This window comes from Candidatus Binatus sp., from assembly GCF_030646925.1.
Lineage (GTDB): Bacteria > Desulfobacterota > Binatia > Binatales > Binataceae > Binatus.
Map to the genome: position 1 here is coordinate 1 of NZ_JAUSKL010000124.1, position 54,913 is coordinate 54,913.

Below are 54,913 nucleotides of genomic sequence, written 5' to 3' on the forward strand. Positions count from 1 at the left end.
GAATCTCCGCGCGGATAGCTGCCGGTGCGCACCGGGCATCGTCTTGCCTGGATCCAGCAACTTCGGCCGCGTGTGATGACATCGCTTAGTGCACCAACGCGATCAGCGAGCTCACGATGTAGGCAACGGAGATGGCGCCGAAGATCACTCCGGGCATCTCGTTCAGCATGTTGTACTGGGCAAGCCGCACCGCGTCGCTCGACGGAGTCGCCTCGATCATCCGTCCGATCCGATTGATTCCTGCCTCATTCATCGTCGCGTTCATTTTCATTCCTCCAAACTGTTTGCGTGTTTCGTGTCATTGCTCGTCAAGCAAGCGAGATCAGCGAGCTGACGATGTATCCGAGGGTGAGCAGCCCAAACACCGCGCCGGGCAGTTCGCTCAGCAGGTTGTTCTGCGCATACCGGGTGCTCTCGGTCGCTTCGATCGTTTCCGACACGTTGCGGAATCCGGCGAGCCTTGCTTCGTTAGTAGTTGCGTTCATTTTCATGTCCTCCGCGATTCAGTTCGTATGTCCTTTAAGCAATGCCAATGCCATCGGATTTCTACTGATTTTGCGAGGCCGCCAGTCTGCCATTTTCGCGAAATGTAAGCGTCGCATTCATAAAATGCTTACATACACTGATATTTTCGTAATCGCATTATGCGAGCGGCGAAGCCAGCGCCATACATGATCCGCATCTTATTCCTCATTCGCGAAAATCAAGCAGCCTCGGACACGCAGTTGATTTATGGCATCCTCCACCGAGCCCGCTGCTCTTTGATCTCTGCGATTCTTCTGCGAGAGTGTACCGATGGCGAGTAGCGAACCCGGCCCTGAAGCGTCGGAATTGCCCCCCAAGGCGACCGGCAGCCTGAACCCTCCGACCGGCCCACTGCTGATTGCCGGCGCGATGCCCCAGCCGGCGCCCTCCTTCTCGCGCGATACAGTGCTGCGATTCGCCGAGGTCTCGATCTTCCTCGTCGGCGTGATCGGCGCGGTCGCGCTCGGTCTCGGCATCACCGCGTACTTCGCGGAGCACAGCTACGTGTACGCTTACTTGCTCGCCTACGCCGGCTTCCGCTTCTCCGATCTGCTGGTGCGCGACGATTCCATCGACGGCACCGCGCGCCAGGAGTTGGGCAATCGAATCGCGGCGCAATTGCCGCTGCTCCTGATGTTCGCGGCGGCGCCGTTCGAACGAACCTACGTCTATGGCGGTACGATGCCCGAATCGATCGGCGCGCTCGGCCTGCTGCTCGAGCTGCTCGGGATGTGGCTGACTTTGGGCGCGCGAATCCAGCTCGGCTACTTCAGCCGCGGCGATCCCGAGCATCCGTACCTGGTGCGCAGCGGCTTCTATCGTTATATCCGTCATCCAGTTAACGCCGGCACCTTCCTGGTCGCACTCGGATGGCCGCTTGAATACGGCGCTCCGGTCACGCTGCTGGTGACGCTGATTATCGGGGTCGCGATTCTGCGCCGCCGTATCGCATCGGAAGAGAAAATTTTGCTCGCGCGGTTCGGCGAAATGTACGAAACCTATCAGCGCGAAACCGACGCGGTGATTCCGACGCTCTGGTAGCGAATCCCGCGCGCATAGCCGATGGACTTCGTCTCTCTACTCATCGTCGGCGTGGTGCTCGCCTTTGTATTCCGGCGGCTCAAGGAGATCGCGAGTCGGCTCGACGGCAAGATCCAGACGCCGAGCGAGATCGCGCTCAGCGATGCGATCCGCAATCTCGAAGCGCGCATCAATCAACTCGAGTCGCAGGTGCAGACGCGCGGGCACGAGACGGTTCCGCCGGTCGAATCGACGCCCGCCACCGATGCCGCGCCGTCGATTGCACCGGTCGAAACAATTGCTCCGCCATCGGTGATCGAGACTCCGAGGGATTCCGCCGTCGCTGCGACCGCGCGCGCCGCGACAGGCCCGTTGAGTGCGCCAGTATCAACGGACCGGCCCGCACGACCGGCGATCGCGGAGCAGGTCGGTCGCGCATTGTTCGGATTCGTCCGCGAGCAAGTCGGCAGCCATGAATGGGAGTCGATCGTCGGCGGCAATCTGCTGAACAAGGTCGGCGTGCTCGTGCTGCTGATCGGCGTGACGCTCTTCCTTGGATTTTCGCTGACGCGACTCGGTGCAGCCGGCAAAATCGCGGTCGGTCTCGCGGTGAGCCTCGCGATGCTCACCGGCGGGATACTCGCCGAACGACGCTCGCGCTACGTCGTGTTCGGCCGCGGACTTATCGGCGGCGGATGGGCCGGCATCTACACCACCGCCTTCGCCGCGCATGGATTGCCGACCGCGCGCGTGATCGAAAGTCCGACGCTCGCGACGATTCTGCTGCTCGCGGTCGCCGCCGCGATGATCGCGCATTCGATTCGTTACCGCTCTGAAGCGGTCACGGCGCTCGCCTACCTGATCGGCTTCGTTACGCTTGCGATTAGCCCGATGTCCTCGTTTGCGCTGTTCGCATCGATTCCGCTGGTCGCCTCGCTGCTCTACATCGCAAATCGGTTTCATTGGGAGCGCATCGCGGTCGCCGGAATCGTCGTGACGTACGCGAGCTACGCGTGGGCGACGCGCGAAGGCGCAAGCTCGGCCCCAGTGTTCGCAACCGACCAGGCCGCGCTCGCAATCTACTGGCTGATTTACGAAGGCTTCGATCTCGCCGCTCTTTATCGCGAGGGCCGCCGCCGCGGACCGGGTCAGATCCTCGCCGCGCTGAACGCCAGCGGATTCGTCGGCGTTTCGATGCTGCAGTGGCTCGAGCGGAGGCCCGACGATCTCTTCGTCGTGCTCGCCTATTCGGCCGCAGCATTTGTGATAAGCGCGATCGTTCGCGCGAGAATCGTGCGACTATCAGCCGATTCGCCGCTCCACGAGCGCGCCGCCGCAGGCAGCTACGAACTCAGCATCACGATCTCCGCGGCGCTCGCCGCCGCCGCGATCTTCCAGCGCTACGCCGGCTACTCGATCAACGTCGCCCTGCTGCTCGAAGCGCAGTTCCTCTTCCTGATTGGCGTGCAGACGGGCCAATCGTACCTGCAGATTCTCGGCGCGATCGTGTTTGCGATCCCCGTCGGCAAACTCGGCTACGCGTTGTTCGACGACAACACGATGATTGTGTATCGCGGCCTGAAATTCTCGATCACGACGCCGATCGCGATCCTCACCGCCGCGGCCGGGTACCTCGATCGCGCGATGGCGATGCGGGCGCACACGCCGCGCAGATGGCGAATCCTCGCCTGGACCGCGTCGATCATTTTAGGCGCCGTTATCGCAAACGAGGCCGAAGCTTCGCACACCGGTATCGCGTGGCTCGCGCTCGGCGGATTGCTATTCGAAGCGGGATGGCTCGCCGACGATTTCGATTTTCGGCTTCAGTCGTACGTCGCGAGCAGCTTCGGCTTGATGTCGATCGCGACCGTCAACCTCGATTTCGTTCCGGTTGAGCAATCGCATCGATGGGTCACGCTCGCGCTGGCGTGCTGATGGCTTACGGCGCGAGCCTGCAACTGATGTACTTTTCGCGCGCCACGCTGACAAACACGGAGCGCTCGTTCGCCCGCGACGGCGCGTCGATCGGCGGCGCCGTGCTGCTGCTGATCATGCTGTGGCATCTGCTCCCGCCGATGCTGGTTGCGATCGCATGGATTGCGGTCGCGGTGATTCTAATCGAAGCAGGCTTCATGCTGATTCCGTCCGCGCTGCGATTCGAAGGGTACGCCGCCGCAGCGCTGACCGTCTCACGCCTCTTCGACGTGAATTTCATCACGTGGTCTCGCACCGCATTCATTTCCGATCGCCTCGCCACCGTGATTCCCGTGATCGCCGCGTTCTACTACCTCGCGTGGCGCGTCAACGATCGATCGCAGCAGAGCTCGCAAAAGTCGATCGATCAGCCGGCCGCCGGCGCGTTTCTTTACGCCGCCGCGCTGCTGGTGACGACCTTAATCTGGTACGAAGTCGCACCCGCATACGTGGTGGACGTATGGGCGGTCTTCGGCCTGATTCTTTTGATTCTCGGCGCGCGATTTTCGATTCGCCAACTGCGCATCCAGAGCTACTTGATCGCGCTGGTAGTTTTCGAACGATGCTGGCAGGTGAATTTCGATCTGACCGGCCTGCTGACGCGCGCGATCTCGATTCGAGTCGCGACCGCATCGATCGCGATCGCATGCCTCTACCTGTCGCAACTGATTTCTCCGCGCGAGAGCACCGAACCTCCGCCCACGCCGCGCGCGAACCCGCTCGAAGAAACGCTTTGGTATGTCGAAAATTACGCGCGCCCGGCCTTTTCGATTCTCGCGACCGCGATGCTCACGATGCTTTTCTACTGCGAAGTCTCGGGCAACCTGCTCACCGTCGCGTGGGCGTTCGAGGCCGTGGTTTTGCTCATCGGTGGCTTCGCGATGCGCGAGCGAGTGCTGCGCCTATCCGGACTGTTGCTGTTCTTCGTCGCGGTCTTCAAGGTATTCGTTTACGATTTGCGCGAACTCGAAGCGATGCCGCGCATCGCATCGTTCATCGTGCTGGGCGCGTTGCTGATCGCTGTCTCGTTCGGGTATTCGCGCTATCGCGAGAAACTGAGCCGCTTCTTATAGCCGGGCCGCGTCTTAGGGTCGCCGGGCTTTCACCTGGCATCGCACATTCGAGCAAAAGTTCTCGTCGTCGCGCGCGGTCACGAACATGTAGCCGCATCCCCAGCACTTGAAGAGCTTCTCGCCGTCCTTCAACATCGGCACGATTCGCTCCACCGCGTTGGCCTGAAGTTGATCGAACAAAGTCCCAACAGATGGAGGTACTCCGAAGTTTGATCCATCGGCGACCAGGCGGCCTTTCGCGCCCATCACGGCGAGTTCGTCCGCGCGATGATTGATCGGGTCGCTATCGTGTCCGCGCACCCACTCGAATTGGACGTGGCGGATTTTCGCTTCCGTATCGAGCAACTCCCACAAGTCCTTATTGGCGTTGCGCTTCCAACGCAGATTCATCGTCTTGATGACGTATTGACTGTCGCTGCGCAGCACCACCTCGGCGCCGGGCTCGGTGGCGCGCAGCCCTTCGATCGCGGCGGTCATTTCCATCCGGTTGTTGGTGGTCGCAGTCGCGCTGCCGTTGTATTCGCGCACCGCGCCGTCCGGATCTTGCAGCACTACGCCCCATCCGCCCGGCCCGGGATTTCCCAGACAGGAACCGTCGGCGTAAATGAGGTGGTGGCGATCCGACCGAGTCACGCGCGAATTCTAGCCGAACCCGCGTTCTTTTCGGAGACGCGCAAACCAGTCCACATATTTGTGCGCCGCGGCTTCCCATGAAAAATCGGCGGCGAAACAATTCGCCATCAGCCGCCGCCACCCTTCTCGATTCCTGAACGTCGCGACCGCCCTGGAGAGCGCCGCGACCATCTCCGCCGCCTCGAATTTCTCGAACACGAAGCCGTTGCCGGTTCCGCTCGCCGCGTCGAACTCGCTCACCGTATCGCGCAAACCGCCGGTCGCGCGGACGATCGGCGCGCTGCCGTAACGCAGCGCGTACATCTGCGTCAGCCCGCACGGCTCGAATCGCGATGGCATCAGGAACGCGTCGCTGCCGGCCTGAATCTGATGAGCCTTGACGTTGTCGAACTCGAGGATGACGCGAATCTGGTCGGGATATTTCTGCTCTGCGGCTTTGAAAAATTTCGCGAGCGCCGCGTCGCCGCTCGCGAGCATCACAAGTTGCAGATCAAGTTCCATCACCGGTTCGATTGCGTCGCGCAGCAGATCGACGCCCTTCTGCTCGGTCATCCGCGTGACCATCCCGACGATTGGCCACTCTTCGCGATTCGGCAGCTTCAGCATCTCGCGGAGCGCGCGCGAGCATTTGCGCTTGCCATCGGGCTTTTGCGGCGTGTAGGTCGCCGCGATATCGCGATCCTTCGCCGGATCCCACTCGTTGTAATCGGCGCCGTTCAGAATCCCGACGAAATTTGCCTTCTTCTGGGCGAGCACTCCTTCGAGCGCAAATCCAAGCTCGGGATCGTTCACCACCTCGCGCGCATAGGTCGGGCTCACCGTCGAGACGCCGTCGGCCAGCACGATCGCGCCCTTCATCAGGTTCATCCGGGCGTAGAATTCGAGGAAGTTCATCGAGAAGTACGACGCGTCGATACCCAGCAGCGGAAAATCGGCGGGGTCGCCGACGCCCTGGAACGCCAGATTGTGAATCGTGAAAATCGACAGCGCGTCCCGATATTTCTGCCGCAGCGCGGCGTCGGCGCGAACCACGATCGGCGTCGCCGACGCGTGCCAGTCGTGCGCGTGAATCACATCGGGTCCGATAATCTCCGCCGCCGCGAACGCCGCCGCGCGTCCGAAAAAAATGAAGCGGCGCAGATTGTCGGGATAATCAGCGCCGCGCTCGCCGTAGATACCGTCGCGCTCGAAAAATCCCGGATGCTCAATCAGGTACATCGGCACGCCCTGCCGATCGTGCGCGAGCGATACCGAAAAGGGCTCGTCGATGTCGCCCATCGGAATCGAGAGTCCGCTCAGCAGCGGCTTCGCTTCGACTTTTTGCAATATCGATTTGTAGCCCGGGACGATCAGCGACGGCTGATGCCCAATCCTCTTGAACGCTGCCGGCAACGCGCCAATCACGTCGGCGAGGCCGCCGGTTTTTGCGTGCGGCGCAACTTCCGCTGCGACAATCGCGATCTTCACACGTCAATTATGCTTCATCGCATCGTTTGAAGCCCGTCGATCGCGGACGAGAAAAAGGGCAGCCCGAGGCCGCCCCTTCGATGCGATCATTTTGTCGTTAACTTAGTTCATCGACCGGCGGCCGCGGCGGCTTCCGCCTGATAGGTCCTCGAACTCGCGCTCAATTTCGGCATCACGTGCTTGCCGATCAGATCGATCGTCTGCATCACCTTGTCGTGCGGGACCGCGCCGACCTGCACCAGCATCAGCAGCATGTCGATACCAGCCGCCTCATAAATTTTGGCAACCTTGAGGCAATCTTCCGGATCGCCGACCATCACCGAGCCCGATTCGATTCGCTTGTCGAGGTCCGCCAGCGACATCCGGTAGTCGCCGATCGCGACCGCTTGCTCCGCCATCTTCTTGTAGTACTCGTAGCCCTTGATTTCTTGCTTCGCGAACGGAGTGAACAGTTCCGCGGCTTTGCGCGTGGTGAAATCGATCGCGTCCTTCGCGATCACCTTCGCCTCTTCGCGCGTCGGTGCGCATACGCAGATCGTGGCGGCGGCGGTCTTGTCGTTGACGAAGGCGCCGACCGGTTCGCAAGTTTTGATCGCTTTCTTGTACACCGCGATCAGCTTGTCGAGCATCCCCGGTTCCGAGATTCCGAAGCCGAGCGCGCCGATTCCCTTCTGCCCCGCGATTTCCCAGGTGGCCGGCTGCGTCGCCGCTACCCACATCGGCGGATGCGGTTTCTGAATCGGCTTCGGAATTACCTCGCGTTCCGGCATCTTGAAGAACTTGCCGTCGTGGCTGTAGGTCTCCTGCATCCACATTTTCGGAATCGCGGCGACCGCCTCTTCCCACATCGCGCGCGAATCTTCGGGATTGACCTGGAAGCCGCCGAGTTCCTGCTCGGTGATCGAGCGGCCGGAGCCGAATTCGACGCGGCCGTTCGACATGATATCGAGCACCGCGATTCGTTCCGCCACGCGCGCCGGATGATTGAACGGAATCGGCAGCAGGCAAATCCCGTGGCCGAGGCGAATCCGCTTCGTCACCTGGCTGAGCGCGCCGTACCAGACCTCCGGCGCCGACGAATACGACCACTCGCTCAGGAAGTGATGCTCGACGGTCCACACCGAGTGATAGCCAAGCACGTCGGCGAGTTTCACCTGCTCGGTCGCCTGGTGATAGATGTCGTACATGAAGCCGGGGTAATGCGGCCGGCTCCGCTGAATCTCATACTGCAGCGCAAACTCCATTGAGGCCTCCTTCAGGCTCGGGCGGCGGCATCGCGCGCCGCGGGTTCCACGTTGGTGATGCCGCCTGCGGTCTTCCACGAATGAATTTCGGGGAGCACGCGTTCTCCGATCAGTTCGATCGATCGCATGATGCGCTCGTGCGGAATCGCGCCGTATTGCAGGAAGAACAGCACCTGGTCCGCGCCTGTCTCGTGATACTTGCGCGCGACCCGGATCGCTTCGCCGGGACCGCCGATTGCGACCAGGTCGCCTTCCTTCATGAACTCGTAGTAGTCGCGCGTAATTTGCGCCGGATCGAATCGCGACGCCGTGTTGAGATATCTGTACGACTCATCGACCTGGCGAGCCTGCGTGACCGTCGATACCAGCTCGAATCCTTTGCGCACGTACCACAGCGCGGCCTCGCGCGCGATCTGCTCGGTCTCGCGCGCATCGTCGCCGATGAGTCCCATGATGTTCATCGAAACTTGATTGTTGATCGTCTGTCCGACCGGCGCGGGATTTTTGATTCGCTCGCGATAGAGCTGAATCCTCTTCGCGACCTCCGGCAGCTCGACTCCGAGCGTAAAGCACAGCACTCCGAGTCCGCGCTCGGCCGCGAGCATGAACGTATTGGGACTGGTAGCCGCCACCCAGATCGGCGGATGCGGCTTTTGAATCGGCTTCGGGATGATCGAAACTGGCGGCTCGACGGTCCAGTACTTGCCGCGCATCGTGAACGGATCCTCGCGCCACATCCGCGGAATCGCTTCGACCGCCTCGGCCCATCGCGGCCGCGTGTCCTCGGGCGGCACGCCGAAGCCGAGCATTTCGTCCATGGTGGTCGCGCGGCCGGTGCCCAACTCGACGCGTCCGTTCGACATGATATCGAGCACCGCGATTCGCTCGGCCACGCGCACCGGATGATTGAACGGCAGCACCACGACGCCGTGCCCGATCCGAATCTGCTTGGTGCGTTGCGTTACGCAGGCGAGAAAAACTTCCGGCGCCGAGCAGTAGGAAAATTCGTTCAGGAAATGATGCTCGACGGTCCACACCGAATCGAAGCCAAGACGATCGGCAAGTTCGATCTGCGCCATCGTTTCCCAATACACGCGATATTCGTGATCGGGCCCGTGCGGCTTGATCGATTCGATTTCGTAGATCAGCCCCGCCTTCATTTTGCGACACTCCATTGGCGCAGGAACTCGCGCCCCTGGCGGCGTAGCGATTTGCGGAGATCGAAACGCGGCCCGTGCAGATACCATAGCATCGCGGAACCCAGGTAGCTCGAAAAAATCTGCGTCGCGGCCCATTGCGTGTCGAGACCGGCGTCGAATTCGCCGAGCGCCTGGCCGTGGGCGACGAACTTGCGGAAGGTTGCGAAGCCGTCGAGGTTGGCCTTGCGCATCGCGCGCAGCACGCGCGGTCCGATCTTGTGCGATTCGAGCGCGATGATCAGCAGCAGCCGGCTAACCCACGGATTCTTTTCGTTGAGCGCCGCCATCGTGTCGAACATCCTGAGGAACTCGGCGCGGAACTCATGCGCGGTGCGGGCCGAGGCGGCATCGCCGAACGCCAGGTTCCATTCGCCGAGCACTTTCGCGACGACCGCGAGAAAAAACGCCTCTTTGTCCGCGAAATGCCAGTAGAGGGCGCCCTTGGTCACGCCGGCGGCGCGAGCGATGCGCGCGAGCGAGGTGCCGCGATAACCGTACGACGCGAACAGATCCATCGCGGCGTCAATCAGCACCTGGTCGAGCGTGCCGCGCCGCCGCGAGGGCGGAGCTACTCGCGCCGGGGTTTTGCGAACCGGTGACAACATTGAACGAACGGTATGGTGGGGCAGAACCGCAGCCAAGGTCAAGCGCGCGTTTCAGGCGCTCCTTCGCGGATCAGTGCGCGCGGGCAGGCCCGCAGGCCGAGTCCGAACGATCGTTAGGCGATTGCCAGCCGCTAGTTATTGTGCAAGGAGTCGTCGGGCGCCTTCATGTTGCGCTCGAGGCACCATCGATCGATCACTTCAGCGTTAAAGCGCCAGTCGGTGCCAATCCTGAAACCTGGCAACTCGCCGCGACGCAGCAGCTTGTAAATGGTCGAAGGATGCACCCGCAAATATTCCGACAGCTCTTTGACAGTCATCACGCGGGGCAGTGTGTATTTCGCTTCCGTGGCCATATTATCTCCCGGGACGGCAGATCCCGAACGTTGCTTACCTGCAAAGACGGGCGGTTTATTTCGCATGCTATCCTCTCCACCCCCTACGCGCACCATGAGTCTCTTTACAATTCTCAAAATCAGTGATGATGGTCAAGCGCAGCTTTATCGGATTTTGGATACTCTTGGCTCGTTTGTTAAGTTTTACGCGACCGAATTAGCAGTGAAATCGAAGGATTTGGGAAGCAAACACGCTGCCAATTGGATCTAATGGCATTTTGCTCCGATTTGAACCCGAAATTTAGTTAATTGCGAACAATTTGCCATGTAAAAGCTTTTAAAAAGCTACAATTACCCGATCCTATCTCGAAACCGGAGCGAATCAGCGGCCTGCTTCGCACATTTCGGTGTATTTACTTGAGTCCCCGGACTTCGCTTCCGCTATCCTCATATCGTACGCGCGGCACCTTGACGCGTTGCGTTCGATCTGAGTGATCGGTCGCGGTGGCGTCGGATAGAATGGCTAGGTCTGCCGCCGGAGTGCAACTTGAATCTGAACATGAGAAGGTAAGCCGAGCACGATGAGAAGAGCAGTTACGGTACTGGTGGCGTTGGCGGTGATCGCATTCGTCGCGTATGAAGGATGGCAACACCTGCAATCGCGGCGCGCGCAGCAGGCCGGCCTGATCACGGAAGATATCCGCCACGACGGCGACCTCTGGAAGGCGGATTTCACCGCGCGTATCCCGGCGCCAGAGCAGGTCGTTTACGACGCGCTCCGCAATATCGAGAGCACGCACGGCGATCAGCTCAAAGCGGTGCGAGTAATATCGCAGAACGGCGACAATAAGGTCGTGGACATCGATCTCGTCGGCCCCGGCGGTCAGATCATCACGACCCGGATGGAATTCCACTACCTGCCGGCCGAGAAAAAAATCGTGTACCACACCGTGAACAATCCGTTGTTCGACACCCAGGCGGTGTACCAATTCGGTGACGAAGGCGCGAGCACGTTCATCGACTATCATCAGACCACCAAGCTGCTGCAGCAGATGCCAGTCCCCGACGGCGTGATCAAGCAGGTGATTCGCGCGATCTTTGTGGCGCAGCTCGAAGGGCTCAAGCAGGCGTTGCATATCAAGACGGCGGACCAGGCCGACACGAGCGACGATTGACGCGCCGGGTTCGATAGCATCGCGATGACCGAGATCGATACGCATTTCCTGAGCGGCGTCGAGCAGTTCAATAGCGGCGAATTTTTCGAAGCGCACGAAGAGATGGAAGAAGCGATGAACCTGCTCGAGGACGACACCCGCGACTGGGACTTCTACCGCGGGATGCTGCGCGCGTCGGTGGCGAATCACAAGCTCGGGCAAGGCGACGTCGCAGGCGCACAGTTGCATCTCCGCGCGGCGCTCAAATTCCTCGAACCTTATCCCGATCGCCATCGCGGGATTCGGCTCCGCGAATTTCGGAGCGCGTTGACGGCGGAACTCTCGCGCCTCGAATCCAGCGCAACCGGCATCGAGCCGCCGCGAATCGAGATGACAGGTTGAAGCACCTCGATAATTGAACCGATGCCTCGACTTGCCGCAGAATTCGTTACCTCCGCGTTCGCGCTCAGCGGATGGCCGCGATGGAATCGCGCCGAAATCGCACTCGCCGGACGCTCGAATGTCGGCAAGAGTTCGCTGCTAAACGCGATCGCCAACACCAAGGGACTCGCGCGAACGAGCAAGACGCCGGGGCGGACGCGATGCCTCAATTTTTTCGCCGTCGGCGACTCGATCGCGATCTGCGATTTGCCCGGTTTCGGTTACGCGAAGATGGGACACGACGAGGCGCGCAAAATCGCCGCGATGATGAACGAATATATCGAAGGCCGCGACAACCTGGCGGCGATCGCGATCCTGGTCGATTGCCGGCGCGGACCTCGGGACGAAGAACTCGCGCTGGCCGAGGGCGCGCGCGCTCGCGGTGTCGATGTGATTCCGATCGCCACCAAGTGCGACAAGTTAAAACGCTCCGAGCGCGCCGCCGCAATCAGGCGCTTCGACTCGATGGGCATCGCGCCGATTCTATGCTCGGCCACTTCGGCCGAGGGAATCGACGAACTCCGCCGGCGCATCCTCGCGCTGAAGCGGCGTACAACTGAGGACCGCATCGAAACGTGATGACGGCTGACGTTTCGGTAATCATTCCAACTTACAATCGCAGCGCGATGGTGCTCGAGGCGGTCGAGTCGGTTCTCGGGCAAACGCACGCGTCGTTCGGGTTGATCGTCGTCGACGACGGCTCGACCGATGGCACGTTCGAGGAGCTGTCGCGAATCAACGAGCAGCGAATGCGCGTCGTGCGAATCGCGAACGGCGGGCCGGCCGCCGCGCGCAATCACGGCGTCGCGATCGCGAATGCGCCGATGATCGCGTTTCTCGATTCCGACGATCTCTGGATGCCGCAAAAGCTCGAACGCCAACTCGCCTTCATGCGCGCTCATCATGATTGTGCGATATCGCAGACCGACGAAATCTGGATGCGCGGCGGTCGCCGCGTGAATCCCGGACTTAGGCATCGGAAGCGCGCGGGCGATATTTTTGTCGATTCGCTGCGCACCTGCCTGATCAGTCCGTCGGCAATGATCATGCGCATCGAATTGTTTCGATCGCTCGGCGGTTTCAACGAAATCATGCGCGCGGCCGAGGACTACGACCTGTGGCTCAGGATCTTGATGAATCACCCTGTGGGTCTGCTCGACGAAGCGCTCGTCACGCGGCGCGCCGGCCATCCGGGCCAGTTATCGGCAACGATTCCCGCTATCGATCGATTCAGAATTCTCGCGCTGACGAAGTTGCTCGCGGATGAGCGACTGGTCGGCGAACGGCGATTCGCGACGGCGGCGGTGCTCCGCGAGAAGTGCGGAATCTACGCGGGCGGCCTCACCCGCAGAGGCGAAATCGCGCGCGCGAAGTTTTACGACAATGTTCGCGAAGGTGCGCTCGCGTGGAGCGAGCGGCCCGATTCAGAACTGCCGCGCGCAATCGAAACGATGCGCGCCATGCTCACAAACAAAGCAGCTCAATCCGTCATTCCGAGCAAAGCGAGGAATCCCGTTTCCTCGATCAACGCATAATGAACGGTACGGAAGTCGAATCGCGGATTCGTGCCTTGGCGGCGGAAAAACGGCTCCCCGCGACGCATCTCGAGCGATGGCTCGCACTCGATCACGCCTCGCGCGCGCGATTGCTGGAAATCATGGAGATGCTCAAGCTCCGCACCGGGCAAATCGTAACCGCGATCGATCTGCTCGACGAAATCCGCGTGCGCGATCGAATCGCGATCGCGCAACTCCTCGATCGGCCCGCGATCGTGCGCGTCCTTAAATCCGCCGGCTCGACGCCATCCCGCGCGAGCGCCCTGCTCGACGAATTGCGCGCGATGCGCTTTCCGCAGATGCGCGCGATGCAATCGCGGCTCGAAGCCGAAATCGCGGCGCTTAAGCTTCCGCGCGGAATTGCAGTAGTCTTGCCCCGCGACCTCGGCAATGATGAGTTGACCGTCTCGATTCGCGCCCACAGCGGCGCGGAATTCGAACGGATGCTGGCAGCGCTCGAACTAAGGAAAGCCGGCTTGATCCGCGTGATCGGATTGCTCGGCGGCAAAGAATGAATTTCGATCTGGACAACATAACAATCGAGCGCGGATGCGCCGATACGCCGCTCGCGACGCGAGTGATTCGCGCCAACGCGAATCGCGCGCCGGTGAGCTACGTCGATGATGCGCGCGAATTGGCCAAGCCCGACGCCCGCTCGCTCGATCCGTTCGGCGCAGGCAAGCGGCGCATGATCGTTGCGCGCCGCAAGACTCCGTTCCTGATGTCGTGTCCGGCCGGATCGTCGCGCTTCGCGTGCTGCGGCTACCTGGTTTTGACGCTGGCGTCGAACTGCCCGATGGATTGTTCGTACTGCTTCCTGCAGGAGTACCTCGCCGACAACCCGGCCTTCCAGGTGTATGCGAATTTCACTGAGTCTTTCGGCGAACTCGATCGCTTGATTCACACCGCGCCCGAAAAACATTTCCGCGTCGGCACCGGCGAGCTGGCAGACTCGCTCGCGTTCGATTCGATGACCGCGATGTCGCGCGACCTGATCGAGTTTTTTTCGGCGCGCGAAACTCTGACGCTCGAGTTCAAAACCAAGACCGACGAGATCGAAAATCTGCTCGCGGTGGATCCGCGCGGCCGCGTGCTCGTTTCATGGACGCTCTCGACCGATGCGGTGTTCCGCAACTCGGAGCATCGTACTGCGCCGCCGTCGGCCCGAATTGCCGCTGCGCGCGCGGTGCTCGACGCCGGCTATCGCGTGGCGTTTCATTTCGATCCGCTGATCGCGTACGAAAACGCCGAACGCGATTACGTTGAATTGATCGACGAACTGCTCGATACGATGCATCCGAAAAACATCGCCTTCATCAGTATCGGCGGGCTCCGGATGACGCCTGGCTTGCGCAGCGCGGCGCGGCGGCGTTTTCCGAACGACGCGATGCTCTGCGGGGAGGACGTGCTCGCCGCCGACGGCCGCTACCGAACCTTCACGCCGCTTCGACTGAAATTGTATCGCGCGATCGCCGAGCGCTTCCGCATTTGCGGCGCCGAAGTCCCCGCGTATCTCTGCATGGAGCCGGCGGCGATCCACGAACGCGTCTTTGGCAACGTGCCGTCGCGTCCCGCCGCGGTCGGCGAGCGCCTCGCCTCGAGTTGAAACGAGTCGAGTTGAAACGATCGGACGCGCTCAAATGACGACCCGGAAAAAATCCGCGCCTCGCAGAAACCGCAGCGGGCAATCGAAACGCGCTACTGCCGCTTCGATCGCCGCGTCGAATGGACGCCTGTCGCGCGACGCTTCGCGTGCGGCGAACGAGCGCCCGATCGGCGTCTTCGATTCCGGAATCGGCGGCCTCACCGTGCTCAAGGCGCTGACCGAAGCACTGCCCAGCGAGGATTTCATCTACCTCGGCGATACGGCGCGCCTCCCCTACGGCACCAAATCCAACGAAGTAATAATTCGCTACTCGAAGGAGAACACCGAATTTCTGCTGGCGAAGGGAATCAAGATGCTGGTGGTCGCGTGCAACACCTCGAGTGCGGTGGCGCTCGATGCTATCGCCTCGCAAACGATGGTGCCGGTGGTCGGCGTGATCGAACCGGGCGCGCGCGCGGCGGCGAATGCCTCGCGCCGCGGAAAAATCGGCGTGATCGGCACCGAAGCGACGATCGCGTCGGGCGCTTACACGCGCGCGATCCAGCGGCTCAGCCCGCGCGCCGAAATTTATACGCGCGCCTGTCCGTTGCTGGTGCCGCTCGCGGAAGAAGGATGGGTCGATAACGAAATCGCGGAACGCACGGTCGCGATCTATCTCGAAAGCCTGAAGCAGAGCGGCATCGATACGCTGCTGCTCGGATGCACGCACTATCCGCTGCTCAGCGAAGTGTTTGCGCGCGTGCTGGGAGCGGGCGTCAGGATCGTCGATTCGGCGACTGCGACCGCATCGGAAGTGCGCGATCGGTTGCGCAGTTTGCGCCTGCTGAAGCGCGGCGGCCGCGGCAGCCAGAGTTTTTTCGTCACCGAGACGCCCGATCGCTTCGTGCGCGTGGGGCGGCGATTCTTAGGCCCGCAAGTGGAATCGGCGGTGCGAATCGAACGCTAGCTATTCGCTCGCTCTCAACCTCACACCGCCCGCAGGTTCCCTTTTCCTATTCGAACAGGCCGTAGGCCGCATCTTCCGGACGGGAAGCCCGAAACCCGTAAGGGGTTTCGGAAATTTTCTGCTCCTGCGCATGTGTATCGCGAGACTCTCACGCCGGCGGCGGATTCAGTATAGAATGTCTAACGCTAGCGAGGGCGCGCGAGCGGTGAGTATCGAACCCGCCGCGCGGCTTCGGCGCGAACCTAATCGTGAGACTTGCTCATAAAAGATGGCTTCAGCTTTTTCCCTGGTAGCGCGCAAAATCTTCGGCTCGAAGAACGACCGCGAACTCAAGCGGTTGCGCCCCGACGTTGACGAGATCAATCGGCTCGAGGCCGAAGTCGCCGCGCAAAGTGACGACGAACTCCGGCACCGAATCGCCGAATGGAAATCGAACTTAAGCGCGATCGACGACCGCGAGCGCCGCGAAGACGCGATGCAGGAAATACTGCCGCAGGTCTTCGCCGTCGTGCGCGAGGCCGCCAAACGCACGCTCGGCCAGCGCCACTTCGACGTGCAGTTGATCGGCGGGATGGTGCTGCACTCCGGAAAAATCGCCGAGATGAAAACCGGCGAAGGCAAGACCCTGGTCGCGACGCTGCCCGCCGTGCTGAACGCGCTCACCGGGCGCGGCGTGCACGTCGTGACGGTGAACGATTATCTCGCGCGGCGCGACGCCGAATGGATGGGGCGCATCTACAATTTTCTCGGCCTCTCGGTCGGCGTGATCGTGCATGGCCTCACCGATCAGCAGCGCAAGGAGTCGTACGCGTGCGACATCACCTACGGCCAGAACAACGAATTCGGCTTCGACTATCTGCGCGACAACATGAAGTTCAATCTCGAGGACTATGTCCAGCGCGAGCATAATTTCGCGATCGTGGACGAAGTGGATTCGATCCTGATCGATGAAGCGCGCACGCCGCTGATCATTTCCGGCGCATCCGAAGAATCCACCGATACCTACTACGTCGTCGATCGCGTCATCCCGCGGCTCAAGAACGAAGAGCATTACGCGATCGACGAGAAGATGCGCACCGTTGCGCTGACGGAAGATGGCGTTACGCGCGTCGAGCAATTGCTCGGGATCGAAAACCTCTACGACCCGCGCAACATCCTGATGCTGCACCATGCGAACCAGGGCCTGCGCGCGCATACGCTGTTCAAGCGCGACGTCGACTATGTCGTGAAGGATGGCGAGGTGATCATCGTCGATGAATTCACCGGACGCCTGATGCCGGGGCGGCGCTGGAGCGACGGATTGCATCAGGCGGTCGAGGCGAAAGAGAACGTCAAGATCGAATCGGAAAACCAGACGCTCGCGACCATCACGTTTCAGAATTACTTCCGGATGTACAAAAAACTCTCGGGCATGACCGGCACCGCCGATACGGAAGCGGTCGAGTTCGGCGAGATTTACAAGCTCCAGGTGATGGTCATGCCGACCAACATGGAGATGATCCGGATCGACAATCACGACATGGTGTACAAGACCGAGGACGAAAAGTTCGACGCCGTGATCGAGGAGATTTGCGACTGCAATGAGCGCGGACAGCCGGTGCTGGTCGGCACGGTGTCGATCGAGAAATCGGAGCGCGTCGCGGAGAAGCTGAAGAAGACGGCGGTCAAGCATTTCGTGCTGAACGCCAAGAATCACGAGCGCGAGGCGGAGATCGTCGCGCAGGCGGGGCGTTTTGGCGCGGTTACGATTTCGACCAACATGGCGGGCCGCGGTACCGACATCGTGCTCGGCGGCAATCCCGAGTTCATGGCGGCGGCGGAAGCCGGCACCAAGGAACCGGCCGACGAAAAATTTCAGGCCGCGCTGATCAAGTATCGCGAACAATGCAAAGCGGAGCGCGAGCAGGTGTTGCAGGCGGGCGGCTTGCACATCCTGGGCACCGAGCGCCACGAATCGCGGCGAATCGACAATCAATTGCGCGGCCGTTCGGGACGCCAGGGCGATCCCGGCTCGTCGCGATTTTACATGTCGCTCGAGGACGACCTGCTCCGCATTTTCGGCGCCGATCGCTTGAAGGGCCTGATGAGCCGGATCGGGATGGAAGACAACGAACCGATCGAGCATCGATGGATTTCGCGCGCGATCGAAAACGCGCAGAAAAAAGTCGAGGCCCACAACTTCGACATCCGCAAGCATCTGCTCGAATACGACGACGTGATGAACAAGCAGCGCGAAGTCGTGTACCATCGCCGGCGCGAATTGCTGAGCGGTGCGTCGCTCAAGCAGGACGTGCTGCAGATGTGCGACGAACTGATCGAGGAGATCGCGGCGGCGCACGCCAGCAACGAAATCGATCCGAAGGAATGGGACTGGAAGCAGATCGACGACGCGTTTTTCAAGCAGTTCAAATTCCGGCCGAGCTTCACCGCGGAGAACGAGATCGAGGGCAAGCCGCTCGCCGCGCCCGACGACCTGGTCGAGCTGGGCTCGGAGCGCGTGCACGCGTTGTACGATCAGCGCGAGCAGGAATTCACCGAACCGGTGATGCGGCAAATCGAAAAGATCGTGATGCTGCAGACGCTCGATTCGCTGTGGAAGGATCATCTGCTCGCGATGGACCATCTGAAGGAGGGCATCGGGCTGCGCGGCTATGCGCAGCAGAACCCGCTGGTCGAGTACCAGAAGGAAGGGTTCACGATGTTCCAGGCGCTGATGTCGGTGATGCAGCAGGATGTGGTCGAGAAGGCGTTCAGCGTGCAGGTCCAGCGCCAGCAGGACGTCGAGCAGATTCAGCAGCAGCAAAAGCCGCAGCGCGTCGTAATGCAGCATGGCGATCAGACCGAGACGCCCGCCGCAGAACCAGCGCGGCGCGACGGCGACAAGGTCGGTCGCAACGAACCGTGTCCGTGCGGCTCGGGCAAGAAGTACAAACGCTGCCACGGCAAGTGATCGCGTTCGCGAAGACTCTCATCTAGAGATTCCCGCCCGCCTAGCAGAGCGGATTTGTTTGCAGATGCGCGCGCGCCGCGTATATTCGCCGCTCGGAGGAATTTCACCGAATGAAAATCGATCTTGCGCCAAGCCCGGTGCGGGGCTTTCGCTTCGCGGGCGTCAGCGCCGGATTCAAGAAGGTCGCCGGCGCGCTCGACCTGGGCCTGATCGTCGCGGACAAACCGGTCGCCGCGGCGGCGGTGTTCAGCGCGAATCTGGTAAAGGCGGCGCCGGTGTACGTCACCGCCGATCGCGTCAAGGCGGGGCGATTGCAGGCGGTCGTCGCGAACTCAGGATGCGCCAACAGCTTCACCGGCAAGGCCGGAATGCGCCTCGCGCAGGACTCGTGCGCCGAAGTGGCGCGTCTTATCGGATGCGCGCCTGAGTTGGTGGCGCCCTCCTCGACCGGCGTGATCGGTCATCTCTTCGACCTCGAAAAAATGAAAAATGGCGCCGCCGCGGCGGTGCGCATTCTCAGCGAAGATGGCCTCGGCGATTTCGCCAAAGCGATCATGACGACCGATACGCGGCCGAAAACCGCCTCGACATCGTTCAAGGCGGCAGGCACGACGTTGACGATCGCGGGCGCGGTCAAGGGCGTCGGGATGATCTCGCCGAAAATGGCGACGATGCTCGGATATCTCATGACCGACGCCGCAGTGGCTCCAGGAGCGCTCAGGCGCTCGCTCAAACGCGCGCTGCCGACCAGCTTCAATGCGATCACGGTCGATGGCGACATGTCCACCAACGACACGGTGATGCTGATGGCGAGCGGTGCGGCGGGAAATCGCGCGCTCAGCGGACGCGATCAGGAAACCTTCGATCGCGCGGTGAGCGAAATCTCGGCGGCGCTCGCGCGGGACCTGGTGCGCGACGGCGAGGGCGCGACCAAGCTCGTGGCGATCGAGGTGCGCGGCGCGCGCTCCGCGGCCGACGCGGAAAGGGCGGCGCGCCAGATCGCCAACTCGCCGCTGGTCAAGACCGCGTTTTTTGGAGGCGATCCGAACGTCGGACGAATCCTGATGGCGGCGGGCTCGTCGGGCGCCTACGTCGAATCGGATCGGCTGGTGCTCTGGATCGGCGGCGTGCGGGTGGCCGCGTCGGGAAGATTGATCACCGAAGCGCTGCCGGCTGCGGGCAAAGCGATGAAGGAAAACGAGTTCGCGGTGCGGCTGGATCTCAGGCTCGGCAACTCTAGCGCCACGATCCTGACCTGCGATCTCAGTTACGACTACGTCAAGATCAATGCCGAGTACACGACGTGATCCGCGCGCAGCGCGACGATGCGGAGGCGATTTAGCTGGTGGCAAATTTCATCAAGGCGGCGTCGGTGACTGATATTGCCGAAGGCGCCGGCAAGACGATCGAGGTGGCGGGCAAGCAGATTGCGCTGTTCAACGTGGGCGGCAAATTCTATGCGATCGACAACGCGTGCAAGCATCGCGGCGGTCCGCTCGGCGAAGGCGAAGTCGATGGCGCCACGGTGATTTGCCCGTGGCACGGATGGGAATACGACGTCGCGACCGGTGCGAACCTCGACGACCCGAGCGTCAAGCTCGGATGCTACCCCGTGAAGGTCGAGGGCAACGACATTTTGATCGAGGCGTGATGCCGCGCGCGATTCATCGGGTCGCAAACAACCGGCCCGCGCCGTAGGTCACCGCCGCGGCGGCGGCACCGGTCAGCATGCTTTCGAATCCGCTCTTCCACCACGAACGGCTGGTGATGATTGTCTTCGCCGCGCCGACTCCGAACAGTACCAGCACCGTCGAGATTGCCGACACGACGATGCCGCGGCCCGGCGCAAAAAATATATACGGCCACACCGGCACGGCGGCGCCGGCCAGATACGACAGCCCCACCGCGAGCGCCGAGCGCAGCGGAGAGTCGAGCGAGCTCTCGTTGAAGCCGAGTTCCTCGCGCATCATGACGTTGCTCCAGCGCTCGGGATCGGCGGTGATGTGCGCGACGATGTTCTCCAGCAGCGGACCGGAAAAACCTTTTTCACGATAGATGGTGCTGATCTCATCGCGCTCGCGCTCGGGCCATCGCTGGATTTCGTCGCGCTCGCGCGCGATTTCGCTCTTGTAAAATTCGATCTGCGAGCGCGCGGAGATGAATGCCGCAAGGCCCATCGCGACCGCACCGCCCAGCATCTCGGATAATCCCGCCATCAGCGCGGCGGAGCCCACCGGGAACGCGCCCGCGACGCCCGACGTCACCGCGAACGACGCGACCAGTCCATCATTAATCCCGAGCATCACGTCGCGCACCCAGGTTCCGCCCGCGGCATGAACCTGCTCGGTGTGATGGTCGTATTCGCGGCGGTGGATCGAGAGCGCCATCAGAAATTTGTCATTTCGGAACTCGCGATCGGTTTGGAACTCGCGAGGTGCCGTTGCTTGCGGCGATCGACGCGCGCGCGCATCGCGAGGACTTCCGCCACGATTCTGCGCGCCTCGGATCGACCGGGCCTACGCCCCAGATAAGCGTACAGGAAATCCAATCTTGCCGCGCGGCAAAGAAAGCGGCCGATGCTCCGATCGAGGTGCACCAAATTCATCAGCCGGCGCTGCCGCGAGACGGTTCCGGCGCTGCGGAAATCCTCGAGATCGATGAAATGAATCTTGAAACCGCCACCGCCGTCGTCCGCCACCATCAAATTCGTTTCCTGCAAGTCGCGCGTGTAGAGGCCGGATTGGTGCAGACGCCGGACGTCGGCGGCGACGGCGTCGGAGATTCGTTTGCGCCGCCGCACATCGCGGGCTTTCACGCCGCCGGGACCGAGCGCGAAGCGGCTCAACGAATCGGCGTCGAGGAGCGGCGTGCTCAGCAAGTATGACGCGCAGATCGCGCCACGCTGATAACAATCGAGCGCGGCGAGCGGCTCAGGATGCGCAATTCCCCGCGCACGGAGCATCGCCGCGCCTGCGATCGAGCGCGCGGCGCGGCTGCGCCTGAGCCGCAGGAAAAATCCGTTGATCCAGCCAGCGGTCTCGACCCGTTTGATGAATGCGCTGCCGACGCCGGGAATATCGACGAATCCAGCCAGCGTTCTGCCTTCGGATTTCACGGCGCGAAAAGTCGCGGACCTGAGCAGTTCGTCGGCGCGCAGGATGGCGGCGCCCCACTCCGGCGAGCGCGCGTAGAGCAGAACGGTGCGCATGCGTCGGTAGGTTAGCCGTTTCGCGACTCCGATGGCATCAGCGGGGCCGTCCCGCCCAGGGCCGCGGCAGCTTCGATTGCGAAACTACAAAAAATATTTTTCGCAGTCGCCTGTATAGTATTGCCTGGGAGTTCGAATTAGATATGTTCGATCTCGAAACGTGTGATCGCGGCGTTTAACGACGCGCTTGAATTCGAACCGACACTTAAAAAACGAGGGAGCATTTGCATCAACGATGAATGAAAAAGCCACGGTGCGTACCGTGTACGACTTTCCGGTCGCCGCACATCTCTGCCGCGATGAGGCGGTGCACTACGTCAGACTGGTGCGGCGCGCCGGCCAGCAGCCCAACGGCACCTGCCCGAAATGCGGCACATCTTTCGAGTATCGCAAACCCAAGCGCTCGACGGTGAAGCATCCCGACGGCGAGGGCATCGTCCACTTTTAGATCCCGAGAAACGAAACGCCATTCGTCGATGAGACCGGCGGCGCGAGGCCGTCGCGCTTGATCGCTCGCCTACTGTTTGGCTTGCGTAGTGGGAGACCCGCGCGTCTTGACCAGCATGATGGGCGGGCCCTTGTAAAAGCGGGCAGCCTCAGAGCCGACGAAATTCCAATCATCGAGAGGATCGAACCAGGCGTGCAATTTCGGCACGAACGGCGCGATCAGGATGTTGATCCATCCGAAGTCGGGCCGCACTTCGACCTGGAAGGCGTCGGCGGAATATGGCGGCCATAGCTGCGCAGCGCGATCGAACTTGACCTTTATCGCGAAAATTTTCGGCGTCGGCGCGCAGTTGAAAACATGCAGATGCTGCGTCTCGGTCACGCCTTCGCGCAAAAAGCGCTGAATGGGAATCAATACACTGGCGCCCGACCAGGTGTCGGGCGGAATCAGGATCGGATCGGTCTCCTCGATTTTGGGGTCGAGCGTATTGTTGACGCAGGTGCCGTCCCCCGCCTTCATATCGATATGCGAGCGCTGCATGATCGAGCCGTCGATCTTGAAAAAAGTGTGATCGGCCTCGACCAATCGCGCCGATCCATCGGGCGCCGTCTCGATTCTCGCGGTTTCCACATCCGAGGAACCGGTGTCGTAGCGATTCGTCCCTTGCAGAATCGCGCCGCCGGGAATGCTCTTGATGCTGTAGCGGCCGCGGCCCATCGCAAAATTGGTTCGCGGATCGAGGATCGTGAACTCGGTGGCCGGGAAGCTCAGCGCGTTGCTCGCGGACGCAGTCGATCGGCAGAAAAATACGGCCAGCAATGCGATCAGCGCCAGCGTTCGTCGTTCAAATCGATGGGTCGGCAAATTTCCGGCTCGCAGGCTCGTACTTCGTGATGCGGATGGTCCGCTTGCGATCACAGCTCAGCTTTGAAACCTTAATCGCGTCGTCCAATTGTCCTTGCAGAGGGTCAAGCGAATCAAGACCGCCGATCCCGATACCGGCGCCATCAATAACGCGACCGCCGCGCCTGCCGCGATGTATCGCGAGGGCCCGTACCTCAAGGTTTTGCTCGCGCTCCTGATGTCGGTGACGATCTTCGAGGGCTACGACGTCACGATCTTTCATCTCTGTACGCCCGATATCGCGCACACGTTTCACATGGACGATCGCGCGGTCGGCCTGATGGCGACGATCGTGCGCCTGGGCGGGATGCTCGCGTTCGCGGTGGTGATGCTCTCCGATCGGCTCGGGCGCAAGCCGGTTGTCTCGGCCACCGTGCTCTTTTACACGCTGTTCACGCTGCTGACCGCGCTCTCGCGCGGGCTCGGATCGTTCACCCTGTTCCAGAGTTGCGCGCAGATCTTTCTTTCGGCCGAGTTTGCGCTGGCGATCATAATGATCAGCGAGGAGTTTTCCGACGCGAGCCGCGGCCGCGGCGTCGCGCTGCTGCATGCGATGGGCCTGGTCGGCGTCGTCGCGGGCGGCCTGCTGTATGGATACATCGCGGACTCGCGATGGGGCTGGCGCGGGATGTATTTCATCGGGATCCTGCCGCTGCTGCTGGTCGCGTTTCTCCGCCGCGGACTGCGCGAAACGCTGCGCTTCGAACGGCTTCGCCGCGAGCGCGAGTCGTCGCTCCAGCGATCGCGCGGAATGCGCGCGGCCTTGCGCCACGCGATCGAACCGCTCCGCGGACCCTATCGCGGCCGCCTGATTCTGGTCGCGATGCTGTGGAACTGCGTCGGCCTGGTCGGCGCGCCCGCCGTCACCTTCTTCAGCCTCTACGCGAAGCGCGACCAGCACTGGACTTCCGCTGAAGTCGGACGCGCCGTCGTGATCTCTTACGTCATCGGGACGGTGGGAATCATGCTCGCGGGCTGGATGCTCGATCGGGTCGGCCGCCGCGCCACGACCGCCATCACCTACATCATTGGCTCGGTCGCGATCGTGGCGCTGTTCCAGAGCTCGAATCATACCGCGATGCTGCTCGCGATGATCGTCACGGTGTTCGCGTTTCAGGGTGCGCGCACCGCGACGGCAACTTATTCCGCCGAGTTGTTTCCCACCGAAATCCGCGCGACTTCGTACAGCCTTACCGTCCAATTGCTCGGCCAGATCGCGAGTCTGCTGACGCCGCTGGTTATCGGCACGCTCTCGAAATCGCTCGGAGGCCTCGGCGACGCGGTCGCGGTGGTGGCGATCGGTCCCGTGATAGGCGCGGTGCTGATCTGGATGTACGCGCCCGAGACGCGCGGGATGGGACTCGAAGAGTTGTCGCTCGCATCGGCGGATTGATGAAGCATTCCGTCGCCAGCACGAACGCCGGACGTTGATGCTGGACACGGTTCTCGCCGCGAACAGCGACATCAGGCGCGTTCAATCGCTCGCAGCGCGCGCGCTCAGTCGAATCGGAATCAGCGCGAACGCCGCAACGATAGCCGGCACGATCATGGGCGTCGCGGCGGCAATCGAGTTCGGGCGCGGTAGCACGACGGCGGGAATCGCGGCGCTCGCGATCAGCGCGGCGCTCGACGCGATCGACGGCACGATCGCGCGCGAGGCGGGCGCCTCGAGCCCTCTTGGCGGCGTGCTCGATCTCACATCGGATCGCGTGGTCGAGATCCTCGTGATCGTCGGCATCGCGCAGCGGGATTCGGCGCTGTTCTTTCCCGCGCTGCTGCTGGTCGGGAGCTGGTACGTCAACATCACGATTTTTCTCGCGGTCGGCGCGGCGCTTGATCGCGAAGGCCCGAAGCTGATCGATTACCCGCCGGGCATCCTCGAGCGCAGCGAGGCGCTGATCTTTTTCGTGGTGCTCGCGATCGTCGAAGCGGCGCCGCTTGCGCGGCCGCTCGGCCCGTATCTCTGCTATGCGATGACCGCGATGGAAATCGCGACTGGCGTGCAGCGCCTGATCTTCGGCGTGCGGATGCTGCGCGCGCAGTGACGCGGGCGCTCGACACGGATGAGCCTATGCGCTCGGCGGCGGCGAAGCGGACGCGCTCGCCGGGCCGCTTCCTTCCGCCATCCCAAGCGACGGCTGCCTCCCTCCGTCATCCCAAGCGGAGGCTGCGGGAGTCGAGGGATCTCGATCGAGCATCGCGATTGACCGCTCAGCCTGAGCGATCCAAAAAGCATAGACACGAATTTTTGTCATTCAGAGCGAAGCGAAGAATCCCGGATCTCTTTCGGGCTTTTGTTTGGTGTGCCGACTGCACCCTCACCCGCCGATCCCTCGCTTTCGCTCGGTGTCGGCGGCCTCTCCCGCAACAAAGCGGGCGAGGCAAGCAAGGACCGCGCCGTCGCTGCAAGACTCGGTGTTACCTTCGACTTCCCGCAGGCAGGCTTTCTCGCGCAGACAACGGAGTGGCTGCCTGAACTGCGAATCTGCTAGGCGCTTGGCGGCGGCGCGGCCGGCGCGCTCGTCGCCCCGCTTTCCGCGCTGGGAGCGGGCGCCTTGTAGCCGCATTCCTTGTTCGCGCACTGCCAGGTCCTGCCGGTGCGCTTCAGCTCTTTTTCGACCAAGTAGTTCGCGCCGCACGACGGGCATGGATGCGGCACAACCTTCGCCCACGCGGCGAATTTGCACTTCGGATAGCGGCCGCATCCGTAGAAAATTTTACCGCGGCGGCTGCGGCGCTCGAGGATATCGCCTTCCTTGCATTCCGGGCATGCGACTCCGGTGCTGACGGGCGCGGATTGCAGCCGCTTGATTCCGTCGCACTCGGGGTACCCTGAGCATCCGAGAAATTCGCCGAAGCGCGAGCGCCGCCTGATCATCGGCTTGCCGCACTTTTCGCAAACTTCGTCGGTCGGGGTGGGCGCGGACGCCGCCTTCAGGATGACGTTACCCTGTTCGTCGTGGCCGAACTCACCGGTATTCTTGCATTTGGGATAGTTCGAGCAGGCGAGGAATTCGCCGTTCTTGCCGAACTTGATCACCATGTCGCCGCCGTCAAGCTCGCACTTGAGACCGGTCGGCAGGCCCTTGCGCTTCACCTCGGGCATCTTCTGCTTGGCCTCGCCGAGGCGCTTGCTGAATGGCACGTAAAATCGCTTGAGAGTCTTGACCCAGTTCTCGGTGCCTTCTTCGACCTTGTCGAGATCGATTTCGAGTTGCGCGGTGAATCCCACTTCCAGGATGTCGGGAAATGCCTTTATCAGCATGTCGCTGACCGTGCGTCCGAGCGACGTCGGGCGCAGCCGCTTGCTTTCGTCCTCTTCGACGTACTCGCGGTTCAGGATGCTGGTCATGATTGCCGCGTAGGTCGATGGCCGCCCGATGCCCTTTTCTTCGAGTTCCTTGATTAGCGTTGCCTGCGTGAAACGCGGCGGCGGCTGCGTGAAATGCTGCTCCGGCGTGAGGCCGAGCAACTTGAGCACTTCGCTTTCCGTGAGCATCGGCAGCGTGCCCTCTTCGTCGTCGGCCGACGCTTCGTCCTGGCCCTCGATATAGACCCGCATGAAGCCGTCGAACTTCATCACCTGGCCGGTGGCGCGAAAAATCGCGTCGCCCGATTCGATATCAACGGTGGTGCGATCGTACACCGCGGGCATCATCTGGCTCGAGACGAAGCGATTGTAGATGAGGGTGTAGAGCGCGAGCGCGTCCTTGTCGAGATAGCGCGCCATCGATTCGGGGTCGCGCTCGACCGCGGTGGGACGAATCGCCTCGTGCGCGTCCTGCGCCTGCTTGCCCGATCGATAAAAGTTTGGGCGTTCCGGGACGTAGCCCTTGCCGTAGCGCGACGCGATATGCTCGCGCACCGAGGCCAGCGCCCCGTCCGACACCCGCGGCGAATCGGTTCGCATATAAGTGATAAGGCCGACGGCGCCCTGATCGCCGAGTTCGATACCTTCGTAAAGTTTCTGCGCAACCTGCATCGCGCGCCGCGGCGACATGTAGAGTTTGCGCGAGGCCTCCTGCTGCAGCCTCGACGTGATAAACGGCGGCGCCGGACTGCGGCGGACTTCCTTGCGCTCGATGCTCGCGACCTTGAACGGCGCGTTCTCGACCGCTGCGATGATCGCCCGCGCCTCGGCCTCGGGCAATTTGTACGCCTTGTTGTCGATCCGATTGTCCTTGTAGCTGTAGAGCCGCGCCGTAAACGGCGGCGGATTCTTGCCCACCAGGCGTGCGTCGAGGGTCCAATATTCCTCGGCGCGGAACGCTTCCCGCTCGCGCTCGCGCTCGACGATTATCCTGAGCGCGACCGATTGCACCCGGCCGGCGCTGATCCCGCGCTTCACCTTGTCCCAGAGCAGCGGACTAATTTTGTAGCCGACCAGGCGATCGAGCACGCGGCGGGCTTGCTGCGCGTCGAACAGGTTCTGATTAAGGTCCGACGGATGCGCCACCGCCTCTTTGACGGCCGCGGAAGTGATTTCATGGAGCAGAACCCGGCGCACGTTGGCCTTGGTTTTGCCGATCCGCTCCGCGATATGCCACGCGATCGCCTCGCCCTCGCGATCCGGGTCGCTCGCGAGATAGATGTTGTCCTTGTCCTTGGCCGCGCTCTTGATCTCGCCGATTACCTTCTCTTTGCCTTTGATAACGACGTATTCCGGTGCGAAATCGTGCTCGATATCGACGCCCAAAGTGCTTTTCGGCAGGTCCATGACGTGCCCGACGGAGGGCATCACCTGAAAATCGCTACCAAGGTAGCGCTTGATTGTTTTCGCCTTGGCCGGCGATTCGACGATAATGAGGTTCTTTGCCACCGATTCAGTGCCTCCGGTCAGTCCCAGCCTCTTCGACGGATGCCATCTTGCCCGATTCAGGCCAATGAAAAAAGCTTGCCCGGATGTTGGGCGACGCGCCCGGTAAGTTCAAGTTCCAGCAACAATCTAAGCACGGTTTGAGCATTGAGTCCTGAGACTTCGATAATCGAATCAACATGGAGCCTATCATCATGCGTTAGGCATTGTAAGATGCTATTAGCATCAAGCATTTCCGGGAACTCAGCAGTATCCCGCGATCCGGCAGCCGCGCTCGAGGAGATCAGTGGCCACACCGTCCTTGGTTCGACGACCGGAGCGGGCGCCCTATTCGCGATCTGTTGCCGACCGAGCGGCTGCCCGAGTTGCGCCGCCAGTTCCTCGATCACGTCTTCGACGCACTCTACCAGCCGCGCCCCCTCCTTCAATAGCCGATTGCTCCCGCGGGTTTTGCCGGTCAACGGGCTGCCCGGCACGGCGAAGACCTGGCGATCCTGCTCGAGCGCCATCCTCGCGCTGATCAGCGAACCGCTTTTTTCGGCTGCTTCGACGATAATCACACCCAGGCACAACCCCGACAGAATCCGGTTCCGCACCGGAAAGTTCTCAGGCATCGGCGGCGTCCCAATTGACAGCTCGCTGACGATTGCTCCGCCACCCTCGATGATCGCATCCGCAAGCTTGCGATGCTCCGCCGGATAGACCACGTCGACGCCGCATCCGAGCACCGCGACGGTCGCACCGTGTGCGTCCAGCGCACCCTGATGAGCCTCGCCGTCGATTCCCCGCGCGAGCCCGCTCACGACGACGAAGCCCTTGGCTGCCAGCTCGAGGCCGAGCCGCTGCGCCATCCGCCGGCCCGCGTCGCTCGCCGCGCGCGCGCCGACAATCGCGATACAGTTGGTCTCGTCCATCTTCGCGGCGCCGCGTACGAACAGATAGGGCGGCGGGTCGGCGATATGGCGAAGATTGGGCGGATAGTCAGGATCGGTCCATTTCAGCAATCGCGCGCCAATTCGCGGCAGCTCGCAAAGCTCCTTGTCGAGCGATTCGAAGTCGTTAAACGCGACAATACTGCGGGCGACGTTGCGCGCGACGCCCGCCGCGGCGATCTCATCGGCGTCCATTTTGAAGATTTTCTCGGGCGGACCGAATTTGTCGATCAGAAGCCGGCAGGTGCGCGGCCCCACGCCATGAACCCGGCGCAACGCTAGCCAATAGGCGTCATCTGACGGCATCGTCCTGCGCGCGAACTCCCTCGCGCAAGTTCACCGCGCGAACGAGAAATTCGCTGCCTCCCTTTTTCTGATAGCCGCCGATGCGGCCCGGCACCGCTTTAAACTCTGATCAATACGCAGTCGGCGCAAGCCCTTTAAGGGAGCGTTTTCTTGATTCCCCTGAGCGTATCGCATAGGTTACATGGGACCGCATCGCGTGCTGCCTGCAGATTGCAGCTATCTCCATTACAATCTGACCGGAGGACGAGGATTTGGGCGAAACAGCAGCATCATTAGCATCAACCCTTGATTTCAGCAGATTGTCCCCCGCTGAAAAGCAGGTTCTTATATTTAGCTTCTATCGCGACGCCGAACTCCGTGGCGCGCGCTTGCTGTTCAATCTTCTTGGCCACGTGAAGGGTGGTGAGTCGCAGCTCAAGATGACTGCTCATCTGGCGGACGAGACCCGGCATGCGTGGCTCTGGACCAAGCGAATCTCGGAGCTCGGCGGCGCGCCGATCTTGATCGACGATGGCTATCAGCGCCGGCTCGGACTTCGCACCGGGGTGCCCAAGACCCTAATCGATCTGCTCGCTCTAACGGTGGTCGTCGAGGAGCGCGCGCTCAGCCGTTATAACGCGCACATGGCGTTGCCCAATGTCGATCCGGAAACTCGCGAAGTTCTCAAGGCCGTGACCAAGGACGAATCGTGGCATCTATCCTGGATCGAGAAAGAGATGCGCGAAATCGCCAAAGAGCAGGGTACCGAAGAACAAGCCGACAAGGCACTCGAGCGCTATCGCGCGATCGATCGCGAAGTGTACGCGACGCTCGCGGCCGATGAAGCGCAGTTGATGCGCGGATAATCGTGCTTCGGGCTTGAGTCCGGAACAGTGCATCGACTTTCGATCGCCGCGCTCACGACCATACTCCTAATCTTCAACTCGCAACTCGCCCACGCCAACTGGATCGCGGGCGATTTCGCGTCGGCGGGCAAGCCGGTCGAGGAGCATCACTGCGTTCCCGCGGGCTCAGGACCGCATCCGGCGATCGTCCTGCTGCACGGCGCGTCGCCAAAGATAGGCCTCGGCGACGCTGCGTTCGAGCAGATGTGCACCGACCTTGCGGCGCAGGGCTACTACACCGAATTCATCGAGTATTACAGCCAGACCGGAGCGGTCGGCGCCGGCCGGCCGCTAATGATTAAGCAGGAATTCCCGATCTGGCTGGCCGAAATCAAGTCGGGCATCGACGATCTCGACAAGAATGCCGCGGTCGATCCGCATCGCGTCGCGATGATGGGATTTTCGCTCGGCGCATTCCTCTCGCTTTCGATCGCAGCCGCTGATCCGTCGCAGGTCGCCGCCGTCGTCGAATACTACGGCGGCTTGCCTCCGCGGTTGCAGCCGATGGCGAAGACGATGCCGCCGACGCTGATTCTGCACGGCGACAAGGATACGATCGTGCCCGTCAGCCAGGCGCATGAACTCGATCAACTATTGACGCAGAACAATCGTCCGCACGAGATCAAAATCTACGAGGGCGCCGAGCACGCCTTCAACTTCGAGGGATTGCCGTTCTGGTATCGCGCCGATTACGCGCGCGACGCGTGGGAGCGCACCCTCAAATTCCTCGCCGCCAACCTGCACCCTACTCTCACCAAGTAGCCGCTAATCGCAAATCAGGAGCGCACGATTGCGGCGTTCAGTTCGAGGCGCATCTGCTCCGCCGCTTTTGCAGACGCCTCGGGCGGCGTAAGTCCCGGAGATTTCTGATACGCGTACATCAGGCTGCGGCTGGCGCTGACGATTATTCCGGAGCCGTCGGCGCGCGCCGCCGCGACTGCCTGCGAGGCCGATGCGCCCTGCGCACCGTAGCCGGGAACCAGAACGATCGCAGCCGGCATCAGTACGCGCGCGCGCCGCGCATGATCGGGATACGTCGCGCCCAGCACCGCGCCCACCGGACTCAGGCCGCTTTGGCCGAGAAAATCGCCGCCCCATCCGTTGACCCGCACCGCGACCGATTCCCACAGCGGCCGCCCCGACGCTTCGAGATCCTGAAATTCACCCGATGACGGATTCGAAGTTTTCACCAGCACGAACAGGCCGCGCCCGTTGCGAATCTTCGCGATAAACGGCATCACCGCGTCGCTCGCAAGATAGGGATTCACAGTGACGGCGTCGCTCGCGAAATCGCCGTCGCCGAGAAACGCCTCGGCGTAAGCGGCCGAAGTCGTGCCGATATCGCCGCGCTTCGCATCCGCGATCGCGATCAGGCCGAGCCGTCGCGCGGTCTTGAGCACCTCGCAAAACGCGCGCATCCCGTCGATTCCGCGCGCCTCGAAAAACGCGAGCTGCGGCTTGATCGCGACGATCGAAGGCGCGCACGCCTCGACGATTTCGCAACAGAAGCGCGCGAGCGTGTATCCGGTTGGAACGCCTGCAGAGGTCGCGGTATCGAGCTGGGGATCGACGCCCAGCACTGCGATGCTGTTTTTAGCGCGGACGGATTCGGCGAGCCGATCGGCGAAATTCATCGGAGCACATGATCGCATATCGACGCGCGGCAAGCATCCGGCGCACATCCGCGACCGCATCGCAGTTCGCCGATCGATTTTTGAGCCGTTGCGTTTGCGCCAAACTCGCGAGCATCCTTGTTGGCTGAAACGGCAAGAATCGACGAATAACGCATGCCTACTTTTCCAAAATTGCGGGAATAGATCCGGATGAACCAATTGACGATCGTCACGAAACTCCGACTTATAGCCGCGATCGCGCCGGCCATCCTGCTGCTGCTCGCGATTTTTCTCGCCGCGGCGTTTCACGTCTTCGGCGGCATCCCGCGCAGCATCGTCGAGAACCAGTACGCCTCGGTGCGCGCGTCGGAGGGGATGGAAAATTCGCTTTTCAAAATGGATTGGGGACGCTCGCAGCCGGACGGCGCGCAAATCGTGCTCGATCAAACGCGCCGCTTTATCGATTACATTGAAACGGCGCGCGCACACATGACGACGCGCGACCAGGCGGAAAAAATCGCGAAGATCGCCACCGACGCCAAGCCGCTGTTCGAGGCGCTCCGCACCGCAGCGCCGGGCGACGATTCGCTCGAGCCGCGGATGCGCGAACTCGAAGGATCGATCGCGGATTTGATCGGGCTCGAAGAGGCCGCGCTGTTCGAGATCGCCGCGGGCGCGGAGTCGGAGGCACGCACGCTGATCGCAGTAACGATCGTGGGCGCAATCGTGATCCCGTGGATTTGCTTCTACCTGCTGGTGCGAATTTCCGGCGGGCTGTTCGCCGAGTTGAAGGAAATTCGCCACCGCGTCGAGGCAATCGCCGGAGGCGGAGGAGCGGACGAGCTTCGCGGGATCGACGAATCGATGTCGAAGCTCGGCTTCCCCAAGCCGAATCCGATGCTGGCCGAATGAGCGCGCCGCGAGCGACGCCCGGCGGCCAGCGCCATCCTATTTTTTCTTGCCGGATTTCGCCGGCGCCTTCGCGGCGTCGTCGGGCAGCTTGATATCGAGGCTTCGCCACAAATACCACGCCGCCGCCGTTCGGTACGGGCTCCATCGCTTGCCGAATTTCGTCAGCCGCTTGCGACTGGGCCGTTCGCGCATCCGGTACGCGCGCTTGACCGCGGTCTGCACGCCCAGATCGTCGGCCGGCAGCACGTCGGGACGCCCGAGATTGAACATCAGGAAAATCTCCGCGGTCCATCGCCCGATACCTTTGACCCGGGTCAAATCGACGATGATCTCGTCGTCCGTCATGCGGTGGAAGCGATGAAAATTGAGCGTGCCATCCCTGATGTGCCCGGCGAGGTCCTTGATGTAGAGCGCCTTCTTCGCCGAGAGCCCGGCTTTGCGCAAATCCTCGTCGGGCGTCGCGAGAATCTGCTCGGCGGAGGGAAATTTCGTGCCCGGATATAGCGCGAGCATCCGATTGTAGATCGCAGTCGCCGCCGCTCCCGCCAGTTGCTGGAAAATGATCGTGCGCGCGAGCGCCTGGAAGCGCTCGCTGCGGCGCGTGATTATGAGCGGCCCGACCTCGGCGATGATTCGGGCAAGGATCGGATCGTTGGCGCGGAGATGCGCTTCGGCGTCGCGAGCATATGAAACCTGGCGATTCGGCATCGGAAAAATCGAGTGCGCAAAATCTGCCACGCCTGCTATGTTTGTTCAATCCGAAAACCGCGCGACCGGCGGATCAGGAAAGATGAGCGACGACCCGCGACTTCCGATGTGCCCCGAGAATCTGCGCGTCGGGATGCGACTCGGCCCGATTTTCTACATCGTCACGGCTGAACAGACGGGAGCGTTTGCGCAAGCAGTCGCGTCCGAGCCGGTGTCGAGCACGGAAATCGGAAAAACGATCGCGTCGCCCACGATGCGCCTGCCGGATTATGCGCTGCTCATCGCGGAGCATCTGAAAGGCGGCAACGGCGGCGTGCATGCGAAGCATTGGTGTGAATTCCACGAGCCGATGCGCATCGGGCAGGCGGTCAAGACGACCGGGGTGATCACTGAGGCTTTTCGCAAACGCGGCAAATTTTATTTCACCCTCGAATATGAATCCCGCGATGCCGATACCGACCAACTGCTGGTGCGCCAGGCGATTACGTCGGTGCTGCTCAACGAACGGGGCACGATGTCATGACGGAAGCGGCGCAAAAGATTCGAGTCGGCGCGCGATGGAGTTCGACGCCATACGTGCTCGACGACGCGTCGGCGGAGCGATACGGCAAGGCGATCGAATCGCCGCCGCGCCGCAGTCCGCGGCGTGGAATCCACGACGACGAACAAGCCGCGCGCACGGCCGGTTTCAGCAAGCCGATCGCCGCGGGGGAGCAGACTGTCGCGGTGATCGCGCAGTTCCTCGCGGATAAATTCGGGATGCATTTCCTGCGCGGCGGCCGAATCGATATCGCGCTGACGAAGCCGGTATTCTTCGGCGACACGCTGATTTCGCACGTCGAGGTCGAGGCCGTCGAGGACGGACGCGCGACGCTACGAATCAAGGTCGAGAATCAACGCGGCGAAAGCGCGCTGATCGGCGCCGCCGCGCTCAGGATCGATCCGGCATGAGCGTCGAGCCAATCGCGCAATCTGAAGCAGCCGCGGACGAGCTACCCGCTCGCCGCGCGACGCCGCTCTGGCGCAAGCTGATTCCGTATCTCGGCACGATCGCGATCTTCGCGCTGATCTTCTGGCGCATCCCGCTCGCCAAAGTGGCGGAGGCGCTCTCGCAGGCGCCGATTCTGAAATTTTTTGCGATCTTTATGCCGTTCTCGATTTTCTATTTCGCGATCGATTCGTTCTGCCTGACGTGGGTGGTGCGGCGCTTCAACGCCGCGATGAAGCTCAGCGACATCCTGCCGATTCGCGCCAGCATGTATATCCTCGCGCTGATCAACACCAACCTCGGGCAAGGCGGCGTCGCGTACTATCTGCATCGCAAGGCCGGCATCAGTTTTCTTGGTGCGCTCAGCTCGATTCTTTTCATTGCGCTGCTCGAGGTGTACCAACTTTTTCTGTTTTCGACGCTGGGCGTGATTTTCTATACGCCGAGCAGCGCGGCGCAGAGCGAAATCGTGAGTATCGTGCGCATCGCGTACATCGTGGCGTGGGCGCTGCTCGCGGGAATAATCGGATTCTTCGCCGCGGCGCGCCGCAGCGACCGGATTCGCACCTGGGTCGAGACCGGACGCGCGGGCGCGGTGCTCGCGACCTTCATGAAGGCGCGTCCGCTCGATTATGTGACGGTGCTCGCGATCAAGGCGCCGAGCTTTCTCGCGTCGGTGGTCGCGCAGTATTACGCGCTGGCGCTGTACGGAATCGCGGTGCCGTTCATCAAGCTGATGCTGTTCCTGCCGCTGGTGTTTCTCGCCGCGGCGCTGCCGATCGCGGTCGCGCATCTGGGCACCAGCCAGGCGGCGTGGCTGCTGTTTTTCTCCGGCAACGCGCCCGACGTGAAGATTCTCGCCTACAGCCTTGCGGCGCATTTCACGTTCATGCTTTGCAACGGGCTGATTGGACTGTTGTACCTGCCGCGTGCGACGCGCGAACTCACCGCGATTCGCGGCGACCGCGCGGGCGATACCGCGGCGGCGTGAGGAGTCTAGCGCACGCCGAGCACCGGAAATCGTTCGCGCCGCGCGGCGTCGGCGAGCCTGCGATCCAGTGTGACCAGTTCGAGCGTTTCGGGCTCACCGTCCGCCGCGACCAAAGCCGCGCCGAGTTGAAGCGCATCGGCCGCGCGCAGCGGATGCACGCTCACGATTCTTTCCGCTTCAATTCGCACCCTCTCAAAATCCGTGACCTGGAACCAATTCGGTGAAGCGAAGCCGAGTTCGTTGCGGGCGATATTGTATTCGTTGTCAGACAGCGCGAATTCGCGGCGGCGGCGTGAAAGCGCCGAGAGAACCTCGACGCGCGTCAAGCACCAAATCGTTATATCAGGATCGGATCGCAACCACGATTCGGCGTCCGCGGTTCTCGGTTCGGCGTTGAACAGCGGCACGAGCGCGGAACTGTCCCAAAATTTCACCGGCCGCTTTCGCGTTCTTCAAGAATGGCATCGACGAGGCTCGCAGTCGAATGGACGATCTGCCGATTTTTCAGCCATTCGAGCATGCCTTTACCGCTGCCGCGCGTGATGATCCCCTTGCGCTCGAGCCGCGCGAGGCGCTCCTCATCGCGATCTTTTTTCCGCTTGCTCTTGCTGAGCGGCACGATTTCCGCGATCGGTGTATCGCGATCATAGATCAGCACTCGTCCGCCGGCGCGAACGTGATCGAGGTAGCGCGAGAGTCCGTTGCGCAACTCGCCGATTTTTGCCTTCTTCATGATTTCACATCATAGCCAAGTTGGCGCTGTTCGGATATCGCGGCTTACCTGCGATGCGGCGAGATCCAGATTCGCTCGAAACGCGTCGGGCGCATCGGATTGATCACGTAGTCGTGCACCCATGGTTGGCGAATCACGTACGTCACTGGATAGTAGAGAAACACCCACGGCGCGTCCGCGATCACGATCTTCTCGGCCTCGCCATACAGCGCGTAGCGTTGCTTCAAATCGGCTTCTGGGGAGGCACGATCGAGCAATTCCTGAAACTCCGGGTTGTAATAGAAGCTGTCGTTGTTCGAGCCCCACTCCGAACGCGAGAGCAGCGTGCCGAGAAAATTTTCAGGATCGGGAAAATCAGCTTCCCATCCGTAGACGAAAGATTGCGCCGTATGCGGCTGGCGAATCGCCTCAAGGAAAGGACCCCACGCGACCGGTTTCAGCTCGGCGCGAATTCCGAGCGGCGCGAGATCCTGCTGCATCGATTGTCCCAGCATCAGCACGGTCTGGTCGGCGCGCATCCAAATCTCGAATGAAAAGCCGGCGCCGAGATGCGCCTCCTCGAGCAGCGCGCGAGCCTTAGCTGGATCGTAGTCGTACCCTGCGAGTTCCGGATTGAAGCCGGGCAAATCGGGCGGCAGCGGACTATGCGCGACGACGCCGCGTCCGTTCATCAGCGCGATCAGCTTGCGCCGATCGATCGCATAACTCATCGCGCGCCGCACGCGCACGTCGGTAAACGGCCACATCTGGCAGTTCATCCCGAGGTAGCGCGTGGTGACGGTGGTCTTGTGCAGAGTGAGATCGCGAAGGCGCGGCGTCTTCATCACGTAGGGAAATTCGGCGGGCGGAATCTCAGTGATGGCGTCGATCTGGCCCGCTTCATAGCGAAGCCATTGCAGCTCCGGGTTCACGCCGACCGATTCGACGATCGCGTCGAGACGCGGCAACGGCTTGGCGAAGTAGTAGGGGTTCCGCACCAGCACCAGCCGCTGACCGCCGATCCATTCCTTCAGCATGAAGGCGCCGCTGCCGACCGCGTGGCGGGAAAAATCGTCGCCCCAGCGCTCGACCACGCGCGCGGGAATCGCCGACGCGAACGGCATCGCGAGCTTATGCGCAAAAATCGGATCGGGCGCACTCAGATGAAAGGTGATCGTCGATGAGTCAGGCGTCTCGATTCCATCGACGTGGTCTTTGCGATGCGCGATAAAATCAGCCGAGCCCGCGATTCCGCGATAATACTCCATGCCCTTCGAGCGCGTGGCCGGATTCAGCACGCGCTCGATTCCGTAGCGAAAGTCCGCGCTGGTCACCGGAGTGCCGTCCGAAAAACGCGCGTCATTGCGCAGATGAAATGAAAACGTGCGCGCGTCCGGCGACGATTCCCATCGCAGCGCGAGATCCGGTTCGAGTTGGATATTGGCGTCGCCGTAACGAAGCAGCGTGTCGAAAATCGCCTGCTCGTAGGTCCACGACAGCGTGTCGTAGCCGGATGCCGGATCGAGCGTCGGGATCTCGTCCACGTCGGCGAGGCGAAGTATCATCGCGTTCGGCGGCAATTTGAGCGGCGGCGGACCGCCGTTGCATCCGAGCGTGAGCACGACGGCGAGCATATACAGCCACCTCGCGACGCCCGAATGTTGCGCTCGCGCCGATCTCATCGCGAGCGCCTGCGCAGAAATCCATAGCCGAGCAGATTGAAACCGAGCACCGCATAGAAAATCGCGAGGCCGGGGAAGGTCGCGAGCCACGGCGCGGTGCGGAAATAAATCGTCGCCTCTTCAATCATGCGGCCCCAACTCGGCGTCGGCGGCGGCACGCCGAGGCCTAAGAAACTCAGCGCCGCGTCGAGCAGCAGCGTGCCGGAGGTTCCGAGCGCCGCCATCACGACGATGATCGGCAGCACGTTGGGAAGAATGTGGCGCGCGATCAGTTGCCCCGATGGCGCACCGAGCGCGCGCGCGCCGAGAACGAAGTCGCGCTTCGACATCGTGAGCGTTTCGGCCCGCACCACGCGCGCGACTTGAGTCCACGAAACCAGTCCAATCACCAGCAGGATCGTCGTCAGGCTCGGGCGCAGAACGGCTACCAGAGCCATCGCGAGCAACAGCGCCGGCAGCGAGAGCATCACGTCGGTGAAGCGCATCAGGATGAAATCGGTCGCGCCGCCGAAAAATCCCGAGCACAAACCGATCGCGACGCCGATCGTCATCGTCACCGCCATCGCGGCGACGCCGACGGTCAGCGAAATCCTGGCGCCGTAAATTATTCGCGACAGCACGTCGCGGCCGAGTTCGTCGGTACCCATCGGAAACGCGATCGACGGCGCGCCAGGGTCGCCGAATGTCGGCGCCACCGCGCGCGTGGGATCATGCGGGGCGAGCCACGGCGCGAGGATCGCGATCGCGAAGAGGCTTGCCACCATCGATGCGCCGATACCCTCGAGCGTGAAAAATCCGCGGCGCATCACGCGGCCTCCGCCAGCCGAATCCGCGGATCGAGCCACGCGTACAACAGATCGACCAGTAGATTGATGATCACGATTAGGAACGCCGAAAAAAGCACCGTGCCCATGATCAGCGGGATATCGAGATTGAAGATCGCCTCCGACGCGAGGCGGCCAATTCCGGGCCAGTTGAAAACCGTCTCCGTCAGCACCACGCCCGAGAGCAGCCCCGCGAGGTCGAGTCCCGCGAGCGTGACCAGCGGCAGCAAAGCATTCGCCATCGCATGACGGAGCATCACGCTCGTCTTCGAAAGACCCTTGCTGCGGGCGGTGCGGACGTAGTCCTGATCGAGCGCTTCGCTGAGGCTGGTCTGCAGCACGCGCGAGTAGTAACCCGCCGAACCGAGTGCGAGCGTGAGCGAAGGCAGGATCAGACTCTCGGCGCCGCTGTAGCCGCCGAGCGGAAACGAGCGGATCGAAAGCGCAACCGCGATCAGCAGCATCGTGCCAAGCCAGAAGACCGGAATTGAAACCATCGCGAGCGAAAAAAACAGCAACGCGTTGTCCAGCGCGCGCCCGCGATATGCCGCGGCTAGCGCGCCCATCGCGATTCCGAGCACCAACGACAGGATCATCGCGGCAGCGGCGAGCAACGCGGTCGCGGGCAATCGATCCGCGATCAGCCGCGTCACGTTCTCGCGCCGGATATACGATCGCCCGAGATCGCCGTGAACCGCGCGATCGAAGTAGCGCGCATACTGCACGTAGAGCGGACGGTCGAGGCCCATCTCGCGCCGAATCGAGGCGAGCGTCTGCGGATCTGCCTTAGTCCCCGCGAGCGCAACCGCGGGATCGGCCGGCACCACGAACGCGATCACAAATGTGATGAGCGACGTGCCGATCAGCACCGCGGCGCCGAATACGATTCGCCGGATCAGAAACGCGAGCATCGTATCACCCGTTCAGTATTGCGCGCGCGATCAATTGGCGGCGCAGGCTGAGTTGCGCATGCTCGCGGCGGCGCCGGGCGGTGGAAGTCTGTTCGTCCGATTCGAGTGCTGAGCGTTCAGGTTCGTGAAGACTCGCAACGATCGCGGACATTTGGGCAAGGATTTGTTCTTCATCGGCGGTGCGAATTCGCGCCGTTTTCAACGATCGAAAATGCGCGACGAATGCCGACACCGACGAATAGGTTTGGAGCTTCATCGCGATTGCATCAGCCGGCCGTCGCGCCCAGCGGCGAGATTGCAAGCCCGATCAGATAGCCGGCGGCCGCAGCGCTCATCGCGGTGGCGAGGAATCGGATGCCCGAGCGCCAGCGATCGTTGCGATGCGCCAGCCATCCTTCGAAATAGCCGACGCTGAACAGCGCGACCGCCGTCGCCGCGAGTGCGCCGACCAGATCGTATTTCGGAGTCGCGATCAGCATGTACGGCAGCAGCGGGATCACCGCGCCCGCCACGAACGCGATTCCCATCACAAGTCCGTCGAGCGCGGCGTTGCCGAGCAGATTGCCGCCGAGGCCGAACATCTTGGCCTCCGCCGTCGAGACCAGCGCTTGCGGCGATCCGCCAAGCAGTTGCACGACGCGATACGCGGCCTCGCGCGTCAGTCCCTCCCTGGTCAATTCCTCGAGCAATCCTTCCTGGATCACGTACGGTTGCTTGAATGCCTCGGCGCGAAGGCGAACCAGTTCTGCGCGCACGACTTCCGATTCCGCGCGCGCGCCGAGATAAGCGCCCGCGCCCATCGAGAGCGCGCCGGCCGCAGTCGAGGCTAGCGCGGCCAGCACGACCTGCGCGTGATGAGAAACCGCGCCGCTCAGTCCGCACAGCACGCCCGCCGTCGTCAGCACTCCGTCCTGCACGCCGAATACGATCTCGCGGACGTTCGAGAGCCGCTCGAAGATGCGTTTTTTTTCTTCGATTACGGCGGCCAATCTGGTCTAGAACTTCGTGTCGCTGGGGATCAGCTCGACGCCGGGCTTCCAATCCGCCGGACAGAGCTGACCGGTTCGAAGTGCGCGCACGATTCGGAGCGTTTCGACCACGCTGCGGCCGACGTTAAGCGGACACGACGCCGAAAATACGACCTTGCGTTTTTGATCGAGGATAAATGTCGCGCGCAGCGCTACCTGCTCCTTCTCATCGAAGATGCCGAATGCCTTCGCGAGCTTGCCGTCGGTGTCGGCGAGCAGCGGAAACTCGATCCCGCCAAGTTCGCGCGCCCATTTGAGATGACTCTCGGCGTCGTCGATGCTCGCGCCGACTACCGTCGTCGCCTCATCAGTGAAGTCCTTGAGCGCCCGGTTGAAGCCGGTCACCTCGGTCGGGCAGATGAAGGAAAAATCGCGCGGGTAGAAAAATATGAGCGCCAGTTCGGTGCTGAACTTCGCGAGACTCAAGCGCGCGATGCGCCCGCCTGCCGCGCAGGGAAGATCGAACGATGGCGCCCGGTCGCCGGGTTTCAACATGGCCAGATTAATTCGCGCATCACGATCATAGTTACTCAATATAAAAGGTCAGAGAAACGGTGACTGGCACTGTTACTTCGCCCGGCTCGACCGGCGTCGCAACTCTTTCAGCCGCCACTGCCATTCCCATCCGCTGCATCGGGATCGGCCGCGCCTCCGCAACCGTGGTCGCCTTGATTACCTTGCCGAGTTTCACGCCGAGCGCGGCGGCGAGCGCGTCCGCCTGCGCCTTGGCGTCGCGCGTCGCGATCGTGATCGCTTCGGTGCGCACCTTCGAGTCGTCCTTCAACGCGAAGCTCAGGTAGTTGACGCGATTGGCGCCGGCCGCAATCGACGCATCGATCAGTGCGCCAAGCAGATCGAGCGCGCCGGTTTCCGCAGTGATCGAGTTTTGCGCGGTGTAGCTGACGATCTTCGGCTCGCGGCTGGGACGCTGATCGTACTCGGGATTCAGCGAATAGCCGCCGGTTGAGATTTTGCCCTTGTCGCCGAGCTTCGCTTTCAGCGCGGCGATTATCTTTTCCGCGAGCGTGCCGTTGCGGCTGGCGGCTTCCTCGGCCGTCGCGGCGTGAGTTTCGATTGCGAGATTCAGGGTGGCGACATCCGGAGTTCCGCGCGCCTCGCCGGTGCCGTCAACTTCGATCACGCGGATTGGAGGCGCGGCCGCGCCGACCTGCGCAAATGAAATCGATGCGAGCATCGGGAACGCAAAAGAGAGCACGATCACCGAGATCAAGAATTTGAATTTCATAGCGCCAAACCTCGGCAATCATTTTAATCGGTCGTTGTTCGATACATTGATTCGGGCTGATTTTATCCGGAGACTGTACCAGTTGGCGATATGCCGCAGCGCCCGCCGAGACTTATGGCCGAAAAACAGGACGAAAAAAAAGTAACCCCCCGCAGTCAGGATTTCGCCGCCTGGTACAACGAAATCGTGCTCCGCGCCGAATTGGCGGACTATTCGCCGGTGCGCGGATGTATCGTGTTTCGGCCCGACGGCTTCGCGATCTGGGAGTCGCTGCGTGACGAACTCGATCGCCGGATCAAAAAAACCGGCGCGCGCAACGCCTACTTCCCGCTGTTCATTCCACAGAGCTTTCTGCAGAAGGAAGCCAAGCACGTCGAGGGCTTCGCGCCCGAAGTCGCCGTCGTCACGCATGGCGGCGGCAAGGAACTCGAGGAACCGCTGATCATCCGGCCGACTTCCGAAACGATCATCAACTATATGTTCTCGCAGTGGATCAGATCGCATCGCGATCTGCCGATGATGCTGAACCAGTGGTGCAACGTCGTGCGATGGGAGATGCGCACGCGGATGTTTCTCCGCACCACCGAGTTTCTATGGCAGGAGGGTCACACCGCGCACGCGTCGGCGGAGGAAGCGCAGAATGAAACGCTCACGATGCTCGAAGTCTATCGGCAGTTCGTCGAGGACTATCTGGCAATTCCGCTGGTCGTCGGGCGGAAGAGCGCCGCCGAGCGGTTTCCCGGCGCGGTCGAAACTTACACGATCGAAGGCCTGATGGGCGACGGACGCGCGCTGCAATGCGGCACGTCGCATTTCCTCGGACAGAATTTTGCGCGCGCATTCGAAACGAAATATCTCGACGATCAAAATCAGATGCAATTCGTGTGGCAGACCAGTTGGGGCGTTTCGACCCGATTGCTCGGCGCAATCATCATGACGCACGGCGACGACCAGGGACTCCGATTACCGCCGACCGTCGCAGCTACGCAGGTGGTCGTGGTTCCGATCTGGCGCAAAGCCGATGAAGGCGAAAAGGTGCTCGCCGCGGCGCGCGCCGCGTTCGATCAACTTAACGAAGCGGGCCTGCGCGTGCGGCTCGATACGCGTGAGGGACTGACGCCCGGGTTCAAGTTCAACGATTGGGAGATGCGCGGCGTGCCGGTGCGAATCGAGATCGGTCCGCGCGACGTCGCATCGGGTGAGGCGGTCGTTGCGCGACGGGACAAGTCCGGACCGGAGGCCAAGAGCAAGGTATCGCTCGCGGCGATCGCGGAGAAAGTCGTCGCACTGCTCGACGAGATTCAGAAAAACCTGTTCGCACAGGCCAAAGCCGCGATGACTGCAAATACCCGCGAGTTCGACGACTACGCGATGTTCAAAACTCAGATGGAAGGTGAAGGCGGCGGCGGATTCGCTCACGTCTATTGGTGCGGCAATCCGGCCTGCGAAACTCAGATTCGCGACGATACCAAGGCTAGCTGCCGCGCAATTCCGCTCGAGCAGAACGTCGCGCCGGGCAAATGCCTGGTCTGCGGCGAATCAGCCTCCGAGCGCGCCTACTTCGCAAAATCGTACTAGGACGTCGATCACAGCTTGTAACTGATTTTCATCGCGGTGCGGACTTCGGCCATCGTGTCCTGCGCGATCGCGCGCCCCTTGCGCGTTCCTTCGACGATGATCTCCTTTACCCATTCCGGCTTCGACGCGAACTCGATCCGCCGCTCGCGAATCGGCGTGAGGAACTCGTCGAGCGCCTTGAATAATCGCTCCTTCACTTCGACGTCGCCAACGGCGCCCTTGCGATAGCGATCCTTCAACTCTTCGACTTCCGCCTTATCCGGATTGAACACGTCGTGATAGGTGAACACCGGATTGCCTTCGACGTGCCCGGGGTCGGTCGGCCGTATCCGCGTCGGATCGGTGTACATCGACATCACGCGCTTGCGCACCGTCTCGGATGAGTCGCCAAGGTAGATGCAATTGCCGATCGATTTCGACATTTTCCCGCCGCCGTCAGTTCCCGGCAGCCGCGCGACTCCGCCGAGCAGCGCCTTGGGCTCCACCAGCACGCGATCGTACAAACGATTGAAGCGGCGCACTATCTCGCGCGATTGCTCGATCATCGGCAGTTGATCCTCGCCGACCGGCACCAGGTGCGCCTTGAAGATCGTGATGTCGGCCGCTTGCGAGATCGGATAGGTGTAGAAGCCGACCGGCAATCCCTTGGTAAAATTTTTCTGCTTGATTTCTTCCTTGAGCGTGGGATTGCGCTCGAGCGTCGCGACCGTGACCAGGTTCATGAAATAGATCGTCAGCTCCGTCAGCTCCGGCACCATCGACTGCACGACGAACTGCACCTTCTCCGGATCGAGTCCGACCGCGAGGTAATCGAGCGCGACTTCGAAAATGTTCGCTTCGAGTTTTTCCGGATGCTCGAAGTTGTCGGTCAGCGCCTGCACGTCCGCGATCAGGAGGTACGTCTCGTATTCGTCCTGCAGGCGCACGCGATTTTGCAGCGAACCGACGTAATGCCCCAGGTGCAGCGGTCCAGTCGGACGGTCGCCAGTGAGAATTCGCTTTCGGGTCATGAGTTGAAAAGCGATCGCAGCGTCGCGAGATTCTCGACGTCTTCCTTCAGGTCGGGGCCCTTCGGCGTTTCAAGGCACATCGGGATGCCGAAAAATCGCTCGTCGTTGAGCAGCCGCCGGAATGCATCGAGGCCGATGAATCCCTGCCCGATATGCTGATGCCGATCGACGCGCGAATTGATCGGCTTGGTCGCGTCATTGAGATGAAACGCAACGATCTTGTCGAGCCCGACATGTTCGTCGAGCAGGCCGAAAGTTTTTTCGTACTCTTCGTCGGTCCTCAGGTCGTAGCCCGCCGCGAATGCATGCTCAGTATCGAAGCACAGCCGCAACCGCTCGTTCTCCGTCACCGCGTCGAAAATCTGGCCCATCTGCTGAAACGTATAACCGAGATTGCTGCCCTGCCCCGCCGTGATCTCGAGCGCGATTTTCGTCTTGAAGCCCGCGCATTGCGACTGCGCCTCGTCGATCGATTTCGCGATCGTCTTGATTCCCTGCTCCTCGCCGGAACCGACGTGCGCGCCCGGATGCGCCACCAGGATCGGCACGCCGAGCGCTTCGCATCGTTCGAGTTCGTCGATAAATCCCTTCACCGACTTGATTCGGAGCGCTTCGTCCGGCGCGCCGAGATTCACCAGGTAGGAATCGTGCGCAATCACCAGCTTGATTCCGGTCTCGCGCAGATTGCGTTTGAAAGTCGCGATCTCCGCTTCGGAGTAGGGCTTCGACGCCCACTGCCGCGACGACTTGGTGAAAATCTGGATGCAATCGCATCCCACCTGCTGGCCGCGAATCAGCGCCTCGCCGACTTCGCCCGCGATCGACATGTGCGCGCCCAGAAGTGGCCGCGTCGCTTCGTTGGATTTTGCCATAGTGCCGCTAGCGCTTCCTGCGCGCTCAAAATTGGGCAGCGTCGATCGCGCTTCGATGCGCGCTGCCATCCGACTCGCGAGCGCATCGCGATTTTATACGAACTGATGCCCAAAGCGAGACGGCCCGCGACGCATCCGCTCTTGCCCGCAGTCCCCAAGGATGGATACTTCATTGATCGTGTCACGCGCAAAGTATGCAAAACTGCTGTTCACGGCGATGCTCGCGATCGCCGGATGCCCCAAGGCGATCACCTTGCCGCCGCAAGTCAGTGTCGCGGATGTCGAGCCGTCGGGGCGCGCCGCCAAGCCGCCCGATTGCAACATGCCAGTGTTGCGCCATGACCCGCTCACCGATTTTCGCAAAGTTGCGATCGTCGAAGGCGTCGGCAATCTCTACGCGAGCGAGTCCGACGTGTTGCCGGCGGTGCAGCGCAAGGCGTGCGAGACCGGCGCCGATGCGATCGTGGTGTACGCCAGCAAGTCGCAGACCAGTGAGAATCTTACTGGTTACTACATCAACGCGGTCGCAATCGTGTACGGCAAGCGAAATCCCGCCGCGGCCGGCAGCGCGAAGCAGTTTCTGAAATGATTCCGCGAGGACTTCTCGCGTTGGCTTTTCCCGCGTGATATTTGCCTGATGGCGGTGGCAAAGCGGTCCATAAAGTCGGTCGGCCTGGTGGTCAAGCGCGACCGGCCCGAAGCGATCGTGATTGCACGGAGCCTCACTCGCTTTCTGCGCCTCAAAAACAAGATTCCGCTCGCCGATGTTGAGATCGCCAAAACCATTGGCGCGCAGCCGGTTGAACGACATCATCTCGGCGATCACGCCGACCTGATCGTGGTGCTCGGCGGTGACGGCACGCTGCTCGGCGTCGCACGGTTGATCGCGTCGCGCGGGATTCCGATCCTCGGCGTCAATCTCGGCGGCCTCGGCTTTCTCACCGAGGTAACAATCAAGGAAGCGCGCAGCAGCTTGCAGCACGTGCTCGAGGGCAACTACGAAGTCGATCGCCGCATCATGCTCGAGGCCGTGCTCGAGCGCGCGCCGGAAGCACTCGATCACACCGAATCGTTCCAGGCGCTCAACGACGTGGTGGTCAGCAAAGGCCCGCTCGGCAGGATGCTCCAGCTCGAGGTGAGCGCGAACGGCGAACCGTTCTGCACCTATCGCGCCGACGGACTTATCGTCGCCACGCCGACCGGCTCGACCGCCTACGCCCTCTCCGCCGGCGGCCCGATCGTTTATCCGACGCTCGGCACCATCGTGCTCGCGCCAATCTGCCCGCATACGCTGACCAACCGTCCGGTCGTGCTGCCGGATTCATTCGAAATCGAAATCCACGTGAAGGCGCCCGATCACGACACCACCTTTACCGTCGATGGGCAGGAATCGGCGCAACTCGGGCCTGCCGATGCGATCAAAATTCATCGCGGCCGCCACGTCGTGTCGTTGATTCGATCGAGACATACGTACTTCGAAATCTGGCGCGACAAGCTCCGCTGGGGTTAGCCGCGCGGGCGCTCAGATGCTGCTCGAATTGCGCATCCGAAATTTCGCGATTATCGAGGAAGCTCATCTCGAGTTCGGCCCCGGACTGAACGTGCTCTCGGGCGAGACCGGCGCCGGCAAAACAATCATCCTGAATGCGCTCGGCCTGCTGCTCGGCGCGCGCGCTGCGCCCGACATGGTTCGCTCAGGCGAGAAGGAAGCCGTCGTCGAGGGGCTCTTCGAACTCGAGGGCGAAACTGCTTTGCCCGAACTCGCGGAGCGACCGACCGATTCTGATAGCCGCGAATTGATCCTGCGGCGCACGGTCGCCGACGGTGGACGCTCGCGCGCGATGTTCGACGGCCAGCTTGCGACCGCGCAAAATCTTGCGAAGGCCGGCGCCGTGCTGGTGCAAATCTACGGCCAGCACGAACAGCAATCGCTGCTCCGCGCCGAGAGCCATCGCGAAATTCTCGATCGATTCATCGGACTCGAAACGCCGCTCGCGTCTTATCGCGAACTCTACGATCGCGCTCGCGAGATTCACTCGCGCCTCGATGATTTGAATCGCCGCGAACGCGAACGCGCCGGCCTGCTCGATCTCGCGCGCTTTCGTCTGAACGAACTCGAGCGCGCCGCACTCGTCGCCGGCGAAGATGAGGCCCTGACTCGCGAGCGCACCGTGCTCGCCAACGCCACGCGCCTCGCCGCCGCCGCCACCGAAGCGGAGCAATTGCTGTACGGCGCCGACGCCGCCGCAATCGACCGGGTCGCGAGCGCCGAGGCGCGGCTCACCGATGCGGCCCTGCTCGATCCAAAGCTTGCCGAAGTCACCGAGATGATCGCGTCGGCGCGCGCCAACCTCGAGGAGGCGGCGCGAGCTCTTGGCGCCTACGCGAGCAAGCTCGAAGCGGACCCTGCGCGGCTCGACGAAATCGAGAATCGGCTGCAGGAGCTGTCGCGCCTGAAGCGCAAATACGGCGGCTCGATCGCAACTGCCGTCGAAGCGCTCGAGCGCTCGCGCCTCGAAACTGCGGAACTGGAAAATATCGGCGAATCTAAAACCCAGGTCGAAACCGAATTGAAGCAAACGCTCGACCAGCTTGCGTCAGAGTCACGGAAGCTCTCCGCGATGCGCAAATCGGGCGCCACCGACCTCGGCCGCAAGATGGAAACCGAGCTGAAAACGCTCGGAATGCGCTCGCCCCGCTTCGAGCCGCGCCTCGCAACCGTGGCTCAAGATGAAGCCGGTTTCGTCCACCACGGCATCGCGATGGGACCGGCCGGGATCGACACGATTGAATTTCACCTGTCGCCCAATCTTGGACAGCCGGCGATGCCGTTGCTGCGAATCGCGTCGGGCGGCGAACTCTCGCGCGTGATGCTCGCGCTCAAGCGTCTCGAGGCGCAGCGCCGCGGTATCGCGACGATGATCTTCGACGAGGTGGACGCCGGTATCGGCGGCGCCGTCGCGCAGGTGGTGGGACGCAAACTGAAACAGCTATCGCGCTTTCATCAGATTCTCTGCGTGACGCATCTGCCGCAGATTGCCGCGTTCGCCGATCGGCACTTCGTGGTCGAAAAAGAAGAGCGCCGCGGCTCGACCAAAAGCCGCGTGACGATGCTGGCCGAACCTGAGCGCACCGGCGAAATCGCGCGGATGCTCGGTGGCGAGGCCTCCGACAAGTTTCGCCGCGCCGCCAAGGAACTGCTCGACCTCGCCCGCACCTGAGGCGAGCGCTAGACCGTCGGTCTCAGGCTTATGCCGTCTTTAGAATCGCCACGATCTGAGGTCGGTTGACAGCCCGGCGCGCATCCGATTAGCTGAAAAATCCGCATTCGGTGGGGCTGTAGCTCAGTTGGGAGAGCGCCTGAATGGCATTCAGGAGGTCGACGGTTCGATCCCGTTCAGCTCCACCAATCAAATCAAGGCTTTTTCGGTTTCGGACAGAATTGGACAGGCCTTGTCTGAAAACTGTCCGAATTTGTCAAGAAAGATGGAAGTATCGCAGCTTTGCGGCCATACTCTGGGCCATGGTCGGACGCCCTACGGAAAGCATGTACCGCGAACGATGGTTATCTTCGATACATGAAACGTGTGCGTTCATTCGCTATTGTAGAGGCCTCACGACTCGGATAAGACCAATCCGTTCGAGATGTTTGACCCTGTGGCGCGCTTGGTTTCGGTTGGATAGAGTCTGCGTGCGATTTCAAGTGAACTCATGATGTCAGATCCAAATCGTCCAGATTACTTCTTCTCGGTTGCGTTGGTCGGGGCCATGAACCCTGCGATTCATCACTACGCATGGTATCTGCACGAGAACATTCTGAAGAAAGAGGAAGCTGACATCGCCGCGCAGAGCGGAGCAGGGGTCTGTACCGCCCAATTATCGCAACTTCAATTTGGTGCGATTCTGATCTTCTGCGATCCCATCCGATGGCAGATCTCGACGTCCGAGATTCAGGCTGTGGGTCGCATCGTGAAGATTGCGGACGATACATTCTCGGTGCTCAGACACACGCCGGTGTCGGCGTTTGGCTTTAACTTCAATCACCATCGATCTACGAGATTGCCGAAGGTCAACAACACCTTAGCAAGGATGGTGCGTAGTCTGCCCTTGGGGCTCATCTCCGAGGACAGAGAAGAGTCTGCCGGAAAGCTGAATTATCAGCACTCGGTTGGCGGAGGGCGGGTGATCACAGTTCAAATAGAACCGTCAGTGAGGGGCCCCGACCAAGTCTACGTGGCAGTAAATGTCGAGTATCGCATGACGGCCGCGGCGGGGGAATTCAAGGCTTTCGAACTCAAACTAGAAGAGCGCTTCCCTGGAGATCGGAAATTTGCGGAACAGCAACTTGAGTTCATAGTGAAGGCTCTAAATAGCCTAGAGGCAAATTGAATGGCGACGCCTTGCTCTCTGCGAGAACCAACCGACCGGCAGGGCATCCTTCCGCCCCTCGTGCTCTCCTCAACGGCAACTCGAAGCGCGAATTCTGCCGGGCAAGTTGGAACGTCTGAGCAATTCCAGGCTGACGCGACGGGAGAGCCCTTAAGCGAATACGCCCGCAAAAAAAGCGTACCGTTGATGGGTCGAGCGTCTGCGGCGCGGGAAGTCATAAGAGCGATCGAGGTGAGCATTAAGAGTATTTCGGCTGGGCATTCCGGAGAATTGGGTGCTATTGGCCAGACGCTGGGTCGGCCTGTGACTTTGATTGGGCGTCCCGAGTTAGCGGAGTGGTACGAAAGGCTGGGCCGTTGGGTCGGACCTTTCGGCACCCGGACTGCTCAGGCTGAGCTTGTTCGCACATGGCTTGAGACCGGCGAAGAAGGTGCTGCCTGGCTGGTCGGTCAACTTCTTTGCGAGCAGCACGCTGATGCAATTTCGGGCTCATCAAGAGTGCTGCTTCAGATGCGAGGCGCAGCTGCACCGCATGTAGTTGCAGCACTCGCGATGAGCGCCCGTTCGGAAGCAGTGGTTCCAGCGGTGACGTTCCTGCGCATTGTAAGAGATCTGGATGCCGAGTCGGTAGGGCCGTGGTTGCCACAAATTTCGGAGATCTTGCACCGTCTGGTGGATCACTTCGATAAAGATGTGCGGCTGGCTGCCTTTCACACTTGCATAGATCTCCTGCCCGTCGAACAGGCTAAGCGAGTCCTGGCGCACAGGAGGGCAAAGGAGGCCGATCCCGAGCTAGCGGAGCTTCTTGAATCCTTCCTGCGTCAGTAAGGTTCATGACCTTGGATGTGGATGCGGGAGGCACAGACGCGCAACTCTTGGGATAACCGCGATCCCGCGAATCCGGCTCATCGAGAACAGGCCGAAAAAGATCTGTTACGAACTGGCGATAAGAAGGTCTCGTTCTTTCGAGTTTCCTCGTGCGACGATATCGAGCGCGTCGCGTATCTCTTCGCATTGTGCATCAAAGGAGGTCAAGACCGATTCGACTACATGCTGCTAGACGAGAGTCTTCACAGTGCGTTCCAATTCGTTCCAAAACAAGATGCTGAGCTACATCCGTATTTACGGCCTCGCCACGTAGAGCTGAACTTGGAGTACCGCAAGACTCTTGATGCATTCCTGGACCTAGCCCTTGGCAGTAACGCCACGCGCCGGTTTTATGAGCGTGAGGTCGTTTGCGCCTTCGAGGCTATGAGCGGATTGGAACGGAGGGAAATCCTGGACTTCCAAAAGCAGCCTGAAAGGTGGAGAAAGAGCCTGAGCCGTATTGCGCCAGCACCTTCCTGAATCGCGTTAAAGCACTTTAGCTAGTTACACGCGCTCCCTGGGACGATAGCTGGACGCCCCCGCAGTACGGATGTAACCCACGTGGGCGGCTGAGTCCACGCTTATAGCTCGCTTAATACACAAACGTTTTTCTCGCGAAAGGGCGCGCGCAAGCTTGTGATTCGAGCGGGTAATGCCTAATTTGCGATGAGCCGGTCGTTGAGCAATCCGATTTGGGGATGGCTGAGCCTCACGATCGCCGCGGTCTATTCCGTGATTTGGCCGGGATGGCGCGACGCGCATCCGGCGCCGCATCCGTTTGCGATCTGTTTCGTGCTGCGATGGTTTCACGCGATCACATGGATTTTGCTCGCAGCTTCATTCTTCATCCGATCGTCTATTGCGCCGTCGCGAACCACGCTCGCCAACGCGATCGCGCCCGCCGCGATGCTCTGTTACGTCGCGTTCATCGCCACCTTCGCATATTTCCGCACGACCCAGGTTGGTCGAGAGCAACCTCCTCGATTTCGGACGAGACGCTCATTGTGCCGAAGCCGGGGACAAGCCAATCCCTGCGGGGTGTCTGAATGCGCAATCCTGGCAGCTCGACGCCGCTGACGACGCGGTCGCGCGGCCTGACTAGCGAAGAAGCTCATCGGCGTCTTCTCGAGTCTGGCCCCAATGCCGTGACCGAGAAGAAACCACATCTAATTGTGGCGCTCATCGGTAAGTTCTGGGCTCCGGTTCCGTGGATGCTCGAAGTCACCGTCGTGCTCGAGCTTGCGCTTGGCAAGGTTCTTGAGGCGGCTGTCATTGCGGTGCTGCTGGTCTTCAATGCCTCACTGAGCCTGTTCCAGGAAACGCGCGCGCGCGGCGCGCTGGAGCTGCTGCAACAGCGGCTTGCCGTGCAGGCTAGGGTTCTGCGTGACGGCGTATGGGGTCTGATTCCAGCAGAGCAGATGGTCCCGGGTGATTTCGTTCACTTGCAAATGGGCGACCTTGTGCCAGCCGACGTCGGCATCCGCGACGGAGAGGTGTTGCTCGATCAATCGGCACTTACCGGTGAGTCGGTGCCGGTAGAAGCGGACCAGGGCAAGACTGCTTACGCCGGCTCGTTGGTTAAGCGTGGCGAGGCCAGCGGCGAGGTCACGGCGACTGGCCAGCGAACCTTTTTTGGAAGGACCGCCGAACTGGTTCGCTCAGCCAGGACGGTCAGCCACCTGCAAAGCATCATCTTCTCGATCGTGAAGTACTTGGTGGCGATGGACACGGCGCTGGCGGTCGCGGTCTTCTTGTACGCCGCGCTCGTCGGTATGCCTCTCGCCGATACGCTTCCATTCGTACTGATCCTGCTGGTGGCTTCGGTTCCGGTCGCGCTACCGGCCACGTTCACTTTGGCAACTGCGCTCGGCGCGGTGGAATTGGCCAAGCGCGGTGTTCTCGTGACGCGTCTGTCGGCGATCGAGGAAGCGGCGGCGATGGACATGTTGTGCAGCGATAAAACCGGAACGATCACCCAAAATCAGCTATCGCTGGTGGCGTTGCATTCATACGCGCCGTTCAGCGAACACGACCTGTTGCGGTTCGCCGCATATGCCAGCGACGAAGCGGGCCAGGACCCGATCGATCTCGCCGTTCTCGCTCGCGCCAAAGCTGAAGGCACGCTCTCGGCGCCGACTCATCGGCTCAAGTTCATTCCGTTTGAGCCAGCAAGCAAGCTTGCCGAAGCCATCGTTGGCCAGGACGGAAAAGAATTGCGCGCCCTAAAGGGTGCGCCTCAAGCGGTTGCCGCGCGGGTCGGACACACTACCGACATAGATGCCGACGTTGAGCGACTTTCAGCGGGAGGTTACCGCGTGCTCGCAGTTGCGGGTGGCGCCGACGGCAGCTTGCGCTTGATCGGACTCCTGGCGCTTCAGGATCCGCCGCGCGGGGATTCCAGGTCGTTGGTGGCAAGCCTGAACAAGTTGGGTGTTCGCGTCGTGATGGTAACCGGAGACGGGCTCGCGACAGCTCGTGCAGTAGCTGCGCAGGTCGGGATCTCGGGCCGTGCCTGTTCGTCGCAGGATTTGCGCGAGAACATCGATAAGGCGCTCGATTGCGCAGTCTTCGCCGGTGTCTTTCCCGAAGACAAGTTTCAGCTCGTGCGCGCCCTGCAGCAGGCGGGACATGTTGTCGGCATGACTGGAGACGGAGTCAACGACGCCCCGGCGCTCAAGCAGGCTGAAGTTGGGATCGCGGTCGCCACCGCCACCGACGTGGCGAAAGCCTCGGCCAGCTTGGTGCTCACCAATCCCGGTCTCACTGACACCCTGGCCGCGGTCGAAAGCAGCCGGCGCATCTATCAGCGCATGCTGACCTACACGCTCAACAAGATCATCAAGACCGTCGAGATTGGGCTCTTCCTCAGCGTCGGCGTGATTGTTACGCGCACCTTCATCATTACGCCGCTACTGATCGTAATGCTGCTGTTCACGAATGACTTCGTAACCATGTCGATTGCGACCGATCACGTATCCGCGTCCCCGATGCCGGATCGTTGGCACATCCGCCGTCTGATGCTGGCTGGAATGAGTCTCGGCAGTCTCATCCTGCTGCTGTCGTTTGGCTTGTTTTTCTGGGGGCGGGACCTTCTTCACCTGTCGCTTCTTCAACTGCAGACACTGGTCTTTGTCACACTCGTGTTCACAGGTCAGGGGATGGTCTATCTGGTGCGCGAGCGCCACCACTTCTGGAATTCTGCTCCAAGCCGATGGATGATTCTCAGCTCGATTATAGACGTGGGAGTGGTGTGTCTGATGTCGATGCGGGGCATTTTGATGGCGCCTCTGCCGGGTGCGGTGATCGCATCGGTGATTCTCGCGTGCGCGCTGTACCTGATCGCTCTGGACTTCCTGAAGGTCCCAATTTTGGCGCGCCTGATGTACACGTCGTGAGGTTTGTCAGAAGCGCAAGTGCTTCCGGCCAGAGTCCCTATCACTCAAAATAGCCAGATGGAACTAATGATGAACAAGGTGCTGTTGGTTCTCGTCCTGATAGCAATTGCTCCTATCTCTTCAGCCTGGTCCGCAGGTCCCGACTTCATCGTCTGCAAAAGCACCTATGCCTTGTGCACTACGGCGGAGTGCTCCCCGATAGCTGACAAGCCGGGATTCGTGTCATGTAACTGCAATGTTACGACCGGCTACTCTGCCGGACTGCGAGCCTGCGAAGAGAAAAACGCCAGCGAGGGCCGGTCGCTCAAATCGCGCTACCATCCAATCAATAGCTACGCGCGTTGCTCTAACGATCGCCCCTGGGGATGGTGCCTGGACAGCCCCTGCGTGGTGGATAACAGCGACCCTTCAAAGGCCGCCTGTGCGTGTTCGGTGGTTAAGAATCAAGGAGATTACGTGATCGTCAACGATACCGGCTCCTACAATGAGTCCTCATGCACTACCGGACTCTATTCATCAGCGACCGTCGTGCAGCTAGATCAGGTCACCGATTTTCTGAAGACTCACGACACCCCGCTGCATCCAGTTCCTATGAAGATTTACACGGGCAAGTAGATGCTCGCATGCTCGGGCAGGCTTTCGATGCCGACGTGAACTGGTCCTTGGACCAATCCGCTCTGGGGACGGCTGAGTCACGCGATCGCTGTCATCTATTCCGTGATTTGGCCGGGATGGCGCGATGCGCATCCGTCGCCGCATCCGTTCGCGATCTATTTCGTGCTGCGATGGTTTCACGCGATCACCTGGATCGTGCTCGCAGCTTCGTTCTTCATCCGCTCGTCGATTGCGCCGTCGCGAATCACGCTCGCCAACGCGATCGCGCTCGCCGCGATGCTCTCTTACGTCGCGTTCATCGCCACCTTCGCGTACATCCGCACGACCCATTCGTAACCGCCAACATTGAC

Annotated in this window: 59 protein-coding genes and 1 tRNA gene; 34 read left to right on the forward strand and 26 right to left on the reverse strand. The window is 61.4% G+C overall.

Translation table 11 applies throughout. The features are described from left to right. Window positions 1-85 precede the first annotated feature (85 nt). Window positions 86-265 carry a hypothetical protein gene (locus tag Q7S58_RS21035; RefSeq protein WP_304830685.1) on the reverse strand — a complete coding sequence of 60 codons (180 nt, stop codon included), beginning with the start codon at window positions 263-265 and terminating at the stop codon, window positions 86-88. A 43-nt stretch (window positions 266-308) separates the two neighbouring features. Further along, window positions 309-485, reverse strand: a complete 177-nt coding sequence (locus Q7S58_RS21040; RefSeq protein WP_304830687.1) for a hypothetical protein — start codon at window positions 483-485, stop codon at window positions 309-311. A gap of 310 nt (window positions 486-795) precedes the next feature. On the opposite strand from Q7S58_RS21040, the gene Q7S58_RS21045 reads away from it, so the two are divergent. The 3 genes from Q7S58_RS21045 to Q7S58_RS21055 are packed head-to-tail and all read left to right on the forward strand — an operon-like array spanning window position 796 to window position 4,592. Further along, a complete protein-coding gene (locus Q7S58_RS21045; protein WP_304830689.1) occupies window positions 796-1,566 on the forward strand; it encodes an isoprenylcysteine carboxylmethyltransferase family protein in 771 nt (256 codons plus the stop codon). A 21-nt stretch (window positions 1,567-1,587) separates the two neighbouring features. After that, window positions 1,588-3,480 (forward strand): DUF2339 domain-containing protein, encoded by a 1,893-nt coding sequence (locus Q7S58_RS21050; RefSeq protein ID WP_304830691.1) that lies wholly within the window; start codon window positions 1,588-1,590, stop codon window positions 3,478-3,480. Continuing rightward, complete coding sequence (locus Q7S58_RS21055) at window positions 3,453-4,592, forward strand: DUF2339 domain-containing protein (protein WP_304830693.1); 1,140 nt, start codon at window positions 3,453-3,455, stop codon at window positions 4,590-4,592. Before Q7S58_RS21050 ends, Q7S58_RS21055 begins: the two co-directional genes overlap by 28 nt. A gap of 12 nt (window positions 4,593-4,604) precedes the next feature. Here the strand turns inward: Q7S58_RS21055 and Q7S58_RS21060 are convergent, their stop codons facing one another. The 6 genes from Q7S58_RS21060 to Q7S58_RS21085 form a co-directional block, all read right to left on the reverse strand. After that, window positions 4,605-5,225, reverse strand: a complete 621-nt coding sequence (locus tag Q7S58_RS21060; protein ID WP_304830695.1) for a ribonuclease H — start codon at window positions 5,223-5,225, stop codon at window positions 4,605-4,607. 9 nt (window positions 5,226-5,234) lie between these two features. Next, the gene (gene glgA / locus Q7S58_RS21065; protein ID WP_304830697.1) at window positions 5,235-6,692 is read right to left on the reverse strand and encodes a glycogen synthase GlgA; all 1,458 of its coding nucleotides are present in this window, start codon (window positions 6,690-6,692) and stop codon (window positions 5,235-5,237) included. A 107-nt stretch (window positions 6,693-6,799) separates the two neighbouring features. Further along, window positions 6,800-7,936, reverse strand: coding sequence for an LLM class flavin-dependent oxidoreductase (locus Q7S58_RS21070; protein ID WP_304830698.1), 1,137 nt, complete (start codon window positions 7,934-7,936; stop codon window positions 6,800-6,802). 11 nt (window positions 7,937-7,947) lie between these two features. Next, the gene (locus Q7S58_RS21075) at window positions 7,948-9,096 is read right to left on the reverse strand and encodes an LLM class flavin-dependent oxidoreductase (protein ID WP_304830699.1); all 1,149 of its coding nucleotides are present in this window, start codon (window positions 9,094-9,096) and stop codon (window positions 7,948-7,950) included. Next, window positions 9,093-9,740, reverse strand: coding sequence for a TetR/AcrR family transcriptional regulator (locus Q7S58_RS21080; RefSeq protein ID WP_304830701.1), 648 nt, complete (start codon window positions 9,738-9,740; stop codon window positions 9,093-9,095). Before Q7S58_RS21080 ends, Q7S58_RS21075 begins: the two co-directional genes overlap by 4 nt. Window positions 9,741-9,871: 131 nt before the next feature. Next, window positions 9,872-10,093, reverse strand: coding sequence for a helix-turn-helix domain-containing protein (locus Q7S58_RS21085; RefSeq protein ID WP_304830703.1), 222 nt, complete (start codon window positions 10,091-10,093; stop codon window positions 9,872-9,874). Between the two features lie 560 nt (window positions 10,094-10,653). Here Q7S58_RS21085 and Q7S58_RS21090 point away from each other — a divergent pair. The 10 genes from Q7S58_RS21090 to Q7S58_RS21135 all read left to right on the forward strand — a co-directional run bounded on the left by Q7S58_RS21090 (window position 10,654) and on the right by Q7S58_RS21135 (window position 20,376). Continuing rightward, the gene (locus Q7S58_RS21090) at window positions 10,654-11,247 is read left to right on the forward strand and encodes a hypothetical protein (protein WP_304830705.1); all 594 of its coding nucleotides are present in this window, start codon (window positions 10,654-10,656) and stop codon (window positions 11,245-11,247) included. 24 nt (window positions 11,248-11,271) lie between these two features. Then, the gene (locus Q7S58_RS21095; protein WP_304830707.1) at window positions 11,272-11,628 is read left to right on the forward strand and encodes a DUF309 domain-containing protein; all 357 of its coding nucleotides are present in this window, start codon (window positions 11,272-11,274) and stop codon (window positions 11,626-11,628) included. Window positions 11,629-11,649: 21 nt separating this feature from the next. Then, window positions 11,650-12,246 (forward strand): ribosome biogenesis GTP-binding protein YihA/YsxC, encoded by a 597-nt coding sequence (gene yihA / locus Q7S58_RS21100; RefSeq protein ID WP_304830709.1) that lies wholly within the window; start codon window positions 11,650-11,652, stop codon window positions 12,244-12,246. Further along, window positions 12,246-13,202, forward strand: a complete 957-nt coding sequence (locus tag Q7S58_RS21105; protein ID WP_304830711.1) for a glycosyltransferase family A protein — start codon at window positions 12,246-12,248, stop codon at window positions 13,200-13,202. The genes yihA and Q7S58_RS21105 overlap by 1 nt, the downstream gene beginning before the upstream one ends. After that, window positions 13,202-13,738, forward strand: coding sequence for a hypothetical protein (locus Q7S58_RS21110; protein ID WP_304830713.1), 537 nt, complete (start codon window positions 13,202-13,204; stop codon window positions 13,736-13,738). Before Q7S58_RS21105 ends, Q7S58_RS21110 begins: the two co-directional genes overlap by 1 nt. Continuing rightward, window positions 13,735-14,829: a spore photoproduct lyase family protein gene (locus tag Q7S58_RS21115; RefSeq protein WP_304830715.1), complete on the forward strand. Its 1,095-nt coding sequence runs from the start codon at window positions 13,735-13,737 to the stop codon at window positions 14,827-14,829. Before Q7S58_RS21110 ends, Q7S58_RS21115 begins: the two co-directional genes overlap by 4 nt. A gap of 34 nt (window positions 14,830-14,863) precedes the next feature. Next, window positions 14,864-15,775 carry a glutamate racemase gene (gene murI / locus Q7S58_RS21120; protein WP_304830717.1) on the forward strand — a complete coding sequence of 304 codons (912 nt, stop codon included), beginning with the start codon at window positions 14,864-14,866 and terminating at the stop codon, window positions 15,773-15,775. Between the two features lie 268 nt (window positions 15,776-16,043). Then, on the forward strand, window positions 16,044-18,725 hold the full coding sequence (secA, locus tag Q7S58_RS21125) for a preprotein translocase subunit SecA (RefSeq protein ID WP_304830719.1): 2,682 nt from the start codon (window positions 16,044-16,046) through the stop codon (window positions 18,723-18,725). A gap of 110 nt (window positions 18,726-18,835) precedes the next feature. Further along, window positions 18,836-20,032, forward strand: coding sequence for a bifunctional glutamate N-acetyltransferase/amino-acid acetyltransferase ArgJ (argJ, locus tag Q7S58_RS21130; RefSeq protein ID WP_304830721.1), 1,197 nt, complete (start codon window positions 18,836-18,838; stop codon window positions 20,030-20,032). 38 nt (window positions 20,033-20,070) lie between these two features. Then, window positions 20,071-20,376, forward strand: coding sequence for a Rieske (2Fe-2S) protein (locus Q7S58_RS21135; protein WP_304830723.1), 306 nt, complete (start codon window positions 20,071-20,073; stop codon window positions 20,374-20,376). Between the two features lie 13 nt (window positions 20,377-20,389). On the opposite strand, the gene Q7S58_RS21140 is transcribed toward Q7S58_RS21135, so the two are convergent. Both Q7S58_RS21140 and Q7S58_RS21145 read right to left on the reverse strand, forming a co-directional pair. Continuing rightward, window positions 20,390-21,112 (reverse strand): VIT1/CCC1 transporter family protein, encoded by a 723-nt coding sequence (locus Q7S58_RS21140; RefSeq protein ID WP_304830726.1) that lies wholly within the window; start codon window positions 21,110-21,112, stop codon window positions 20,390-20,392. Beyond that, complete coding sequence (locus Q7S58_RS21145) at window positions 21,112-21,933, reverse strand: lipopolysaccharide kinase InaA family protein (protein ID WP_304830728.1); 822 nt, start codon at window positions 21,931-21,933, stop codon at window positions 21,112-21,114. The genes Q7S58_RS21140 and Q7S58_RS21145 overlap by 1 nt, the downstream gene beginning before the upstream one ends. 235 nt (window positions 21,934-22,168) lie before the next feature. Here Q7S58_RS21145 and Q7S58_RS21150 point away from each other — a divergent pair, with 235 nt between their 5' ends. Further along, window positions 22,169-22,381, forward strand: a complete 213-nt coding sequence (locus Q7S58_RS21150) for a hypothetical protein (protein ID WP_304830730.1) — start codon at window positions 22,169-22,171, stop codon at window positions 22,379-22,381. A gap of 69 nt (window positions 22,382-22,450) precedes the next feature. Here Q7S58_RS21150 and Q7S58_RS21155 read toward each other — a convergent pair whose 3' ends face one another. Beyond that, a complete protein-coding gene (locus Q7S58_RS21155; RefSeq protein WP_304830732.1) occupies window positions 22,451-23,245 on the reverse strand; it encodes a hypothetical protein in 795 nt (264 codons plus the stop codon). An 88-nt stretch (window positions 23,246-23,333) separates the two neighbouring features. Here Q7S58_RS21155 and Q7S58_RS21160 point away from each other — a divergent pair, with 88 nt between their 5' ends. Both Q7S58_RS21160 and Q7S58_RS21165 read left to right on the forward strand, forming a co-directional pair. Further along, window positions 23,334-24,677, forward strand: coding sequence for an MFS transporter (locus Q7S58_RS21160; RefSeq protein WP_304830734.1), 1,344 nt, complete (start codon window positions 23,334-23,336; stop codon window positions 24,675-24,677). Window positions 24,678-24,714: 37 nt separating this feature from the next. After that, on the forward strand, window positions 24,715-25,329 hold the full coding sequence (locus Q7S58_RS21165; RefSeq protein WP_304830736.1) for a CDP-alcohol phosphatidyltransferase family protein: 615 nt from the start codon (window positions 24,715-24,717) through the stop codon (window positions 25,327-25,329). A gap of 443 nt (window positions 25,330-25,772) precedes the next feature. Here Q7S58_RS21165 and topA read toward each other — a convergent pair whose 3' ends face one another. Both topA and dprA read right to left on the reverse strand, forming a co-directional pair. Next, the gene (gene topA / locus Q7S58_RS21170) at window positions 25,773-28,103 is read right to left on the reverse strand and encodes a type I DNA topoisomerase (RefSeq protein WP_304830738.1); all 2,331 of its coding nucleotides are present in this window, start codon (window positions 28,101-28,103) and stop codon (window positions 25,773-25,775) included. Window positions 28,104-28,159: 56 nt separating this feature from the next. Next, window positions 28,160-29,338 carry a DNA-processing protein DprA gene (dprA, locus tag Q7S58_RS21175; protein ID WP_304830740.1) on the reverse strand — a complete coding sequence of 393 codons (1,179 nt, stop codon included), beginning with the start codon at window positions 29,336-29,338 and terminating at the stop codon, window positions 28,160-28,162. A gap of 299 nt (window positions 29,339-29,637) precedes the next feature. On the opposite strand from dprA, the gene Q7S58_RS21180 reads away from it, so the two are divergent. Both Q7S58_RS21180 and Q7S58_RS21185 read left to right on the forward strand, forming a co-directional pair. Beyond that, window positions 29,638-30,183 carry a ferritin-like domain-containing protein gene (locus Q7S58_RS21180; protein ID WP_304830742.1) on the forward strand — a complete coding sequence of 182 codons (546 nt, stop codon included), beginning with the start codon at window positions 29,638-29,640 and terminating at the stop codon, window positions 30,181-30,183. 27 nt (window positions 30,184-30,210) lie between these two features. Further along, window positions 30,211-30,984 (forward strand): dienelactone hydrolase family protein, encoded by a 774-nt coding sequence (locus tag Q7S58_RS21185; RefSeq protein WP_304830744.1) that lies wholly within the window; start codon window positions 30,211-30,213, stop codon window positions 30,982-30,984. Window positions 30,985-30,998: 14 nt separating this feature from the next. On the opposite strand, the gene pyrF is transcribed toward Q7S58_RS21185, so the two are convergent. Beyond that, the gene (pyrF, locus tag Q7S58_RS21190) at window positions 30,999-31,856 is read right to left on the reverse strand and encodes an orotidine-5'-phosphate decarboxylase (protein ID WP_304830746.1); all 858 of its coding nucleotides are present in this window, start codon (window positions 31,854-31,856) and stop codon (window positions 30,999-31,001) included. Window positions 31,857-32,045: 189 nt separating this feature from the next. Between pyrF and Q7S58_RS21195 the strand changes: the two genes are divergently transcribed. Then, entirely contained in the window at window positions 32,046-32,747 is a 702-nt protein-coding gene (locus tag Q7S58_RS21195; protein WP_304830748.1) for a hypothetical protein, read from the forward strand. Window positions 32,748-32,783: 36 nt separating this feature from the next. Here Q7S58_RS21195 and Q7S58_RS21200 read toward each other — a convergent pair whose 3' ends face one another. Beyond that, window positions 32,784-33,485, reverse strand: coding sequence for a DNA-3-methyladenine glycosylase (locus Q7S58_RS21200; RefSeq protein WP_304830750.1), 702 nt, complete (start codon window positions 33,483-33,485; stop codon window positions 32,784-32,786). Window positions 33,486-33,537: 52 nt separating this feature from the next. On the opposite strand from Q7S58_RS21200, the gene Q7S58_RS21205 reads away from it, so the two are divergent. Genes Q7S58_RS21205 through Q7S58_RS21215 form a run of 3 tightly spaced genes read left to right on the forward strand, consistent with a single transcriptional unit; the run spans window position 33,538 to window position 35,434 of the window. Beyond that, the gene (locus Q7S58_RS21205; RefSeq protein WP_304830752.1) at window positions 33,538-33,978 is read left to right on the forward strand and encodes a hypothetical protein; all 441 of its coding nucleotides are present in this window, start codon (window positions 33,538-33,540) and stop codon (window positions 33,976-33,978) included. After that, on the forward strand, window positions 33,975-34,406 hold the full coding sequence (locus Q7S58_RS21210; RefSeq protein WP_304830754.1) for a MaoC family dehydratase: 432 nt from the start codon (window positions 33,975-33,977) through the stop codon (window positions 34,404-34,406). Before Q7S58_RS21205 ends, Q7S58_RS21210 begins: the two co-directional genes overlap by 4 nt. After that, window positions 34,403-35,434 (forward strand): lysylphosphatidylglycerol synthase domain-containing protein, encoded by a 1,032-nt coding sequence (locus Q7S58_RS21215; protein WP_304830756.1) that lies wholly within the window; start codon window positions 34,403-34,405, stop codon window positions 35,432-35,434. Before Q7S58_RS21210 ends, Q7S58_RS21215 begins: the two co-directional genes overlap by 4 nt. Before the next feature lie 5 nt (window positions 35,435-35,439). On the opposite strand, the gene Q7S58_RS21220 is transcribed toward Q7S58_RS21215, so the two are convergent. Genes Q7S58_RS21220 through Q7S58_RS21260 form a run of 9 tightly spaced genes read right to left on the reverse strand, consistent with a single transcriptional unit; the run spans window position 35,440 to window position 41,837 of the window. Continuing rightward, on the reverse strand, window positions 35,440-35,868 hold the full coding sequence (locus Q7S58_RS21220) for a type II toxin-antitoxin system VapC family toxin (RefSeq protein WP_304830758.1): 429 nt from the start codon (window positions 35,866-35,868) through the stop codon (window positions 35,440-35,442). Then, a complete protein-coding gene (locus Q7S58_RS21225) occupies window positions 35,865-36,167 on the reverse strand; it encodes a type II toxin-antitoxin system Phd/YefM family antitoxin (protein ID WP_304830760.1) in 303 nt (100 codons plus the stop codon). Before Q7S58_RS21225 ends, Q7S58_RS21220 begins: the two co-directional genes overlap by 4 nt. Before the next feature lie 44 nt (window positions 36,168-36,211). Continuing rightward, the gene (locus Q7S58_RS21230; protein WP_304830763.1) at window positions 36,212-37,828 is read right to left on the reverse strand and encodes an ABC transporter substrate-binding protein; all 1,617 of its coding nucleotides are present in this window, start codon (window positions 37,826-37,828) and stop codon (window positions 36,212-36,214) included. Continuing rightward, window positions 37,825-38,634 (reverse strand): ABC transporter permease, encoded by an 810-nt coding sequence (locus Q7S58_RS21235; RefSeq protein WP_304830765.1) that lies wholly within the window; start codon window positions 38,632-38,634, stop codon window positions 37,825-37,827. Before Q7S58_RS21235 ends, Q7S58_RS21230 begins: the two co-directional genes overlap by 4 nt. Then, window positions 38,634-39,563 carry an ABC transporter permease gene (locus tag Q7S58_RS21240; protein WP_304830767.1) on the reverse strand — a complete coding sequence of 310 codons (930 nt, stop codon included), beginning with the start codon at window positions 39,561-39,563 and terminating at the stop codon, window positions 38,634-38,636. The genes Q7S58_RS21235 and Q7S58_RS21240 overlap by 1 nt, the downstream gene beginning before the upstream one ends. A 4-nt stretch (window positions 39,564-39,567) precedes the next feature. Further along, window positions 39,568-39,819: a hypothetical protein gene (locus tag Q7S58_RS21245; RefSeq protein WP_304830769.1), complete on the reverse strand. Its 252-nt coding sequence runs from the start codon at window positions 39,817-39,819 to the stop codon at window positions 39,568-39,570. Between the two features lie 10 nt (window positions 39,820-39,829). Next, window positions 39,830-40,552, reverse strand: coding sequence for a VIT1/CCC1 transporter family protein (locus Q7S58_RS21250; protein ID WP_304830771.1), 723 nt, complete (start codon window positions 40,550-40,552; stop codon window positions 39,830-39,832). A 6-nt stretch (window positions 40,553-40,558) separates the two neighbouring features. Further along, window positions 40,559-41,086: a redoxin domain-containing protein gene (locus Q7S58_RS21255; protein ID WP_304830774.1), complete on the reverse strand. Its 528-nt coding sequence runs from the start codon at window positions 41,084-41,086 to the stop codon at window positions 40,559-40,561. 31 nt (window positions 41,087-41,117) lie between these two features. Continuing rightward, on the reverse strand, window positions 41,118-41,837 hold the full coding sequence (locus Q7S58_RS21260; RefSeq protein WP_304830776.1) for an SIMPL domain-containing protein: 720 nt from the start codon (window positions 41,835-41,837) through the stop codon (window positions 41,118-41,120). Window positions 41,838-41,951: 114 nt separating this feature from the next. Between Q7S58_RS21260 and proS the strand changes: the two genes are divergently transcribed. Beyond that, the gene (proS, locus tag Q7S58_RS21265) at window positions 41,952-43,415 is read left to right on the forward strand and encodes a proline--tRNA ligase (RefSeq protein WP_304830778.1); all 1,464 of its coding nucleotides are present in this window, start codon (window positions 41,952-41,954) and stop codon (window positions 43,413-43,415) included. Window positions 43,416-43,423: 8 nt separating this feature from the next. Here proS and trpS read toward each other — a convergent pair whose 3' ends face one another. Further along, window positions 43,424-44,425, reverse strand: coding sequence for a tryptophan--tRNA ligase (trpS, locus tag Q7S58_RS21270; RefSeq protein WP_304830780.1), 1,002 nt, complete (start codon window positions 44,423-44,425; stop codon window positions 43,424-43,426). Then, window positions 44,422-45,297, reverse strand: coding sequence for a deoxyribonuclease IV (locus Q7S58_RS21275; RefSeq protein ID WP_304830782.1), 876 nt, complete (start codon window positions 45,295-45,297; stop codon window positions 44,422-44,424). Before Q7S58_RS21275 ends, trpS begins: the two co-directional genes overlap by 4 nt. A gap of 160 nt (window positions 45,298-45,457) precedes the next feature. Here Q7S58_RS21275 and Q7S58_RS21280 point away from each other — a divergent pair, with 160 nt between their 5' ends. The 11 genes from Q7S58_RS21280 to Q7S58_RS21330 all read left to right on the forward strand — a co-directional run bounded on the left by Q7S58_RS21280 (window position 45,458) and on the right by Q7S58_RS21330 (window position 54,899). After that, window positions 45,458-45,886: a hypothetical protein gene (locus tag Q7S58_RS21280; RefSeq protein ID WP_304830784.1), complete on the forward strand. Its 429-nt coding sequence runs from the start codon at window positions 45,458-45,460 to the stop codon at window positions 45,884-45,886. Window positions 45,887-45,934: 48 nt separating this feature from the next. Beyond that, on the forward strand, window positions 45,935-46,807 hold the full coding sequence (locus Q7S58_RS21285) for an NAD(+)/NADH kinase (RefSeq protein ID WP_304830786.1): 873 nt from the start codon (window positions 45,935-45,937) through the stop codon (window positions 46,805-46,807). Window positions 46,808-46,823: 16 nt separating this feature from the next. Further along, a complete protein-coding gene (gene recN / locus Q7S58_RS21290; protein ID WP_304830788.1) occupies window positions 46,824-48,518 on the forward strand; it encodes a DNA repair protein RecN in 1,695 nt (564 codons plus the stop codon). Between the two features lie 112 nt (window positions 48,519-48,630). Next, a tRNA-Ala gene (locus Q7S58_RS21295) sits at window positions 48,631-48,706 on the forward strand. A 305-nt stretch (window positions 48,707-49,011) separates the two neighbouring features. Continuing rightward, complete coding sequence (locus Q7S58_RS21300; protein ID WP_304830790.1) at window positions 49,012-49,686, forward strand: hypothetical protein; 675 nt, start codon at window positions 49,012-49,014, stop codon at window positions 49,684-49,686. 231 nt (window positions 49,687-49,917) lie between these two features. Then, a complete protein-coding gene (locus Q7S58_RS21305; protein ID WP_304830792.1) occupies window positions 49,918-50,514 on the forward strand; it encodes a hypothetical protein in 597 nt (198 codons plus the stop codon). A 15-nt stretch (window positions 50,515-50,529) separates the two neighbouring features. Next, on the forward strand, window positions 50,530-51,033 hold the full coding sequence (locus tag Q7S58_RS21310; RefSeq protein WP_304830794.1) for a hypothetical protein: 504 nt from the start codon (window positions 50,530-50,532) through the stop codon (window positions 51,031-51,033). A 198-nt stretch (window positions 51,034-51,231) separates the two neighbouring features. Beyond that, window positions 51,232-51,630 (forward strand): hypothetical protein, encoded by a 399-nt coding sequence (locus tag Q7S58_RS21315; RefSeq protein WP_304830796.1) that lies wholly within the window; start codon window positions 51,232-51,234, stop codon window positions 51,628-51,630. Next, entirely contained in the window at window positions 51,600-53,948 is a 2,349-nt protein-coding gene (locus Q7S58_RS21320; RefSeq protein ID WP_304830798.1) for a plasma-membrane proton-efflux P-type ATPase, read from the forward strand. Before Q7S58_RS21315 ends, Q7S58_RS21320 begins: the two co-directional genes overlap by 31 nt. 57 nt (window positions 53,949-54,005) lie before the next feature. Then, window positions 54,006-54,563 (forward strand): hypothetical protein, encoded by a 558-nt coding sequence (locus Q7S58_RS21325; protein ID WP_304830800.1) that lies wholly within the window; start codon window positions 54,006-54,008, stop codon window positions 54,561-54,563. Window positions 54,564-54,665: 102 nt separating this feature from the next. Next, window positions 54,666-54,899: a hypothetical protein gene (locus Q7S58_RS21330; protein WP_304830802.1), complete on the forward strand. Its 234-nt coding sequence runs from the start codon at window positions 54,666-54,668 to the stop codon at window positions 54,897-54,899. The last annotated feature ends 14 nt before the right edge of the window (window positions 54,900-54,913 follow it).

What these genes read in the sequence shown, in the direction of transcription:
- Q7S58_RS21275 (WP_304830782.1), bottom strand. Translation starts at nt 45,297, where the DNA reads ATGGCAAAATCCAACGAAGCGACGCGGCCACTTCTGGGCGCGCACATG.
- Q7S58_RS21110 (WP_304830713.1), top strand. Translation starts at nt 13,202, where the DNA reads ATGAACGGTACGGAAGTCGAATCGCGGATTCGTGCCTTGGCGGCGGAA.
- proS (WP_304830778.1), top strand. Translation starts at nt 41,952, where the DNA reads ATGGCCGAAAAACAGGACGAAAAAAAAGTAACCCCCCGCAGTCAGGAT.
- Q7S58_RS21150 (WP_304830730.1), top strand. Translation starts at nt 22,169, where the DNA reads ATGAATGAAAAAGCCACGGTGCGTACCGTGTACGACTTTCCGGTCGCC.
- Q7S58_RS21105 (WP_304830711.1), top strand. Translation starts at nt 12,246, where the DNA reads ATGACGGCTGACGTTTCGGTAATCATTCCAACTTACAATCGCAGCGCG.
- Q7S58_RS21255 (WP_304830774.1), bottom strand. Translation starts at nt 41,086, where the DNA reads ATGTTGAAACCCGGCGACCGGGCGCCATCGTTCGATCTTCCCTGCGCG.
- Q7S58_RS21240 (WP_304830767.1), bottom strand. Translation starts at nt 39,563, where the DNA reads ATGCTCGCGTTTCTGATCCGGCGAATCGTATTCGGCGCCGCGGTGCTG.
- argJ (WP_304830721.1), top strand. Translation starts at nt 18,836, where the DNA reads ATGAAAATCGATCTTGCGCCAAGCCCGGTGCGGGGCTTTCGCTTCGCG.
- Q7S58_RS21225 (WP_304830760.1), bottom strand. Translation starts at nt 36,167, where the DNA reads ATGAAGAAGGCAAAAATCGGCGAGTTGCGCAACGGACTCTCGCGCTAC.
- Q7S58_RS21140 (WP_304830726.1), bottom strand. Translation starts at nt 21,112, where the DNA reads ATGGCGCTCTCGATCCACCGCCGCGAATACGACCATCACACCGAGCAG.
- Q7S58_RS21325 (WP_304830800.1), top strand. Translation starts at nt 54,006, where the DNA reads ATGGAACTAATGATGAACAAGGTGCTGTTGGTTCTCGTCCTGATAGCA.
- Q7S58_RS21090 (WP_304830705.1), top strand. Translation starts at nt 10,654, where the DNA reads ATGAGAAGAGCAGTTACGGTACTGGTGGCGTTGGCGGTGATCGCATTC.
- recN (WP_304830788.1), top strand. Translation starts at nt 46,824, where the DNA reads ATGCTGCTCGAATTGCGCATCCGAAATTTCGCGATTATCGAGGAAGCT.
- Q7S58_RS21205 (WP_304830752.1), top strand. Translation starts at nt 33,538, where the DNA reads ATGAGCGACGACCCGCGACTTCCGATGTGCCCCGAGAATCTGCGCGTC.
- Q7S58_RS21260 (WP_304830776.1), bottom strand. Translation starts at nt 41,837, where the DNA reads ATGAAATTCAAATTCTTGATCTCGGTGATCGTGCTCTCTTTTGCGTTC.
- Q7S58_RS21050 (WP_304830691.1), top strand. Translation starts at nt 1,588, where the DNA reads ATGGACTTCGTCTCTCTACTCATCGTCGGCGTGGTGCTCGCCTTTGTA.
- Q7S58_RS21195 (WP_304830748.1), top strand. Translation starts at nt 32,046, where the DNA reads ATGAACCAATTGACGATCGTCACGAAACTCCGACTTATAGCCGCGATC.
- Q7S58_RS21300 (WP_304830790.1), top strand. Translation starts at nt 49,012, where the DNA reads ATGTCAGATCCAAATCGTCCAGATTACTTCTTCTCGGTTGCGTTGGTC.
- Q7S58_RS21285 (WP_304830786.1), top strand. Translation starts at nt 45,935, where the DNA reads ATGGCGGTGGCAAAGCGGTCCATAAAGTCGGTCGGCCTGGTGGTCAAG.
- Q7S58_RS21055 (WP_304830693.1), top strand. Translation starts at nt 3,453, where the DNA reads ATGGGTCACGCTCGCGCTGGCGTGCTGATGGCTTACGGCGCGAGCCTG.
- murI (WP_304830717.1), top strand. Translation starts at nt 14,864, where the DNA reads ATGACGACCCGGAAAAAATCCGCGCCTCGCAGAAACCGCAGCGGGCAA.
- Q7S58_RS21115 (WP_304830715.1), top strand. Translation starts at nt 13,735, where the DNA reads ATGAATTTCGATCTGGACAACATAACAATCGAGCGCGGATGCGCCGAT.
- Q7S58_RS21230 (WP_304830763.1), bottom strand. Translation starts at nt 37,828, where the DNA reads ATGAGATCGGCGCGAGCGCAACATTCGGGCGTCGCGAGGTGGCTGTAT.
- secA (WP_304830719.1), top strand. Translation starts at nt 16,044, where the DNA reads ATGGCTTCAGCTTTTTCCCTGGTAGCGCGCAAAATCTTCGGCTCGAAG.
- yihA (WP_304830709.1), top strand. Translation starts at nt 11,650, where the DNA reads ATGCCTCGACTTGCCGCAGAATTCGTTACCTCCGCGTTCGCGCTCAGC.
- Q7S58_RS21235 (WP_304830765.1), bottom strand. Translation starts at nt 38,634, where the DNA reads ATGCGCCGCGGATTTTTCACGCTCGAGGGTATCGGCGCATCGATGGTG.
- dprA (WP_304830740.1), bottom strand. Translation starts at nt 29,338, where the DNA reads ATGCCGTCAGATGACGCCTATTGGCTAGCGTTGCGCCGGGTTCATGGC.
- Q7S58_RS21070 (WP_304830698.1), bottom strand. Translation starts at nt 7,936, where the DNA reads ATGGAGTTTGCGCTGCAGTATGAGATTCAGCGGAGCCGGCCGCATTAC.
- Q7S58_RS21320 (WP_304830798.1), top strand. Translation starts at nt 51,600, where the DNA reads ATGCGCAATCCTGGCAGCTCGACGCCGCTGACGACGCGGTCGCGCGGC.
- Q7S58_RS21145 (WP_304830728.1), bottom strand. Translation starts at nt 21,933, where the DNA reads ATGCGCACCGTTCTGCTCTACGCGCGCTCGCCGGAGTGGGGCGCCGCC.
- Q7S58_RS21215 (WP_304830756.1), top strand. Translation starts at nt 34,403, where the DNA reads ATGAGCGTCGAGCCAATCGCGCAATCTGAAGCAGCCGCGGACGAGCTA.
- Q7S58_RS21085 (WP_304830703.1), bottom strand. Translation starts at nt 10,093, where the DNA reads ATGGCCACGGAAGCGAAATACACACTGCCCCGCGTGATGACTGTCAAA.
- pyrF (WP_304830746.1), bottom strand. Translation starts at nt 31,856, where the DNA reads ATGAATTTCGCCGATCGGCTCGCCGAATCCGTCCGCGCTAAAAACAGC.
- Q7S58_RS21210 (WP_304830754.1), top strand. Translation starts at nt 33,975, where the DNA reads ATGACGGAAGCGGCGCAAAAGATTCGAGTCGGCGCGCGATGGAGTTCG.
- Q7S58_RS21080 (WP_304830701.1), bottom strand. Translation starts at nt 9,740, where the DNA reads ATGTTGTCACCGGTTCGCAAAACCCCGGCGCGAGTAGCTCCGCCCTCG.
- Q7S58_RS21245 (WP_304830769.1), bottom strand. Translation starts at nt 39,819, where the DNA reads ATGAAGCTCCAAACCTATTCGTCGGTGTCGGCATTCGTCGCGCATTTT.
- Q7S58_RS21165 (WP_304830736.1), top strand. Translation starts at nt 24,715, where the DNA reads ATGCTGGACACGGTTCTCGCCGCGAACAGCGACATCAGGCGCGTTCAA.
- Q7S58_RS21310 (WP_304830794.1), top strand. Translation starts at nt 50,530, where the DNA reads ATGTGGATGCGGGAGGCACAGACGCGCAACTCTTGGGATAACCGCGAT.
- Q7S58_RS21075 (WP_304830699.1), bottom strand. Translation starts at nt 9,096, where the DNA reads ATGAAGGCGGGGCTGATCTACGAAATCGAATCGATCAAGCCGCACGGG.
- Q7S58_RS21095 (WP_304830707.1), top strand. Translation starts at nt 11,272, where the DNA reads ATGACCGAGATCGATACGCATTTCCTGAGCGGCGTCGAGCAGTTCAAT.
- Q7S58_RS21040 (WP_304830687.1), bottom strand. Translation starts at nt 485, where the DNA reads ATGAACGCAACTACTAACGAAGCAAGGCTCGCCGGATTCCGCAACGTG.
- trpS (WP_304830780.1), bottom strand. Translation starts at nt 44,425, where the DNA reads ATGACCCGAAAGCGAATTCTCACTGGCGACCGTCCGACTGGACCGCTG.
- Q7S58_RS21280 (WP_304830784.1), top strand. Translation starts at nt 45,458, where the DNA reads ATGGATACTTCATTGATCGTGTCACGCGCAAAGTATGCAAAACTGCTG.
- Q7S58_RS21045 (WP_304830689.1), top strand. Translation starts at nt 796, where the DNA reads ATGGCGAGTAGCGAACCCGGCCCTGAAGCGTCGGAATTGCCCCCCAAG.
- Q7S58_RS21035 (WP_304830685.1), bottom strand. Translation starts at nt 265, where the DNA reads ATGAACGCGACGATGAATGAGGCAGGAATCAATCGGATCGGACGGATG.